The organism is Corallococcus exercitus, from assembly GCF_042231735.1.
GTDB lineage: Bacteria > Myxococcota > Myxococcia > Myxococcales > Myxococcaceae > Corallococcus > Corallococcus exercitus_B.
In genome coordinates, this window is the sequence record NZ_CP102577.1 from 7,357,047 (window position 1) to 7,414,717 (window position 57,671).

40 protein-coding genes (2 of these 40 cut by a window edge) are annotated in these 57,671 nt (G+C 70.4%); 28 read left to right on the plus strand and 12 right to left on the minus strand.

Going from position 1 to position 57,671, the window contains the following annotated elements; translation table 11 throughout:
* Both NR792_RS29590 and NR792_RS29595 read right to left on the minus strand, forming a co-directional pair.
* Positions 1 to 2,852, minus strand: the 5' portion of a protein-coding gene (locus NR792_RS29590; RefSeq protein WP_375756054.1) for a TonB-dependent receptor domain-containing protein. It extends 16 nt beyond the left edge of the window; the window shows 2,852 of its 2,868 coding nt (coding positions 1-2,852); it begins with the start codon at positions 2,850 to 2,852; its stop codon lies beyond the left edge, outside the window.
* A gap of 85 nt (positions 2,853 to 2,937) precedes the next feature.
* Positions 2,938 to 3,381, minus strand: a complete 444-nt coding sequence (locus tag NR792_RS29595) for an HIT family protein (protein WP_375756055.1) — start codon at positions 3,379 to 3,381, stop codon at positions 2,938 to 2,940.
* A gap of 141 nt (positions 3,382 to 3,522) precedes the next feature.
* On the opposite strand from NR792_RS29595, the gene NR792_RS29600 reads away from it, so the two are divergent.
* The 9 genes from NR792_RS29600 to NR792_RS29640 all read left to right on the plus strand — a co-directional run bounded on the left by NR792_RS29600 (position 3,523) and on the right by NR792_RS29640 (position 21,873).
* Positions 3,523 to 5,166 carry a carboxypeptidase-like regulatory domain-containing protein gene (locus tag NR792_RS29600; RefSeq protein WP_375756056.1) on the plus strand — a complete coding sequence of 548 codons (1,644 nt, stop codon included), beginning with the start codon at positions 3,523 to 3,525 and terminating at the stop codon, positions 5,164 to 5,166.
* A gap of 197 nt (positions 5,167 to 5,363) precedes the next feature.
* Positions 5,364 to 7,217 carry an Ig-like domain-containing protein gene (locus tag NR792_RS29605; RefSeq protein ID WP_375756057.1) on the plus strand — a complete coding sequence of 618 codons (1,854 nt, stop codon included), beginning with the start codon at positions 5,364 to 5,366 and terminating at the stop codon, positions 7,215 to 7,217.
* A gap of 175 nt (positions 7,218 to 7,392) precedes the next feature.
* Entirely contained in the window at positions 7,393 to 7,863 is a 471-nt protein-coding gene (locus NR792_RS29610) for a response regulator (protein ID WP_014393311.1), read from the plus strand.
* A gap of 119 nt (positions 7,864 to 7,982) precedes the next feature.
* Positions 7,983 to 11,798: an SUMF1/EgtB/PvdO family nonheme iron enzyme gene (locus NR792_RS29615; RefSeq protein ID WP_375756058.1), complete on the plus strand. Its 3,816-nt coding sequence runs from the start codon at positions 7,983 to 7,985 to the stop codon at positions 11,796 to 11,798.
* Positions 11,799 to 11,985: 187 nt separating this feature from the next.
* Positions 11,986 to 12,954, plus strand: coding sequence for an ADYC domain-containing protein (locus tag NR792_RS29620; protein ID WP_375756059.1), 969 nt, complete (start codon positions 11,986 to 11,988; stop codon positions 12,952 to 12,954).
* A 258-nt stretch (positions 12,955 to 13,212) separates the two neighbouring features.
* A complete protein-coding gene (locus tag NR792_RS29625) occupies positions 13,213 to 15,093 on the plus strand; it encodes a hypothetical protein (protein WP_375756060.1) in 1,881 nt (626 codons plus the stop codon).
* A gap of 261 nt (positions 15,094 to 15,354) precedes the next feature.
* Complete coding sequence (locus tag NR792_RS29630; RefSeq protein ID WP_375756061.1) at positions 15,355 to 16,635, plus strand: efflux RND transporter periplasmic adaptor subunit; 1,281 nt, start codon at positions 15,355 to 15,357, stop codon at positions 16,633 to 16,635.
* A gap of 45 nt (positions 16,636 to 16,680) precedes the next feature.
* Positions 16,681 to 19,866 carry an efflux RND transporter permease subunit gene (locus NR792_RS29635; protein WP_375756062.1) on the plus strand — a complete coding sequence of 1,062 codons (3,186 nt, stop codon included), beginning with the start codon at positions 16,681 to 16,683 and terminating at the stop codon, positions 19,864 to 19,866.
* Positions 19,867 to 19,938: 72 nt separating this feature from the next.
* Positions 19,939 to 21,873 (plus strand): 4-alpha-glucanotransferase, encoded by a 1,935-nt coding sequence (locus NR792_RS29640; RefSeq protein ID WP_375756063.1) that lies wholly within the window; start codon positions 19,939 to 19,941, stop codon positions 21,871 to 21,873.
* 330 nt (positions 21,874 to 22,203) lie between these two features.
* Here the strand turns inward: NR792_RS29640 and NR792_RS29645 are convergent, their stop codons facing one another.
* Entirely contained in the window at positions 22,204 to 23,319 is a 1,116-nt protein-coding gene (locus NR792_RS29645; protein ID WP_375756064.1) for a putative glycolipid-binding domain-containing protein, read from the minus strand.
* 49 nt (positions 23,320 to 23,368) lie between these two features.
* On the opposite strand from NR792_RS29645, the gene NR792_RS29650 reads away from it, so the two are divergent.
* Positions 23,369 to 24,214 (plus strand): helix-turn-helix domain-containing protein, encoded by an 846-nt coding sequence (locus NR792_RS29650; protein ID WP_375756065.1) that lies wholly within the window; start codon positions 23,369 to 23,371, stop codon positions 24,212 to 24,214.
* Between the two features lie 187 nt (positions 24,215 to 24,401).
* Positions 24,402 to 24,809, plus strand: coding sequence for a hypothetical protein (locus tag NR792_RS29655; protein ID WP_375756066.1), 408 nt, complete (start codon positions 24,402 to 24,404; stop codon positions 24,807 to 24,809).
* Between the two features lie 16 nt (positions 24,810 to 24,825).
* Here NR792_RS29655 and NR792_RS29660 read toward each other — a convergent pair whose 3' ends face one another.
* Positions 24,826 to 25,524 (minus strand): hypothetical protein, encoded by a 699-nt coding sequence (locus tag NR792_RS29660; protein ID WP_375756067.1) that lies wholly within the window; start codon positions 25,522 to 25,524, stop codon positions 24,826 to 24,828.
* A gap of 172 nt (positions 25,525 to 25,696) precedes the next feature.
* On the opposite strand from NR792_RS29660, the gene NR792_RS29665 reads away from it, so the two are divergent.
* From NR792_RS29665 to NR792_RS29705, 9 genes are all read left to right on the plus strand, one after another.
* Positions 25,697 to 26,995 carry a pyridoxal phosphate-dependent aminotransferase gene (locus NR792_RS29665; protein ID WP_375756068.1) on the plus strand — a complete coding sequence of 433 codons (1,299 nt, stop codon included), beginning with the start codon at positions 25,697 to 25,699 and terminating at the stop codon, positions 26,993 to 26,995.
* A gap of 68 nt (positions 26,996 to 27,063) precedes the next feature.
* Complete coding sequence (locus tag NR792_RS29670) at positions 27,064 to 28,350, plus strand: NTP/NDP exchange transporter (protein WP_375756069.1); 1,287 nt, start codon at positions 27,064 to 27,066, stop codon at positions 28,348 to 28,350.
* Positions 28,347 to 29,528 carry an SDR family oxidoreductase gene (locus NR792_RS29675; RefSeq protein ID WP_375756070.1) on the plus strand — a complete coding sequence of 394 codons (1,182 nt, stop codon included), beginning with the start codon at positions 28,347 to 28,349 and terminating at the stop codon, positions 29,526 to 29,528. The genes NR792_RS29670 and NR792_RS29675 overlap by 4 nt, the downstream gene beginning before the upstream one ends.
* Positions 29,529 to 29,554: 26 nt before the next feature.
* Positions 29,555 to 30,097, plus strand: coding sequence for a hypothetical protein (locus NR792_RS29680; protein WP_375756071.1), 543 nt, complete (start codon positions 29,555 to 29,557; stop codon positions 30,095 to 30,097).
* 37 nt (positions 30,098 to 30,134) lie between these two features.
* On the plus strand, positions 30,135 to 30,569 hold the full coding sequence (locus tag NR792_RS29685; protein WP_375756072.1) for a hypothetical protein: 435 nt from the start codon (positions 30,135 to 30,137) through the stop codon (positions 30,567 to 30,569).
* 140 nt (positions 30,570 to 30,709) lie between these two features.
* Positions 30,710 to 32,038: an NAD(P)/FAD-dependent oxidoreductase gene (locus NR792_RS29690; RefSeq protein WP_375756073.1), complete on the plus strand. Its 1,329-nt coding sequence runs from the start codon at positions 30,710 to 30,712 to the stop codon at positions 32,036 to 32,038.
* Positions 32,039 to 32,288: 250 nt separating this feature from the next.
* Positions 32,289 to 37,139 (plus strand): DNA topoisomerase 3, encoded by a 4,851-nt coding sequence (locus NR792_RS29695; RefSeq protein ID WP_375756074.1) that lies wholly within the window; start codon positions 32,289 to 32,291, stop codon positions 37,137 to 37,139.
* A gap of 243 nt (positions 37,140 to 37,382) precedes the next feature.
* The gene (locus tag NR792_RS29700; RefSeq protein WP_375756075.1) at positions 37,383 to 38,777 is read left to right on the plus strand and encodes an MBL fold metallo-hydrolase; all 1,395 of its coding nucleotides are present in this window, start codon (positions 37,383 to 37,385) and stop codon (positions 38,775 to 38,777) included.
* Positions 38,778 to 39,093: 316 nt separating this feature from the next.
* A complete protein-coding gene (locus NR792_RS29705; RefSeq protein ID WP_375756076.1) occupies positions 39,094 to 39,909 on the plus strand; it encodes a M57 family metalloprotease in 816 nt (271 codons plus the stop codon).
* 96 nt (positions 39,910 to 40,005) lie between these two features.
* On the opposite strand, the gene NR792_RS29710 is transcribed toward NR792_RS29705, so the two are convergent.
* The 4 genes from NR792_RS29710 to NR792_RS29725 all read right to left on the minus strand — a co-directional run bounded on the left by NR792_RS29710 (position 40,006) and on the right by NR792_RS29725 (position 42,860).
* Positions 40,006 to 40,383: a DUF5335 family protein gene (locus NR792_RS29710; RefSeq protein WP_375756077.1), complete on the minus strand. Its 378-nt coding sequence runs from the start codon at positions 40,381 to 40,383 to the stop codon at positions 40,006 to 40,008.
* Positions 40,384 to 40,512: 129 nt separating this feature from the next.
* The gene (locus NR792_RS29715) at positions 40,513 to 41,661 is read right to left on the minus strand and encodes an AAA family ATPase (RefSeq protein WP_375756078.1); all 1,149 of its coding nucleotides are present in this window, start codon (positions 41,659 to 41,661) and stop codon (positions 40,513 to 40,515) included.
* Between the two features lie 78 nt (positions 41,662 to 41,739).
* Positions 41,740 to 42,192: a hypothetical protein gene (locus NR792_RS29720; protein WP_375756079.1), complete on the minus strand. Its 453-nt coding sequence runs from the start codon at positions 42,190 to 42,192 to the stop codon at positions 41,740 to 41,742.
* A 2-nt stretch (positions 42,193 to 42,194) separates the two neighbouring features.
* Positions 42,195 to 42,860, minus strand: a complete 666-nt coding sequence (locus NR792_RS29725) for a hypothetical protein (protein WP_375756080.1) — start codon at positions 42,858 to 42,860, stop codon at positions 42,195 to 42,197.
* Positions 42,861 to 43,162: 302 nt separating this feature from the next.
* On the opposite strand from NR792_RS29725, the gene treZ reads away from it, so the two are divergent.
* From treZ to NR792_RS29745, 4 genes are all read left to right on the plus strand, one after another.
* Positions 43,163 to 45,010, plus strand: coding sequence for a malto-oligosyltrehalose trehalohydrolase (treZ, locus tag NR792_RS29730; RefSeq protein ID WP_375756081.1), 1,848 nt, complete (start codon positions 43,163 to 43,165; stop codon positions 45,008 to 45,010).
* Between the two features lie 148 nt (positions 45,011 to 45,158).
* The gene (locus NR792_RS29735) at positions 45,159 to 46,436 is read left to right on the plus strand and encodes a discoidin domain-containing protein (protein WP_375756082.1); all 1,278 of its coding nucleotides are present in this window, start codon (positions 45,159 to 45,161) and stop codon (positions 46,434 to 46,436) included.
* A gap of 153 nt (positions 46,437 to 46,589) precedes the next feature.
* The gene (locus NR792_RS29740; protein ID WP_375756083.1) at positions 46,590 to 48,020 is read left to right on the plus strand and encodes a M20 family metallopeptidase; all 1,431 of its coding nucleotides are present in this window, start codon (positions 46,590 to 46,592) and stop codon (positions 48,018 to 48,020) included.
* A 70-nt stretch (positions 48,021 to 48,090) separates the two neighbouring features.
* The gene (locus tag NR792_RS29745; RefSeq protein WP_375756084.1) at positions 48,091 to 48,510 is read left to right on the plus strand and encodes a VOC family protein; all 420 of its coding nucleotides are present in this window, start codon (positions 48,091 to 48,093) and stop codon (positions 48,508 to 48,510) included.
* Positions 48,511 to 48,517: 7 nt separating this feature from the next.
* On the opposite strand, the gene NR792_RS29750 is transcribed toward NR792_RS29745, so the two are convergent.
* From NR792_RS29750 to NR792_RS29765, 4 genes are all read right to left on the minus strand, one after another.
* Positions 48,518 to 48,994, minus strand: a complete 477-nt coding sequence (locus NR792_RS29750; protein WP_375756085.1) for a GNAT family N-acetyltransferase — start codon at positions 48,992 to 48,994, stop codon at positions 48,518 to 48,520.
* 510 nt (positions 48,995 to 49,504) lie between these two features.
* A complete protein-coding gene (locus NR792_RS29755) occupies positions 49,505 to 51,124 on the minus strand; it encodes a serine/threonine protein kinase (protein WP_375756086.1) in 1,620 nt (539 codons plus the stop codon).
* A gap of 130 nt (positions 51,125 to 51,254) precedes the next feature.
* Positions 51,255 to 52,016 carry an ABC transporter permease gene (locus NR792_RS29760; protein WP_014393340.1) on the minus strand — a complete coding sequence of 254 codons (762 nt, stop codon included), beginning with the start codon at positions 52,014 to 52,016 and terminating at the stop codon, positions 51,255 to 51,257.
* A gap of 27 nt (positions 52,017 to 52,043) precedes the next feature.
* The gene (locus NR792_RS29765; RefSeq protein WP_375756087.1) at positions 52,044 to 52,985 is read right to left on the minus strand and encodes an ABC transporter ATP-binding protein; all 942 of its coding nucleotides are present in this window, start codon (positions 52,983 to 52,985) and stop codon (positions 52,044 to 52,046) included.
* Positions 52,986 to 53,169: 184 nt separating this feature from the next.
* Here NR792_RS29765 and ettA point away from each other — a divergent pair, with 184 nt between their 5' ends.
* From ettA to NR792_RS29785, 4 genes are all read left to right on the plus strand, one after another.
* A complete protein-coding gene (gene ettA / locus NR792_RS29770) occupies positions 53,170 to 54,849 on the plus strand; it encodes an energy-dependent translational throttle protein EttA (protein WP_375756088.1) in 1,680 nt (559 codons plus the stop codon).
* A gap of 72 nt (positions 54,850 to 54,921) precedes the next feature.
* Positions 54,922 to 56,025, plus strand: a complete 1,104-nt coding sequence (locus NR792_RS29775; RefSeq protein ID WP_375756089.1) for an AAA family ATPase — start codon at positions 54,922 to 54,924, stop codon at positions 56,023 to 56,025.
* Positions 56,018 to 56,770, plus strand: a complete 753-nt coding sequence (locus NR792_RS29780; protein WP_375756090.1) for a hypothetical protein — start codon at positions 56,018 to 56,020, stop codon at positions 56,768 to 56,770. The genes NR792_RS29775 and NR792_RS29780 overlap by 8 nt, the downstream gene beginning before the upstream one ends.
* Positions 56,771 to 56,773: 3 nt before the next feature.
* Positions 56,774 to 57,671 carry the 5' portion of a PLP-dependent aminotransferase family protein gene (locus NR792_RS29785; RefSeq protein ID WP_375756091.1) on the plus strand. It continues 557 nt past the right edge of the window, so only the first 898 of its 1,455 coding nucleotides appear in the window; its start codon is at positions 56,774 to 56,776; its stop codon lies off the right edge, out of view.

The following is a 57,671-nucleotide window of genomic DNA, read 5'->3' on the forward strand; positions in this document are numbered from 1 at the left end:
AGCTGGAGGTTGAAGGTGCGGCCGTACTGGGGCACGGGACCGGCGGACACGTCGTCGCTCACGACGAAGGCGTAGCGCGTGTCCAGCAGGTTGTTCACACCCGCGAAGTAGCGCAGCCGGCCGTAGTCCCCGGACACGCCGAAGCCCACGAGCAGCGCCTCCCCGCTGTCCGCGCCCGCGATGCCGGGCACCCGCGCGCTCTGGTACGTGGCCTGCGTGGCGATGCGCATGTCGCCGTTGCCCACGGGCAACAGGAAGCGCCCGGAGGCCAGGTGCGCGGGCGCGGCCTCCACCACGTCCTGCGAGGCGTTGCGCAGCGTCACGTAGGAGTAGCTCAGGTCCACCAGCAGCCAGCGGCCCGGCTGCCAGTGCAGCCCGGCCTCCGCGCCCCACGCGAGCGTCTCGCCGGAGTTGTTCGCGTACACCAGGCACTGCGTGGGTGCGCTCTGCGTGCCGCACGCCGGCGTGGCGGCGGACTCGGAGGTGAGCGTGATGAGCTGGGAGATGCGGTTGTGGTAGCCGGCGACCGTCACGCGCAGCTCGTGCGACAGGTCGTGCGAGTGCTCCACCTCGAAGGTGGTGATGGTCTCCGGCTCCAGCTGCTCCGCGGGGCGCTGGGTGAGGAAGTTGTCCTGGTAGAACAGCTCGTAGACGTTGGGGGCGCGGAACGCGCGGCCGATGACGAGCTTGGTGAGGCCCTTCTCATACGGCCGGCCGATGACCGCGAGCCGCGGCGTGAGCGGCAGCGTGTCCAGGTCGGAGTACTTGTCCACGCGGAGGCCCAGCGACAGGCTCAGGCGCGGGTGCAGGCGCCACTCGTCCAGCGCGTACACGGACACGAGCGAGCGCGTGCGCGTGTCCAGCGGTGCGTCCACCGCGGGGCCCACGCTCTTCTGGTCCACGCGCAGCTGGGCCTGGCCCTCCACGCCCACGGTGAGGCGGTTGTCGTCGGACAGGCCGGCCAGCAGGCGCGCCTCGGCGGTGAGCCAGTCCGCCGCGCCGGAGTCGGTGTTCGTCGCCGTGCTGTCGCCGCCGTAGTTCCAGTGGCCCTTGTAGCGGCTCAGGTCCAGGGCGCCGCGCAGGGACAGCACGAAGCGCTCGGACAGGGGGCGCTCGTACTTCGCCTCGGCGAAGCCGCGCACGTCCTGCACGCGCGTGCCCTGCGCGCCCACCACCGTGCCGTAGGGCGCGGTGGGCACGTCCTTGCTGCGCCCGTGCAGCTGGGCCACCAGCGACAGGTTGCCCAGGCGCGCGCGCACGGAACCGGTGCCGGCCTGCTCGCCGTCCAGGCCGGTGACGATGGGGCCCGGGTCGCCCAGGCGGGTGGTGTCCGCGCCGTGGGACTTCATGCCCGCGAGGCTGAAGAGGACGGAGCGCTTCGGGTCCTCCCACGACGTGGTGGCGTGCACGAGCGTGGAGCCCATCGCGCCCACCGCACCGGTGATCTCCAGCCGCCGGTCCAGGCCCAGCGACTCGCGCGGCACCACGTTGATGACGCCGAAGAACGCGCCCGTGCCGTACAGCGCGCTGCCGGGGCCGCGCACGACCTCGATGCGCTCCACCTCCTCCAGGTCCACGCTGAGGTCGTGCGCCGCGTAGCCCTGGCCGGCCCACACGTCGTTCATCGCGTGGCCGTCCCAGAGGATGAGGATGCGCGTGTTGAGGTCCCCCGGCGGTGAGAAGCCGCGCACGCCCAGGTAGGTGTACGTCCGGTCGTCGGTGAGGAAGAAGCCGCGCACGCCCGCCAGCGCTTGCGCCAGGGTGCGCCACCCGAACGCGCGCAGCTCCTCCGGCGTGAGGACGGTGGTGGAGGCGGGGGCCTCGTCCACGGACAAGAGGCGCTTGGACGCGGCGCGCACCGGGGGCGGCTCGTAGCGCAGGGTGGCGTGGACCTTCACCTCCTGGTCGGGGATGACGGTGACCTTCTGGCGCACGGGGCGCACGTCGCGGCTCTCCACCTCCAGCACGTGCTCGCCCTCCGGGAGGGTGACGACGGTGGGGGTGAAGCCCGCGGGCCGGCCGTCCACGCGCACGGTGGCGCCGTCGTGGTTGGCGGTGACGACGACGCGGCCGCTGGGCGCCGTCTGGGCATTCAGCGTGACGGCGAGCGGCAGGGTGCCCTCGGAGGGCACGTCGATGACGTACTGGCCGGGCGCGTGGCCCGCGGCGCGCACGTGCAGCACGCGCTGGCCCGGGGACAGGCGCAGCTTCACGGGGATGCGGCCCAGGACGGGGCCGGTGGGGCTGTCGCGCACCTCCGCGCCCTCGGGGGTGCCGGTGACGTCCACCACGCCGGTGATGAGCGCCAGGTCCAGGTCCACGGGCACCTCCCGGCCCCGGGTGAGGGTGACGGTGGTCTCGGTGGGGCGGTAGCCGGACTTCTGGACCAGGACCTTGTGCCGGCCCGGCGACAGCGCGAGCGTCTGCGGCGAGCGGCCCCGGCTGCCCAGGTCCGCGCGGTCGACGAAGACGTCCGCGCCCCGGGGGTTGGTGGTGACGCGCACCAGGGCGACCTTGGGGCGCAGCCGCTCCAGGGAGCGGGAGACCTCGGACGCGTCCTCGGCCGGCAGGTCCTCGCCGAGCAGGTCGTTGTAGTAGCGGTACGCCTCGTTGAACTTGCCCAGGGCCTCGAAGCAGCGCGCGATGTTGAAGAGGACGTTGCGGTTGGGGACCAGCCGGTAGCTGGTGAAGTACGAGCGCAGCGCCTCGGTGTAGTTGCCGTGCGAGTACGCGTCGTTGCCCAGCTCGAAGGCGATGTCCGCCTCATCCGCGTTGTTGTCCGCGAGCGCGGGACCGGCGGCGGTGAGGAGCCAGAGGGACAGCAGCCAGGGGCCGAGGGCGGACGCACGCATGAGGACGCCCTGCATTCTTCCCCCGATACGGTGTCAGGTCCATGACGGTTGGCTGCCCGGGAGGGCACCGCACCCCCTGCATGGGTCAGCGGGCGAGCGCCGCCGCCAGCCGCCGGGCCGCGGCCTCCAGCGTTTCCGGCGGGAGGTGCTCCGCCGGGGCCGCGTCGAAAGCCCCCCGACCCCGGAGGTGGGACGGCGTGTCCGCGAAGCGCGGCACGAGGTGCAGGTGGAAGTGGCGGAGCACGTCGCCAATGGCGAAGGCGTACACGTGCTCGGCGCCCAGCACCTCGCGCTGGGCGCGCATCACCCGGGCGGCGAACGGGCCCAGCTCCCGCGAGGCCCCCTCGTCCAGGTCATACCAGCCGCGCACATGCTGATCGCTGGTGAGCACCACCCACCCCGGCAGGGGGCTGGGGGATGCCACCCCGTGGAGGACCAGCCCGGGCGCCCGGGCGAGCACGCCACCCGGTGGGTGGACCTCCCCGTGAACGATGGCGCAGCCCAGGCAGGGGTCGTTGACGTCTGACATGGCGAGTCATCCTCTTTCAGTGGGCTTGGGTAGATTTCACCCCACCTTGACGGCGTGTGCCCGGGTCAGGGAGTGTCCGATTTCCGCCCTTTGGGAGCAGCTGGGGCGTGAAAATTCCGTCATAAATTCAAGGTGGGGACGATGAAGAAGCATGTGCTGATGGCCGTGTTGCCGCTGATGGTTTGGGGGTGCGGTGACGCCACGGACGCGGACAACGATGGTGTCGCGGACGGCATCCGGGATCCGAACAACGTGTCGGTGGTGGTGCCTTCCACGCCGAAGGGCACGGTGTCGGGCCAGGTGCTGGGCACGAACCTGGCGCCGCTCGCGGACGTCACGGTCGCGATGACGATTGGCAGCCAGCCGACGGGCAAGTCGGCGACGACGGACGCCAGCGGCAACTTCGTGATGTCGGACGTGCCGGCGGGCGCGCAGGTGCTGCTGACGTTCAGCAAGACCGGCTATGCGACGCTGCGCGCGGCCTCCACGGTGCCGTCGTCCGCGGGCACGGTTCCCATCAACAACGGCAACGCGAGCTTCGGTCCGGTGACGCTGGCGCAGCTGAACGGCTCGCTGATCGTCAACGTGGTGACGCCGCAGGGCCGTCCCGCGGTGGGCGCGAAGGGCACGCTGGAAGTGGACCACGCAGGCTCGGTCATCCTGAGCAACGACGGGGTCAGCTCCGTGGTGAGCAAGGTCTACGTGGAGGCCACGGCGGACGCCAATGGCGTCCTGACCTTCAGCGGCATCCCCGCCGGCGTGGAGCTGGCGCGGCTGAACGGCAGCTACAACCTCTGGATCGCGCCGATGGACTCCAACGGCGACGGGGTGGTGGACACGGGCGGCTACGTGAAGAGCTACTCGGGTGGCACCATCGTGGGGACCCAGACCACGACGCTCGCGCAGCTGGCCTACTCGAAGCCGTCGAACGTGGCGCTCAACATCGAGGGCGGCAACGTGTCCAGCCTGAAGGGCGCCACGGAGCTGGATCCGATCCGGAACATGGTGCGTCCGGGCGAGCCCATCTACGTGTACTTCAACCAGCCGGTGCAGCCGGGCTCGCTGCTCGTGCGCCTGACGGACGAGTACGCGAAGGAGTCGCTGCCGGTGACGGCCTCGGTGAACGTCGGTGGCTACTCGGCGACCATCACCCCGGCCAACGGCATCGTGCAGGAGGGCAAGGAGTACAACATCTTCGTGCGCGCCGTGTCCGCCGAGGGTGGCAGCAACTACAGCCGCACCGGCTTCTTCTTCGGCGGCGACCAGTACGCTCCGAAGGCCGTGACCATCGCGGAGCTCCGGTACCAGGAGCAGGAGCGGCCGCCGGCGGTTGGCGCGTTCCAGCTCAATTCTGGTGAGACCGTGTACGTGTCCTTCAGCGCGCCCATCGCGAAGCAGGTCGGCCAGTCCGTCCAGGTCCTCTTGGGTGCCGACATCGACGGCGTTGGCGGCACGGGGGGCAACTCCGTCGGTGAGATTGGCAACAACAGTGGCCAGGGCTTCCCCCTGGAGATGGCCGAGCCGACGAAGCCCATCCAGACGCGCACGCCGGCCGAGCTGCCGGTGTTTGGCATCCAGGCGTCCGGGTACAGCACCCGCTATTCCTTCATCTACAGCGGCAACCCCCTCGTCGGCGTGGACCGGCTTCGTGTCCAGGTGGTGTTCAGCAACCTGGCGCCCGTCCTGGGCACCAACGACACCTACGAGTCCATCTGGGGCCAGCCGATCAACGCGGACCTGGAGCTGACGGGCATCATCCAGCAGCCCCCGCCGCCCCTGCCCTAGTCCTTGAGCCCGACTGCATCATCCTGATGTAGGAGGTTGAATCCTCCTGATGCCCCCGTGAAGCCCATGCTTCGCGGGGGCGTCTTCGTTTCAAGCTGTCTCCGAGGTGGGATCCTCCCGTCTTGAATGGAGACCTGTCTCAGCGTCGCCAGTCGCGCAACATCCCGAGGAGGCATACGGATCGGGTCTGCTTCCGGATGGACTCCTTCTTGCTCAGCCGCGTCACCATGAAAAATCTCAGCTTCATCTGGATGGCGATGCTGCTCATGCCCGCGGCATGCATCGAGATTCCTGACCTCGCCGTCCCTCCCGAGACGCCTCCAGGCAGTGATGCAGGAACGGGTTCGCAGCAGGAGCCGATTGGCCTCCAATGGGTGTCACCCATGGAAGGGGCACCTGTTGGAAGCACCGCGAGGCTCCAGGTTCAACTGACGGGGGCCGCTCCAGACCGTGTGGAACTGCTCGTGGATGGCACCGCGGTCGCCAACTTGGAAGCGCCGTTCGTCCTGGACTGGGAAACGCAATCCATTTCAGAGGGACCGCATGCGTTCGTCATCCGCGCTCTTCGAGAGAAACAGGAGTTCTTGAGCGCCCCGCGCCAGTTGGTGGTGGACCGGACGAAGCCCCGCGTGATTGCCCAGGTGCCCGCGAATGACGACTCCGCAGTTTCGGTCTCGGCGCCCGTTGAAGCCACTTTCTCGGAGCCGTTGGATGCGAGCACTGTGAATGGACAGGCGATCCAACTGCTGACGGAGTCCGGGCACTTGGAGGCAACCGTCCTTCTTTCGGGCGATGGACGGACCTTGACGTTGAGCCCGACCTCGCCACTGCCGGTCAATCAGCGGGTCCGGGTGGTGATTGCGGACACGGTCGTGGATCTCGCTGGAAACAAGCCTGGAGCAGCGGACCGGGACTGGTCTTGGTTCGTGCCTGCGTATCTCCACCTGGGGGCTCCTCTCACGGCATCTCCCGGTGAGGCCTATATTGAGAGCACTTCAGTCGGAATGGGAGCGGACCTGCATCCCATTGTCGCCTGGGCGGGGGGCGCAGAAGAGACACTCAAGGTTCATGTCTGGCGTTGGAGGGAGGCCTCATGGGAGGTCATGGGGACGCCGATGAGCTCAGGTAGGGCCGTCAATGCCACTCAGTGCACGCTCCAGGTGGATGCGGACGGAAGTCCAACAGTCGCATGGTTCGAGGCCATGGCCGCCAATGACCTCAAGTGGTTCGTCCAGCGCTGGAACGGGCAGTCTTTCGAACCCGTTGGCGCCGCGTTGACGCCCGTCACGCAGACGACTTATGTGCCGGATTGGCGGTTTGCTCAGGGCCCCCACCCGTATCTCACCCTCGCAACCCATGAGACCGGCTCGGGGTGGCATCGCATCTACATCCGCCAATGGCGTAACGGAGCCTGGGGGCAGTTGGGCGCCGCCATCGAGCTGCGCGCTAACTCAATTGTGGACTCCTTCTTCATGGATGTGGATGGCAGGGGATATCCATTCATGGTGCTGAGGGAGCAGATCCCTGGAGGGGGAGCAACATCGAACACCGCGGTGCTGTGGACAGGAACCGCCTGGCAGGACGTAGGCGCCACCTTGTCTGGCCTTCCGACGGCACTGTCGTTCGACGCCAGCAATGCTCCGCTGGTGGCGACATTGGATACGCTCACGGGAAAACCAAGGATTCTCCTGCAGAAGTGGACGGGAAGCGCCTGGGTGCCGTGGGGTGGAGCGTTGGATGCTCTGTCGGGCGTGGACAGCACGACCGTGAGAGCGGTGAAGCTGGACACCCAGGGGCGCCCAGTCGTGGCGCTCTCCGGTCTGGTGGGGACGGACGCCAACAGGTCTGGTAAGGGACAGGCGCTCCGGTGGAACGGGGCTCAATGGGAAGCGCTTGGCGGGATCTTGAATCCGTCGCCCGGCATGATCCCCTACAGCCGCCCACTGCTCGAAATGGTCGCGGACGACGAGCCGCTCCTCACATGGATTGAAGGGCCTGCTCCTCTGTCCTCGGTGGGAGCGAAAGTCCACGTCTACCGCCTCAACCAGTAACCCCCACCCCCAGTCCCTCCGCCCACCTACAGTGTCGTCCACTGTCCCCCTGTCGCTCAGCGGACAACGGACCTACCCTGGGAGCCGTCCAGGGAAATCTTGCGAGAACGGGCGCTTTTTCGTGGACGTGTTTAGATTCGTCCCGCCCCTCCCCTGCATGCGAGGCCTCTGCTCCATGAAGAACGCGGTCCTGACATCTCCAGAGGGTGAGCCAACCGCGAGCGGTGGGCCCGCTCCCGTGAACTCCGCCAAGCAGCGCGTCCTCGTCGTCGACGACTTCGACGACGCGCGCGAAATGTACGCCGAATACCTGGAGTTCTGCGGGTTTGAGGTGGACACCGCCAAGAACGGCCTGGAGGCCGTGGAGAAGGCCCAGGAGGGGGAGCCGGACATCATCCTCATGGACCTGTCCCTCCCCGTCATGGATGGCTGGGAGGCAACGCGGCGCATCAAGCAGGACACCCGCACCCGCGACATCCCCGTGATGGCCCTCACCGGCCACGTGCTCGCCGGCAACGCCGAGCACGCCCTCTCCGTGGGCGCGGACGAGTTCGTCGCCAAGCCCTGTCTGCCCCAGGACCTGGAGAACAAGATCCGCAACATGCTCAAGCCCAGCAAGGCGAAGCCCCGCTCGGGTCAGGAGTAACCCCAGGCCCCACCCGGGAGTGTCCATGGATGGACACTCGGGTGCGGCACCCTGCGCCGGGCCGGGCTCCCGCGGGCCCCCCGGTTGACCCCTGGACGCGGGAAACGTAGGCAACCCTGGTGGGCTCTCCCGCCTCGTCCCCTCCAGCCGATGCGTGGACTCCTCCCGAGGAGTTCGACGAGTACCGCATCGTGCGGCCGCTCGGACGGGGGCGCACGGGCCGGGTGTACCTGGCGCACGACACGCTCCTGGAGCGCCCCGTCGCGGTGAAGTTCATCCCGTCGCTGGGCTCCAACGCGCTGGCGCGCTTCCTCGTGGAGGCCCGCGCCGCCGCTCGCATCCAGCACCCCAACGTCGTCACCCTGTACCGGGTGGGGCAGCTGGAGGATCAGCCGTACCTCATCTCGGAGTTCATCCGGGGCGTCAGCCTGGACCGGCTGGCCCGGCCCGTGCCCTGGGAGCGCGCGCTGGGCATCGGGCGGGACCTGGCCCGGGGGCTGGGCGCCGCCCACCGCCGGGGCGTGCTCCACCGCGACATCAAGCCCGGCAACGCCGTGCTCACGGAGAGCGGCGAGGTGAAGCTGCTCGACTTCGGGCTGGCCAAGCTGCTCGATCGCGCCGAGTCCGGTGAGTCCACCCCGCCGCGCGCGCCCCTGCCGCCGCCGGAGCTGCCCGCGGACTGGGACCCGGAGTCCAGCCCCGCCCTGGGCGCCCGCTCGCTGGACGGCGTCTTCCTGCCGTCCCTGCCGCGCGGCGCGCTGGTGGGCACCCCCTACTACATGTCTCCGGAGGCCTGGGCGGGCGAGGAGCTCACCGCACGCAGCGACGTGTACTCGCTGGGCGTCGTGCTCTACGAGCTGTGCGCGGGCCGGGGCCCCTTCCGTGACGTGCCCTGGCGCGAGCTGTCCGAAGCAGTGCGCACCCGCGACGTGCGCCCCCTGCTGGAGGTGGCCCCGTCGGTGGACCCGGGGTTCGCCGCCGCCATCGACAAGTGCCTCAAGCGCGACCCGGCCCAGCGCCACGCGTCCGCCGCGCAGCTGCTCGACGCGCTGGAGGCGCTGACGCGCGAGGAGACGCCGGTCTCCGTGCCGGAGGGCAATCCCTACCGCGGCCTCCAGGCCTTCGAGGCCGAGCACCGCGCCCTCTTCTTCGGCCGCCGCCGCGAGCAGCGCTCCGTGCTGGAGCGGCTCAAGGCGGAGGCCTTCCTGCTGATGACGGGCGACTCCGGCGTGGGCAAGTCGTCCCTGTGCCTCGCGGGCATCCTCCCCGCCGTGGCGGACGGCGCGCTGGAGGACGGCCGGCGCTGGCGCACCGCGCGGCTCGTGCCCGGACGCAGGCCCGTGTCCGCGCTGGCCGTGGCGCTCGCGCCGGTGCTGGAGGTGGACGAGGAGCCGCTCGCGGAGACGCTGCGCCAGGACCCCACGTCGCTCGGCCGCAGGCTGCGCGCGAAGCTGGGCACGCAGGGCGGGCTGCTCGTCTACATGGACCAACTGGAGGAGCTGGTGACGCTGGCCCCGCCGGAGGAGGCCGCGCTCGCGGGCGCCGCGCTGGGGTCGCTCACCGAGGCGGCCGGGGGCCTGCGGCTGCTCGCCACCGGACGCAGCGACTTCCTCACCCGCCTCACCGCCGTGCCCGGCCTGGGCCCGGAGGTGCCGCACGCGCTGTACCTCCTGCGCGCGCTCACCCCGGAGGAGACGCGCGAGGCCATCGTGGGCCCGGCCCGCGTGAAGGGCGTGCGCTTCGAGTCCGAGGCCGTGGTGGACGCGCTCGTCGCCTCCACGGCGGCCTCCGACGGCGGCCTGCCGCTGCTCCAGTTCGCGCTGGCGGAGCTGTGGGACGCGCGTGACGAGTCGCGTGGCGTGATGACCCAGGCGGCGCTGGACTCGCTGGGGGGCGTGTCCGGCGCGCTCGCCCGCCATGCCGACGCCGCGGTGGCCCGCCTGCTGCCGGACCAGCGCTCGGCGGCGCGCGGGGTGATGCTGCGCCTGGTGACGGCGGACGGCACCCGCGCGCGCAAGACGGACCGCGAGCTCGTGGGCGACGACCCGCGCTACCGCGCCGCGCTGGAGGCCCTGGTGCGCGCGCGCCTGCTCGTGGCGCGCGAAGGGGAGGGCGGCACCGCGTACGAGCTGGCCCACGAAGCGCTCCTCACCGGCTGGGCCACGCTGGCCCGCTGGCTGGTGGAGGCGGGCGAGCGCCGCGAGGTGCAGGCCCGGCTGGAGGCCGCCGCCGCGCAGTGGGAGCGCCTGGGCCACGCGCGTGAGTCGCTCTGGGGCCCGCGCCAGCTGGCGGAGGCGGAGCTGCTGGAGCCGTCCGAGCTCACCCAGCGCGAGCAGTCCTTCCTCAGCACGTCCCGCCGCACCGGCGTGCGCAGCCGGCGCCTGAAGCTGGGCCTGGTGCTGGGCTTCCTCGTGTCGCTGGGGCTCGTGTACACGGGCCTCCAGTGGCGCGAGCGCCACGTCCTCAACGCGCGCGTGCGCGGCGAGCTGGCCGCGGCCGGCTCGGAGCTGGCCGCCGTGCGCCGGGAACGCGACGCGCTCCAGGCCGAGCGCGCGGAGGCCTTCCGGCTCTACGACACCGGCCACAAGGCGGACGGCGACCGGGCCTGGGCGAAGGTGGCCGGGCACGGGGCCCAGCTCTCCCACCACTTCGACGCCGTGGCGGACCGGCTGGAGCGCGCGCTGGCGCTGGCCCCCACGCGAACCGACGTGCGCGACGCGCTGGCGGACTTCCTCTACGAGCGCGCCCTGTGGGCCGAAGGCGAGCGCGAGCCCGTGCTGCCCGCGCTGCTCCAGCGCCTGCGCCTCTACGACGTCGACGGCGAGCGCTGGAGCCGCTGGAACACGCCCGCGCGCCTGTCCCTCCAGGTGGACGCGCCAGGTGCCTCCGCGGAGCTGCGCCCCGTGTCGCGCGAGGCGGGGGGGCCCGAGGCCGTGGGCGAGCCCCTGCCTTCCCCGGGCGCGCTGCCCTGGACCGACGTCACCGTGCCTCCGGGGGCCTATCAGCTCACCGTGCGCGCGCCGGGCCACGAGGACTCCGTGCAGCCGCTGCTGCTGACGCGCGGGGAGTCGCGGCGCGTCGTCCTGCCGCTCGTCCGCGCGGGCTCGCTCCCGCCGGGGTTCGCCTACGTGCCGCCGGGCGACGTGCGCTTCGGCAGCGCCGCCGAGTCCAGCGTGCGCGACTTCCTCAACGCCACCCCGCTGCACACGGTGCCCGTGCAGGGCTTCCTCATCGCCCGGCACGAGACGACGTACGCGGACTGGCTGGAGTACCTGGCGGCGCTCCCCCCCGAGGAGCGCGCCGCGCGCCAGCCCCGCGTGGGCACGGGCGGCTACGCCGGGGGCCTGTCGCTGGAGCCGGACGGCAATGGCTGGCGGCTGCGCTTCCAGCCCGGCGGCGTGCGCTACACGGCGCGGACGGGCGAGCCCGTGCGGTACGCCCGGCGCTCCCAGCGCACGGAGCAGGACTGGCGCCAGTTCCCCGTGAGCGGCATCCACTTCGCGGACGCGGAGGCCTACGTGACGTGGCTGTCCACGTCCGGGCGGGTGCCGGGGGCGCGGCTGTGCTCGGAGCTGGAGTGGGAGCGGGCCGCGCGCGGCGTGGACGGCCGCGAGTACCCCCACGGCCACCGGCTGGGCCCGGACGAGGCCAACGTGGACGTCACCTACGGCAAGGACCCGGGCGGCTTCGGCCCGGACGTCGTGGGCAGCCACCCCGCGTCCCGCAGCCCCTTCGGCGCGGACGACATGGCGGGCAACGTGTGGGAGTGGACGCGCTCGTGGCTGGAGCCCGGCCGCCCGGTGGCCCGGGGGGGCAGCTTCGCCTTCAACGTGACGAGCGCGCGGTCCTCCAACCGCGAGCTGCCGGAGCCCTCGCTGCGCGACGTCACGGTGGGCCTGCGCGTGTGCGCGGACGCGCCCGTGTCCGGCGGCTGAGCACCACCGGACACTGGAACCCCCCGGGAACCGCGGGGCTCGCCCCGGGGTCGCTCCCAACTGGAAGCAACCGGACGCTGCAAGTGCCCGGACGGGCCTGGCGCGGTTGCCGCTCTCGTCCCCCGGACTGACCTTGTGACCTGCAAGACGGTGCGGGTCGGGGTCGGGGAAGGGAAGGGGCATCCAGATGAGGACGTTGCAGCGAGTGGTCGCGGCGTGTTTCGCCGTCGTGGCGGTGGGCTGTGGCACGGAATCGCCGGAGCTTGACGCTCCCTCCCTGCGCACGCAGGTAGCGGAGGTCGTGTCTCCCAACGGGCGCAACCTCAATGGACGCAACCTCAATGGACGCAACCTGAACAACACCGAGCTGGGCGGCATGCTGGTGTCCGTGGCGTACGCGGGCGCCCACTCCGCCGCCGGCAAGCCGCTGAGCAACGTGCGGCTGCAGGGCTCGGCCTTCGTCGGCCTGGACGGCACCACCACCGTGACGGGCCTGGACTTCACCGGGGCGCGCTTCGTCGGCAAGCTGGGCGACGGAAGCACCCTGCCCCTGCGCGTGGACGGCATCACCCAGGGCAGCGGCGTCGACAGCGACCTGTGGTCCTACCAGGTCTCCTACCAGGGCTCCGACGGCAGCTGGCGCTCCGTGTGCCAGGACGCCAACGGCGGGGCGCTCTCCGCCATCGCCGTGGCCGGCCGCTGGAACTACCTCCAGGGCGTGGCGGGCGGCGGTGAGAAGATTGAGGACGCCACCGCCTTCACCTTCGCCTGCGAGGGCGCCGCCATCGCGAAGTGCATGCACTTTGGTTACAAGCCCTGGGCCACCGCCGCCAACGGCGAGAGCCTCGCGGGCCACCACCAGGCCTGCACCCGCATGGTGCGCGCGGACTTCTGCGGCGACGGTGAGTCGCACACCACCGATGGCCAGTGGGTCAACCTCTACGACGGCGTGGGCGTCCAGACCGACACCGAGTCCTGGAGCACGGAGGCCGAGTGGAACGAGGCCGGCGCCCGCTGCTTCACCTCGGAGACCCGCGCCCACGCGCCCGTGACGTGCTCGGGCTTCAACCCCATCCCGGACTGCGGCAGCACCAGCCACTTCCAGTCCGGCACCCGCCTCATCAGCGAGTCGCCCTACGGCGTCAGCGGGTTGTAACCAGACAGGTTACGGCAAGCCCAGACTTGTAACGGTTTAGGTTACAAAGTCCGCAAGTCGATAATTGTCAGTCTTTCATGTTATGAGAACGCCCTGTTCGCCTCCGTGTCGCAAGGACCGGAGGGGGATGGGGCGTTCTTCCGCATTCACGGAGGGGGATGGGACCCGGGTGTCCGGGGTCCCGCGGACGGTGAGGGGGAGGGTGCCCCATCGCGCGGCTGTCGTCGCGGTACCCCCGTCGTGAGTGGAGCACACCCCATGAAGCCTGAGCTGTCTTTGCTGTGGAAGCACTCCGGGAAGCTGGGACGGCGCCTGCCGTTCGCGCTCCTGGCCTCGTCGCTGGTGGTGGGCTGTGGCCAGCCCGCCGGAACGTCCGAGACCCCCGCGCCTTCCGCGCCCCAGGCGGAGTCCTCCGCCCAGGCCGTGGACCCGTCCGGCAACCTGGAGGCGGCGCTCGGCTCGACCCTGCAGGCCCTGGAGGGGGACGCGGCGCGCCCCGTGGTGGAGTCCCTGGTCGCCATTCCGCAGGCCGCGGTCAGCAGGACCACGGCGACGGTGTTCCAGCTGAAGCTGGACGTGAAGCGCACGGAGAACGAGGCGTTCCGCGGCGGGACGCTGACGATGGCGGACGGCGCGCAGCAGCTCGTGTTCCGCGACAACGGGCAGTCTGGCGACGCGGTGGCGGGAGACCTGCTCTTCACCGCCTCCGGCACGTTCGACTTCGTGGCGCTCCAGGCGGAGCAGCAGCGCATTGCCCAGGCGCAGTCCCAGTCACAGACGCAGCTGACGACGGCCGTGTTCGAGAACCGGCGGCTGGTGCGCACCGTGCCGGTGACGGCGCTGAACCCGCAGTTCCCGGTGGGCCAGCCCGTGCCCATCCAGCCCATCGGCCTGGCGTCGCTGGTGGACCCGGCGCGCTCGCTCATCATCCGGGCGCCCTCCGTCGTGAACGACTCCACGCGCACGTATGATCCGTGCACCGGCACGGGCAACCCGAACGGGAAGTGGACGTTCAACTACCTGATGACGGAGATGGCCAACCAGCCCTTCACGGGCGTGGCCCCCTCCACCTTCGTGCGCGAGTGGCTGCGGCAGTGGGAGCAGCCGCGCACCATCAACGGCTTCGTGAACCCGCCGCGCACGTCCATCGCGGGGAACCTCATCGGCCCCTGGCCGAAGCTGTCCTCCGGCGAGCTGAACCTGGCGAAGTCGCCGTTCAAGCTCATCGCCATCGTGAACCGGCTGGACCTGGCGGGCAGCAACCCGGCCTACGGCTCCGGCAGCGCGGGTGAGGGCCGCTTCATCTTCGCCGCCACCACGGGCTCGGGGGCCTCCTGCTACACGGTGCCCTTCCTGGTCATCCTGGAGTACGGGGTGGACAAGAACGGCTGCACGGCCATCAAGACCTACGCGCAGCAGTGGCAGGCCCTGTCCGGGCTGCCGCTGGGCAGCGCGTCGTACAACGCGGCGCTGGAGGCCCTGACGGAGCAGTTCGCCAAGCGCGACCTGTCCCCGCGCAAGCCCAACCGCAGCTCCATCAACCAGGTGCGCACCAACGAGGAATGGCTGGCCCAGCCCTGGGAGCTGCGCGAGTTCCGCCTCTGGAACAGCACCATCAACCCGAACTCGTTCTCCACCACGCCGCCGCCCATTGTCGGCCTGCTCAACAGCCACACCGTGGCCCAGACGCCGGACCGCGCCACGCGGAACACGCTGTTCCCGTCCTACGTGAACGCCAACACGGGCCCCATCGTCGCGGGCACGTACTCCGTCCCGCTGCCGTGGGGCGGTGGCCCGTTCCGCGGAGGCCGCTCCGTCGTGACGAACCCCATGGCCATCCCGCCGTTCTGGAGCCAGCCCGCGTCCGTCATCCCCAACCGCCAGGCGCGGCATGTCTTCTCGCTCAACACCTGCGACGGCTGCCACGGCGACGAGCTGGGCACGAACTTCACCCACGTGAGCTGGACCGGCGCGCTGTCGCCGTTCCTCAGCGGCGCGCTCACCGTGCCAGACCGCGCGGACGGGACCCCCACGCGCACCTTCAACGAGGTGCTGGCGCGCCAGACGTTCCTGGATCAGCTCGCCAACCAGAGCTGCCTCACGGCGTCGTTCGTGACGGCTCCTCCGAGCGTCCACTGAGCGAGCGTCCACCGAGCCTCCCTCCGGTGTGAGGGCTTCGCGGCCTCCGTCCCATGCGCCTGGGACGGAGGCCGTCGTCGTTCAGGACTTCGTTCGCCCGGCCCCCCGGCTGCCAGGGGGACGGGCCCGGGGTGTTGTCCAGGTTCACGGACCGTGGTGGCACGACTTCCCCGGGCGGGGGGGCGGCACCACGTTTACCCGGCTCCGGGGGACGCCCCTGGGTTGGACCGGGGCAGGCATCGGGGGCCGTGGAGGCAGGCCGTGGGACGCACCGAAACGACAACGGGACGTCGCGCCCAGCGCAGGGGTGTGCGGCTGGGAGCCCTGCTGGCCGTCGTCTGGCTGGCCGGCGCCTGCGGACAGCGCTCCGAGGACGCCGTCGCACCCACCGCGCCCACGGTGGTGTCGCTGGGGCCGGAGAACGTGGTGCGCGTGGAGCCCATGCGGCTGGAGAGCGGCCCCGTCATCTCCGGGTCGCTGCAGGCGCGGCGGCTGGCCAGCGTCCGCGCGGAGGTGGGCGGCAGCATCCTGGACGTGAAGGCGGACCAGGGCCAGGCGGTGAAGGAGGGGGAGATCCTGGCGCGCGTGGAGGAGCGCACGCTGCGCGAGCAGGTGCTGGCGGCCAGCTCCACCCTTCGCGTGGCGCGCAATGCCTTGCAGGTGGCGAAGGCGGATGAGCAGCGCAATCAACTCCTCGTCAAGCAGGGCGTCATCACCCGCCGCGACTTCGAGCGCGCGCAGCTGGCGCGGACGCAGGCGGAGGGCCAGCTGGCGGAGGCGCAGGCGCGGCTGAAGCTGGCGCAGGACCAGCTGGCGCGCACGAAGGTGACCGCGCCCTTCTCGGGCGTGGTGAGCGAGCGGCAGGTGAACGCGGGCGACATCGTCCAGCCGGGCGCGCCGCTCTTCACGGTGGTGGACCCCGCCACGCTGCGGCTGGAGGCCTCCGTGCCCGCGGCGCAGCTCTCCCAGGTGAAGGTGGGCACGGCGGTGGACTTCCGCGTCAACGGCTACGCGGACCAGGCCTTCAAGGGCGAGGTGGAGCGCATCAACCCTGCGGTGGATCCCGCCACGGGCCAGGTGCGCATCTACGTGAGCATCCCCAACAGCGAGCAGACGCTCCTGTCCGGCCTGTTCGCGCAAGGGCGCGTGGCGTCCCAGGCGAAGGACGCGCTGGCCGTGCCGGTGGACGCGCTGGACACGCGCCAGGAGCCGCCCACCGTGCAGCGCATCGCCAACGGCAAGGTGGAGCAGGTGGCGGTGACGCTGGGCCTGCGGGACGAGGTGGCGCAGACCGTGGAGGTTCGCTCGGGGTTGAAGGCCGGGGACGTGGTGCTGCTGGGCTCCGCGCGCGACCTGACGAACGGCACGCCGGTGAAGCTCACCGCCGCGCCGGAAGGGCCGAAGAAGCACCGCCCCGCCTCTCTACCGGCGGCCCAGCAGGGGGTGGGCGGCGCGGGCAGCGCGTCCGGCGGCAGCGGCCCCGCGCAGGCGCCGGCGGCGGCCGGAGTTCCCACGCAGCCAGCCCAGGCTCCCGCGAAGTAGCGCCGGGCGTCTCCACTTCTTGAAGAAGCACCGCAGGAGTCGTCCGTGTTCATCTCCGACTTCGCCATCAAGCGCCCCATCATCACCATCACGGCGATGGTGGCGCTCGTCGTGTTCGGCATCGTCGCGCTGTTCAACCTGGAGACGGACGAGTTCCCGGACGTTCAGCAGCCGGTCATCAACGTCACCATCGCGTACCCAGGCGCCTCACCGGACACGGTGGAGCGCGAAATCGTGGAGCCCATCGAAGACGCCATCTTCGCCATCTCCGGCGTGGACGGGAAGAAGACGACGTCCAGCTCCACGGACAGCCTGGCGAACTTCACGGTCTTCTTCGACTTCGAAAAGGATATCCAGGAGGCGTCGCAGGACATCCGCGACGCCATCTCCAGCAAGCGCGCGGACCTGCCGCAGGAGATGGAGGAGCCCATCCTCACGCGCTTCGACCCGGCGGACCAACCCATCGTGTCGCTGGTGCTGACGTCGAAAGCGCTGGACGTGCCCGCGCTGACGCTCATCGCGGACCCCCTGGTGGTGGGGGATTTGCGCTCGGTGCCCGGCGTGGCGCAGGCCACGGTGGTGGGCGGCGTGGACCGGGAGATGACGGTGCAGGTGCGGCCCGCGGCGCTCCAGGCGGCGGGCCTGTCGGTGGCGCAGGTGGTGGCGGCGCTCCAGGCGCAGAACCTGGCGGCGCCGGTGGGCCGGCTCAACACGGAGCTGCAGGAGCGCACCATCCGCCTCAAGGGCCGCCTGGAGACGCCGGAGGACTTCGCGCAGGTGCCCATCGCGGAGAGAGGCGGGCGCACGCTGCGGCTGGGCGAGGTGGCGGACGTGTTCGCCGGCACCGAGGAGCCGCGCACCCTGTCGCTCTACAACGGCGCGCAGGCGGTGGGCATCGAGGTCATCAAGGCCAAGGGCTACAGCACCACGGAGGTCGCGGACGGCGTGCGCGAGCGGGTGAAGATGCTCCAGCAGCGGCTGCCCGCCAACGCGAAGCTGGAGATCGTCCGCGACGCGGGCACGCGCGTGGAGAACTCCGTCGTCAACGTGCAGCAGGCGCTGATTGAAGGCGCGCTGCTCACGGTGCTGGTGGTGTTCCTGTTCCTCAACTCGTGGCGCTCCACGGTGATTACCGGCCTGGCGCTGCCCGTGTCCGTGCTGGCGTCGTTCGTGAGCGTGTGGGCGTTCGGCTTCACGCTCAACACGATGTCGCTGCTGGGCCTGACGCTGGCCATCGGCATCCTCATCGACGACGCCATCGTGGTGCGCGAGAACATCGTGCGGCACGTGGAGATGGGCAAGGACCACTACACGGCGTCGCGCGAGGGCACGAGCGAGATTGGCCTCGCGGTGGCGGCGACGACGTTCTCCATCGTGGCGGTGTTCGTCCCGGTGGCGTTCATGTACGGCGTGGCGGGACAGTGGTTCAAGCCGTTCGCGCTCACCATCGCGTGCTCGGTGCTGGTGTCGCTGTTCGTGAGCTTCTCGCTGGACCCCATGCTCAGCGCGTACTGGCCCGACCCGCAGGTGGAGAAGGGCCAGCGGCGCAACTTCATCTCGCGCGGGTTGGAGCGCTTCAACCACTGGTTCGACCGGCAGGCGGACCGCTACAAGGGCGTCATCGCGTGGGCGTTGGATCACCGGCTCGCGATGGTGCTGCTGGCGGTGGGGTCGCTGGTGGGCGCGGTGGCGCTGCAGGGCGTCTTTGGCGGCGCGGGCTTCGTGCCGGTGAGCGACCGCGCGGAGATTGAGATGCTGGTGGAGACGCCCGCCGGCTCCAGCCTGGACTACACGCGGCGCAAGGTGGAGGAGGTGTCCCGCCTCACGCGCCAGCACCCGGAGGTCGCGTACACGTACACGACCATCGGTGTGCCGCTGCCGTTGCGCTCGCCGGGCGTGGACCAGGCGCTGGTGTACGTGCGGCTCAAGCCGAAGACGGAGCGCAAGGCGAGCCAGGAGGTGCTGGGCAAGACGCTGCGCGAGGAGCTGCTCGCGGTGGGCGGCGCGAACGTGTCGGTGTTCACCAGCGGCTTCGGCGGCGCCATCAAGTCCATCCAGCTGGAGCTGCGCGGGCCGGAGTCCAAGGGGCTCAACCAGTTCGCGCAGCAGGTGATGAAGGAGGTCAAGCAGGTGCCGGGCGCGGTGGACGTGGGGCTGTCCACGCGTGGTGAGAAGCCGGAGCTGGAGGTGGAGCTCAACCGCGGTGTCGCCGGTCAGCTCAACGTGACGGTGGGGCAGGTGGCGCAGTCGCTGCGGCCGGCCTTCGCGGGCCTGGACTCCGGCGACTGGGTGGACCCCATTGGTGAGACGCGCGACGTGATGGTGCGCCTGGCGCCCCAGTTCCGTGAGAACCCGTCCGACCTGGCGCAGCTGCCGCTGGTGGTGGGCTCCACCGCCACGGGTACTCCGGTGGTGGTGCCGCTGGGACAGGTGGCGACGGTGACGCAGACCGTGGGCCCGGCGCAGATTGATCACCTGAACCGCGAGAAGGTCATCAACGTGCAGGCGAACGTGGCGGGGCGGTCGCTGTCGGAGGTGATGAACGACATCCAGACGCGGCTCGAGGCGGTGAAGGTGCCGCCGGGCTACGAGGTGTCCACGGGCGGCGAGTCCGCGGACCAGCAGGAGGTGTTCGGCCGGGTGTTCCTGGCGCTGGGCGTGGCGGTGATGCTGATGTACCTCATCCTCGTCATCCAATTCGGCTCGTTCGTGGATCCGCTGGCCATCCTGGTGTCGCTGCCGCTGTCGCTCATCGGCGTGGTGCTGGCGCTGGTGGTGACGGGGGACACGCTCAACATCATGAGCCTCATCGGCGTCATCCTGCTGATGGGCATCGTCGCGAAGAACGCCATCCTGCTCATCGACTTCGCCAAGTGGCAGCACGAGAAGGGCATGCCCTTGCGCGAGGCCTTGATTGAAGCGGGGCGCATCCGCTTGCGGCCCATCATGATGACGACGCTGGCGCTCATCGCGGGCATGGTGCCGGTGGCGCTGGGACACGGCGAGGGCGGCGACTTCCGGGCGCCGCTGGGCCGCGCGGTGATTGGCGGCGTCATCACGTCCACGCTGCTCACGCTGCTGGTGATACCCACGGTGTATGAAATCCTCACGGACGCCCGCGCGTGGATGACCGGCAAGCTGCGCCGGGTGTTCAAGGCGAACGGGCAGGCACACGGGCCGGCGCATGGCGGCGGTGAGCCCCGGCCGCAGCCGCAGGCACGGCAGGACTGACGCGGGAGGGAAGCTCGCGTCGCCCTCAAGGAACGGTTGGCGCATGGGGCCTGGGGCCATAGGGTCGGGAGCGTGGAGCTCCTGTCGCCGCTGCCCGATTCGCACCGCTCGCTCGTCACCGAAGCCCTGGAAGCACTGGGCGTCACCCGCTGGGTCCTGAGCATCCATGACCCCAGCTTCCCGGGCCTCCCCGGAGAGGACCTGGGGCGGGGCTCGCCGTACTCCGAGGGCGCCGCGCGCTTCCTCGCCTTCGCCCGGGACCTGGGCTTCACCGGCATCCAGCTGGGACCGCAGGGACAGACCACCTCGCACAACCCGTCGCCGTATGACGGCACGTTGTTCTCACGCAATACGCTGAACGTGGCGCTCGCACCGCTCATGGATCCACAAGGGCCGTGGGGCGCGCTGCTGTCCTCCGACACGCTGGCCCGGCTCGCCTCCGAAGTGCCCACGGACGGTGGACCGGAGGCGCGCTACCAGTCCGCGTGCCGGGGCCAGGCCCTGGCGCTCCAGGCGGCCTGGGACACCTTCCGCCGCACCCGGGAGCCCGGGCTCGTCCAGCGCTTCGAGGACTTCCGCGTGGAGCACCGGGAGTGGCTGGAGCGGGACGCGCTCTTCGATGTGCTCGCCACGCGGCACCACACGCCGGATGACTGGCGCGGTTGGGCGGATTCGCTGGAGGGGCGCCTGTTCGCGCCGCGTCCCGAAGAGGTGACTCTGGCGGAGGCGCGCATCCGGGAGTTGCTCAGCGTCGAAGCCGAGGCGGTGGAGCAGTACGCCTTCCGTCAGTTCCTCGTGCATGAACAGCATGGACTCCTGCGCGAGCGCGTGGGGGCGTGGGGCCTCAAGCTGTACGGGGACCTCCAGATTGGCTTCTCGCCCCGGGACACGTGGGCGCGGCAGGGGCTGTTCCTGCGCGACTACCTGATGGGCGCGCCGCCCAGCCGCACCAACCCGGAGGGGCAGCCGTGGAACTACCCGGTGCTGGACCCCGCGCAGTACGTCGCGCCGGACGGCTCCGGCCCCGGGCCGGTGCTGCGCTACATGGACTCGCGGCTGGGCAAGATGCTGTCCGAGTACGACGGGCTGCGCATCGATCATCCGCACGGGCTCGTGTGTCCGTGGGTGTACCGCGGGGGTTCGGCGGATCCGATTCGCGCGGTGCAGGGTGGGGCGCGGCTGTTCTCCTCGCCGGACCTGCCGGACCACCCGGAGCTGGCGCGGTACGCCATCGTGGCTCCGGAACAGCTGGACCGCCTGGTGTCGCGTCACGCGGATGGTTGGGTGAAGTGGCTCACGGAAGAGCAGGTGGGGCGCTACGCCATCCTGTTCGACTCGGTGGTGCGCACGGCGCGGGAGCGCGGCCGGGCCCGCGAGGACGTGCTGTGCGAGGTGCTGAGCACGCTGCCCCATGAGCTCTCGCGGGTGATGGCCCGCGATGGCCTGGGCCGCTTCCGCGTCACGCAGAAGGCGGACCTCCAGAACCCGGCGGACGTGTACCGCAGTGAGAACGTGGCCCCCGAGGACTGGGTGATGGTGGGCAACCACGACACGAAGTCGCTCTGGCGGCTCGTCTCTGAATGGCAGTGGAAGCACGCGCTGCGCGCCCAGGCGGACTACCTCGCCTGGCGGCTGCACCCCGAAGTGGAAGGGCGTGAGGACTTCGCGCGTGAGCTGGCGCGGGACCCGGGGTTGCTGGCGCAGGCGAAGTTCGCGGACCTGTTCGCCAGCCGTGCGCGCAGCGTGATGGTGTTCTTCGCGGACCTGCTGGGCATGCCCGACACGTACAACGCCCCGGGCTCCGTGGACGCGCGCAACTGGTCGCTGCGCATCCCGCGGGACTGGGCCGCGCAGTATCAGCAGAGGCTGCGCGCGGGCGCCGCGCTCAACCTGCCGCGGGTGCTGGCCATGGCGCTGCGCGCGGGCGGAGCCGAGTCAGGGGCCCGTCACGCGGAGTTGCTGACGCGGCTGGACGCCGCCGCTGCCCGCCTGCGAAGCGGGACGTGATGAGCTGCACCTTCCGCGCCAGGGCATAGCGAGCTTCTGGTGGCGACGGCCCGTCCGGGCGTATCGCTCGAACCTGTCCGACAGTCGGACAGGTTTTGAACCTCCGGGGCCCGGGGCTGCCGCCGCGTCCGCACGGCGGAAACCGGTCGGACAGGTTCTGGATCCCGTACCTGGGACGGCCGCCGTGTCCTCGCGGCCGAAACCTGTCGGACAGCCGGACAGGTTCTGGAAACGCGTGCCTGGGGAGGGTCGCCGCGTCCGTGCTTTGGAAACCTGTCCGACTGTCGGACAGGTTTTGGAAAACCGGCATGGAGAGCCGGGGCCTCGTGCTCAGGCGATGCGTCGCATGTCGAAGCGGGACTGCAGGCTCCACTGGCCGGCGCTGTCCTGCACCTCCCCTCGCCAGGTGAAGCGGTCCGGCCCGATGTCGGAGAAGCTCCAGCGAATGGGCTTCCCGGCGTGCTCACCCAGCAGGACGAGCCGGTCCCCTTCGCGGCCCCCGTCGAGCCGGTTGATGGCGCCGCCCGTGGGGCTCACCCAGACGATGCGCCACTTCCCACTGTTTCGCTCGAACGAGCGCACCGTGGTGCCGTAGCGCTTGTTCGCGCCCGGCGCAGGCTGCGCGGCGGCACGCCTCGACGGCACGATGAAGACGTCCTGCAGGGCCCTGCCGTCCAGCACCCAGTGGAACCACCACTCGCCGTCGCTCTGGCGGACGGTCCCGTCCGGGTCGTGGTCCTGGATGGTCCCCGCCCAGCCTCCCACCAGCCACCCGAAGGTGGCCGCCGCATCCCCCAGCTCCCCCGAAGGACCCGGGCTCACCAGCGCGTCCACGAACTCCTGGGTGACGGACGCCGGTGCGGCGGGGCCTCCCGCCAGCCTGCGCCAGATGCCGGCGTATTCGATGGGCAGCCCGTCCGCGTCCACGTCCAGCATCGCGGTGAAGGCGCTCTCCAGGCTCTCGTAGCGGTAGCGCGCGGGGCCCACGCGCGCATAGCCCTGCCGCGCGGGCACCACCTCCAGCGAGGGAAACCGCACCCACGCCGCGCGGATCTCCGCGGAGGTGCCTTCGTGAAGCCGCAGCCGGTTGATGGGCAGGGCGTTGGTGGAGGGGCTCAGGCCCAGGTCCACGTCCATGCATCCCTCCAGCTCCGCCGCCGCGGCCCCGTCCTTCCGCCAGCGGCCCTCGCCGTCATGCTCCAGCGTGAGCGTCCGCCGCTCGCCGCGCCAGGCCTGCGTCACGCTCACCCGGCGCGTGCGCCACGCATCGTCACAGACCACCGAGTACTCCGCCCGCAGCGGCGCGCCCTGCTCGGCGACGAGGATGACGCCGGAGAACTCGGTGCCCTCCGGGCCGCGCCGCACCTGTGCATGCTCGAACCCCAGCTCATCCATCACGCGGCGCCAGAGGAGCTCCCGCGTGACTGTCTTTGCTTCCGTTGCCATGATTCGCTCACCCCGTTGGAAGTCCGGGGGAAGGATGGAAGGACGGACCGTGGCCGACTTGGGGAAAGTGGACCTGACCACGGTGCGTCCGCTGGCCTCTGGTGACGGGTGGCGCGTGAGAGAAATCGTCTGCCGCTCCGGCCCGAAGGACCCTGTCTTCGAGGAACAGCACGCCTGGGTGTCCGTCTCCGCGGTCCTGGCGGGAAGCTTCTCCTACCGCTCCCGCGGTGGGCGCGTGCTGCTGACCCCGGGGGCCCTGCTGCTGGGGGAGCAGGGTGCGTCCTTCTGCTGCGGACATGAGCACGGTGTGGGCGACCGCTGCGTCGCCTTTTCCTTCGACCCCGCGCTCATGGAAGAGGTGGCCAGGGACCTGTCCGGGGTGGCGCGGACGGACTTCCCCGCGCACCGGCTCCCACCGCTTCAGCGCCTTGCACCGCTCATCGCTGGCGCCCAGTCGCTGACCGAGCAGCCGGGCTTGTGCGGCGCGGAGGAGCTGGCGCTGCGGATGGCGGGCGCGGCGCTGAGCGGCGTCCACGAGGGCAGGGCCCGCCCCATCACCGCCCACGAAGAGCGCCGGATGGGCGACGCGGTGCGGTGGATGGAGGCACACCTGGAGGAACCGCTCTCACTGGGGATGCTCGCGGAGGAGCTGGGCATGGGCCGTCATCACCTCCTGCGCACCTTCCGTAAGGTGGTGGGAGAGAGCCCCTACAGCTACATCCTGGGCCGCCGCCTGACACTCGCCGCCGAGCGGCTGCGGACGGACGATGCGCGCATCGCGGACGTTGCCTTCGCGTGTGGCTTCGGGGACCTGTCGGAGTTCGTGCGCCGCTTCCGTGCCCGCTTCGGCGTCACCCCTTCCGAGTACCGCAAGAGCACGGCCCTTCCTCGCTGACCTCTGCTCGTGTGGACAGGCCTGGGGGCTGGGGCTCGGCCGCCTGCCGCGTCTGCTCATGGCCCCGGGTCAGTCAGGACAGACGTCGTGCACGACCCGAGCGGGGTCTTCCCACGCTCCTTGGAAATCCTCGTTCTCGATGCTATCGGGTCTGCGCAATTCTTGATCTGGGTGAGGCACGGACCGCGTGGCGAATCATCGTGAGTGGGAGTTCGGAGCGCATCGCGCGTACTTCGAAGAGCCGGACCTGTTGGTGATGAAGTTCAACGGGCCCTCGAAGCTGGAGGACTCGAAGAAGGTGCTGGAAATCTGTCAGGAGGTGTCGGCCAAGGGGCCGGTGTTCGTCATCTCCGACGTGTCGAACTCCAGCATCGAGAAGGACGCGCGTGAGCTGCTGGTGGCGCAGGCGAAGGCCGAGTGGTTCCGCGGCCACGTCTACCTGGGCACGGGCCCGCTCCAGCGCGCGGGCGCCAAGGCGCTGATGCTCGCCCTGTACTTCACGGGCAAGTGGACGGTGGAAGTGGACTTCGCGGACTCGGAGCGCGAAGCGCGCGACCTCATCGCGAAGAAGCGCCTTCAGCCGCCGAAGAAGTAGCCTTGAGCCTGCCGCCTCAGTGCTGGACGTCCAGCACGAGGCGCGTGGGGTTCGTCAGCTCCAGCACGCGGAACGGAGCGCGACGCGTGGTGCCCAGCACCCACGTCACCTCGCCCTCGAAGTCGCACAGCCGCTCCAGCTCCAGCACGGACGGCAGCGCGGGCTTGAGCGTGCGCTGCGCCACCGTGGCCTGCCCCTGGTCATCGTGGGCCCGCGCCAGCGTGAAGCGCACCTCCAGCGCGGCCTGCCCCGGCGGCGTCACGTCGTCGCCCGAGCCGCAGCGCTGCACCGGCGTCTTCACGTAGCCCAGGTGGTAGCCCGGCAGGCGCGGCCCGTCGAACTCGAACACCGTGCGGTCGTAGTCCGCGTGCGTCCCCGTGCGCACCGAGCGCAGCGTGACGGAGGGCGGCTCGCCGCGCGGCTTCTGCACCGCCGCCGTCGTCCACGCCGCGTCCGGCGCCGCATCCACCTGCGCCGTCGGCCTGCCCGCGTCCGGCACGGCAGCGGCCGTGGCCTTGGGGCCTGCCTCCTTCACGTCCAGCACCTGGTGCACCACCGGGGCCGTGGCCGCGGGGCCTTCCCGGGGCACGGTGTTGGAGGGCGGGGGCACGGCCGGCACGTCCATGGGGACGGTCGGGGGCTCCTGCTTCTGGCACCCCAGGCCCAGCAGTCCGCAAGCCACTCCCAGCGCGTACAGCCCCTGTCGCACGTGCATCCGGTTCCTCCCGTCAACCCCGTCACCCGGGGACTTCCCGAGTCCTCGCACACCCCGTGGGCGGAGGCCATGCCCCCGGTGCCTGGAAGATGCGCCCCGCCGGGCCCGTTGCGTATAGGGTCCGGCCGGCCGCGTCCCCCGGCCCCCTTCGTGCACTGGAGAGTTCCGCCCCATGGCCCTCGACCTGACCTCCCTCCCGCGTCCCTCCCGCGACGACACCACCGTGAGCTCCATGGTGCGCGGACTCGTGGGCAGCGAAATCCTCCGCATCGCGGCGGAGATCCGCGAGCTCGTGGCCAAGGGCAACCAGGTCTGCAACCTCACCGTGGGGGACTTCAGCCCGAAGGAGTTCCCCATCCCGGACGGCCTGCGCGACCAGATTGGCACCGCGCTCCAGGCCGGTGAGACGAACTACCCGCCGTCCGACGGCGTGCTGGACCTGCGCCAGGCCGTGCAGCGCTTCTACGAGCGCTCCCTGGGGCTGAAGTACCCGCTGGAGGGCATCACCATCGCGGGCGGCGCGCGGCCGGTCATCTACGCCATCTTCCGCGCGGTGCTCGACCCGGGCGACGTCGTCGTCTACCCGGTGCCGTCGTGGAACAACAACCACTACGCCCACATGCTGGGCGCCCGGAGCGTCGTCGTGACCACGGACGCGGCGGCGGGCTTCATGCCCACGCTGGCGCAGCTGGAGCCGCACCTGTCCACCGCGCGCCTGCTCTGCCTGTGCAGCCCGCTCAACCCCACCGGCACCATGGTGGACCCGGAAGCCCTGCGCGCCATCTGCCAGCGCATCGTGGAGGAGAACCGCGCACGCGAGGGCCGCGGCCAGAAGCCCCTCATCCTGATGTACGACCACATCTACTGGGTGCTGAGCTTCGGCGGCACGAAGCACGTGACGCCCGTGGCGCTGGTGCCGGAGATGGCGCCGTACACCGTGTTCGTGGACGGCATCAGCAAGGCCTTCGCCGCCACCGGCGTGCGCGTGGGCTGGGGCGTGGGCGCGCCCACCCTCATCTCCCGCATGCGCGACGTGCTGGGCCACGTGGGCGCCTGGGCGCCCAAGGCCGAACAGCTCGCCACCGCCCGCTACCTGGACGACACCCAGGCCACCGAGTCCTTCCTGACGACCATGCGCCAGCGCGTGGAGGTGCGCCTGGACGCCCTCTACAAGGGCTTCCAGCGCATGAAGGACGCGGGCCTGCCGGTGCACGCCATCGCGCCGCAGGGCGCCATCTACCTCACCGTGCGCTTCGACGTGGTGGGCAGGGACGGCCTCACCACCAATGACGCAATCCGCAAGCGCCTCCTGGAGAAGGCCCGCTTCGCGGTGGTGCCCTTCCAGGCGTTCGGTCTGGCGGAGGACACCGGCTGGTTCCGCCTCTCCGTGGGCGCCACCTCGGTGGCTGAAATCGAGGCGGCCCTCCCCCGGGTGGAGGCCACCGTGCGGGAAATCCTCGCGGCGAAATAGCCTGTTTCCTCCACAGACCGGCAGGCAGGGAATAGCCTGCCGTCGCGCACGTTGAGGGCGCCGCCAACATGCTCAAGCGCTTCGTGGACGTCCGTGACGAGGAGGTGGGGGCGGTCCTCGGGGCGTTCGTCTACTTCTTCACGCTGATGTGCGGCTACGCCATCCTGCGGCCCATCCGCAACGAGATGGGCACCGCGGGGGACGTGAAGCACCTGCCCTGGCTCTTCACCGTCACGTTCGTCGTGATGCTGCTGGCGGTGCCGGCCTTCTCCGCGCTGGTGGCGCGCTATCCCCGGCGGGTGGTGGTGCCGCGCGTCTACCGCTTCTTCCTCTTCAACCTGCTGGCCTTCTTCGCGCTGCTCAAGTGGGGCGTGGCGAAGGAGGGCGTGGCGCGCGCCTTCTACGTCTGGCTGAGCGTCTACAACCTGTTCGTCGTCTCCATCTTCTGGAGCTTCATGGCGGACGTGTTCGCCAGCGACCAGGGCAAGCGCCTCTTCGGCTTCATCGCCGCGGGCGGCACCACGGGGATGATTGTCGGCCCGTTCCTGGTGGGCCGGCTGGCGGAGCCGGTGGGGCCGGTGAACCTCATCCTCGTGTCCGCGGTGATGCTGGAGGTGAGCGCGCAGTGCGTGCGCCGCCTGGGCCACTGGGCCCGGGACGTGCAGCACCAGCCCGCCACGCGCGAGGGGCCGGTGGGCGGCGGGATGCTCGCGGGCTTGAGGCTCCTGGTGACGTCGCCGTTCCTGCTCGCGCTGGGCCTCCAGGTCTTGCTGTACGCGGCGACCTCCACGTTCCTGTACTACCAGGAGGTGCAGCTCGTCGCGTCCCTGGCGAAGGACGCGGCGGCGCGCACGGCGGCGTTCGCGGACATCGACTTCTGGGTGCAGGTCCTGACCCTGGGCATCCAGACGCTCGTCACCGGGCGCGTCATCTCCCGGCTGGGATTGGGCGTGGCCATGGCGGTGGCGCCGGTGCTGACGTTGATAGGGTTTGGCGTGCTCGCGTTCGCGCCGGTGCTGGGGGTGCTCATCGGCGTGAAGTCGCTGAGGGGCGCGAGCCACTACGCGCTGGAGCGCCCGTCGCGCGAAATCCTGTTCACCACGGTGGACCGCGAGGCCCGCTACAAGTCCAAGAGCTTCATCGACACGGTGGTGTACCGCGGCAGCGACACGCTGAGCGCGTGGCTGCAGGGCGGACTCACGGCGCTGGGCCTGGGCATGACGGGCCTGTCGCTGGCGGCCGTGCCCCTGGCCGCGCTGTGGCTCGCGGTGGCCCTGTACCTGGCGCGCCAGCAGCGCACGCGCGCCGCTGAAGTCATTCCGCAGACGACCCTTCCCGGAGGAACCACGGCATGAAGCTGTCCCGAAGAGGCGTGATTCAAGCAGCGGCCGCGTTGGGCGCGGTCCAGGTGTTGGGCTGTGCCTCGTCCCCCAAGGCGGGCCCCGGCCCCGGCTCGGCGTCCGACGCGAGCAAGGGCGGGGATGACGCCCCGGGCAAGCCCCTGAAGCTCCTCATCCTGGGCGGCACCCGGTTCCTGGGCCCCGCGCTGGTGCAGGCGGCGCAGGCCCGCGGCCACACCCTCACGCTCTTCAACCGCGGCAAGTCCAACCCGGGCCTCTTCCCGGACGTGGAGAAGCTCCAGGGCGACCGTGACCCCAACAAGGGCGAGGGCCTGAAGGCGCTGGCGGGCCGCAAGTGGGACGCGGTCATCGACACGTCCGGCTACGTGCCGCGCATCGTGAAGGCGTCCGCGGAGCTGCTCGCTCCCAACGTGGGGCAGTACGTCTTCATCTCCAGCGTGTCCGTCTACAAGGAGATGACGAAGAAGGACCTCAACGAGTCCGACGCCGTGGGCACCATCCCCGACGAGACCGTGGAGGAGGTGAGCGAGACGAGCTACGGCCCGCTCAAGGCGCTCTGCGAGAAGGCCGCGGAGACGGCGCTGCCCGGCCGCACGCTCAACATCCGCCCCGGCCTCATCGTGGGTCCGGATGACGGCTCCGACCGCTTCACCTACTGGCCGCTGCGCGTGGCGAGGGGCGGCGAGGTGCTGGCCCCCGGCGACGGCGAGGACCCGGTGCAGATCATCGACGCGCGCGACCTGGCCGCGTTCATCATCCGCAACGTGGAGCGCCGCACCGCGGGCATCTTCAACGTCACCGGGCCGCTGAAGCCCATGAACATGAAGGGCATGCTGGAGGACATCCAGAAGGCCACCGGGAGCGACGCGCGCTTCACCTGGGTGGACAGCGCGTTCCTGGAGCAGCAGAAGGTGACGGCCTTCGGGGACATGCCCGCGTGGGTGCCGCGCACCGGCCCGGAGAGCGGCATCGGCGCCGTGAGCATCGCCCGCGCCACGCAGGCGGGGCTCACCACCCGCCCGCTCGCGGACACCGTGCGCGACACGCTGACCTGGTTCCACGGACTGCCGAAGGACCGCCAGGAGAAGCTGCGCTCGGGCCTGTCGCCTGACAGGGAGAAGGAGGTGCTCGCCGCCTGGCACCAGGCAAAGGGCACCGCCAAGGCGGGCTGAGCCGGAGCGAGGGATTGGACGATGGCATGGCGCGACAGCCTTTCTTCCCTTCGCGGTTCCGGGCGCTCCTGATGCTGGGGGCGCTCTGGAGCCTGCTGTCGGGTTGCAAGCCCGCGTCGCCGGGGCCTGCGGGCGTGGCGGCCACGCCGTTCAATCCCAACGCGGCGGGGTGCTACCAGCGCCTGGGGAAGGTGAACCCCGCGTTCCAGCAGGGCTACCGGGACCTGGCGGCGCTCCTGGCCCAGCCGGCGCCGCTCGTGTCGCTCCTGCCCGGCGTCGTGGCCGCGCACGAGCGCGTGCTCCAGGCGGGCCGTGCCGCGCCCGCGAGCTCCCGGCTGCCGGAAGAGGACGTCTACGTCTGCTGCGTGCGCGACACCCTGGAGGCCCGGGTGGCCCGCGAGGTGAAGGCCACGGTGGACGGCGACGCGGGCACCGGGGACAGGCGCGCCCGGCTGGAGGCGCTGCTGGCGGCGCTGCACGGCCTGCCCTGGTCCGGCCCCAGGTGGACGGACCAGGAGCTTCCCGCCATCGAGAAGCACGTGCGGGACGCGCTCGCGGCGCTGCCGTGATGTGATGGGCGCGGCACCTCTTCCTCCTGGTGAATCCATGGCGAACGGCGAGAACGTCGACCTGTCGGCCACCCGGCCCGCGGAGTACCTGCGCGAGGGACTGCTGTCCCCGGAGGGCAAGCCGCGCGAAGGGCTCAACGGCCTGCACTCGCTGGGCATGGCCTACCGGCTGAAGCAGGAGGGCACGAAGCCGGAGACGGTGGCCGCGCTGCTGGCCAGCCTGGTGAAGGCCTCCTCGCGCTTCATCCCGAAGGACACGCGGAACGTGGACCTGTCGGATGGCGCGCGCCAGGAGGTGGCGGCGGCGTGGAGCGCCACGGGGCCCACGGGCACGGGCGTCCTGGGGGAGCTGCGCTCGGCCATCCTGCCGTGCGTGGGCAACACCGCGACCCTGGGCGCGATGCTGCTGCACGTGGAGCGCATCCACCGGCAGCTCCTGCTCGTGTCCGTGACGCCGCCGACGGACACCTGACGCCGGCTGTGCCCGGTCGTGGGGCGGCCGGGCTTCCGGACGCGAGGCGGCGGGCAGGCGAGGAACAACAGGCGCTGGCCGGGCGCGTCACGCGTCCGCACCTTCCCGACATGGAACGCGACCGGGACAGCAGGCATCACGTGGTCATCGTGGGAGCGGGCTTCGGCGGGCTTCAGGCCGCGAAGGCCCTGGGCAAGGCGGACAACGTGCGGGTGACGGTGGTGGACCGCTACAACCACCACCTCTTCCAGCCGCTGCTCTACCAGGTGGCGACGTCGGTGCTGAACACCGCGGACATCTCCGCGCCCATCCGCAGCGTGCTGCACTCGCGCAACACGGAGGTGCTGCTGGCCGAGGCGAAGTCGGTGGACGCGCGCCGCAAGGTGCTCGTCGTGGAGGGCGGGGAGATTCCCTACGACTCGCTGGTGGTGGCCACGGGCGCGTCGCACTCGTACTTCAAGCACCCGGAGTGGGCGCAGGTGGCGCCGGGCCTGAAGACGCTGGACGACGCGGTGCGCATCCGCGAGCGCATCCTGACGGCCTTCGAGGCGGCGGAGCGCGAGCCCGACCCGGTGCGCCAGCGCGAGTGGATGACCTTCGTCATCATCGGCGCGGGGCCCACGGGCGTGGAGCTGGCGGGGGCGCTCGCGTACATGACGCGGCACTCGCTGCCGAAGGACTTCCGGCGCATCGACACGCGCCAGGCGCGGGTCATCCTGTTGGAGGGCCTGCCGCGCGTGCTGAATGTCTACCCGGAGGAGCTGTCGGAGCGGGCGAAGCGCGACCTGGAGGCGCTGCACGTCGAGGTGCGCACCGGGGCCCTGGTGACGGGCATCGACGCGGAGGGCGTCACGTTCGGTGACGAGCACATCGCCACGCGCACGGTGCTGTGGGGCGCGGGCGTGGCGGCGTCTCCGCTGGTGCGCTCGCTGGAGGTGCCGTTGGACCGCGCGGGCCGGGTGAAGGTGACGCCGCACCTCACCGCGCCGGGCCTGGAGGATGTGTATGTGATTGGCGACGTGGCGGCGGCGGAGCAGGACGGCAAGCCCGTGCCGGGCATCGCGCCGGCGGCGATGCAGATGGGGCGGCACGTGGCGAAGACCCTCCGCGCCCGCCTGGCGAACCAGCCGCCGCGCGCCTTCCGCTACCACGACAAGGGCAGCTTCGCGGTGGTGGGCCGCGGCTCCGCGGTGGGCCTGCTCTACGACAAGTGGCGCATGAAGGGGCTGCCCGCGTGGCTCGTCTGGGCGGGCGTGCACATCGCCTACCTCATCGGCTTCCGCAACCGCCTCTTCGTGATGCTGAACTGGGGCTACACGTTCTTCACCCAGGGGGGCCGGAACATGCGGCTCATCACCAGCAAGGTGTCGCCGCGCATGCCCGCCCTGGCGTCATCCACGCAGGCCCCCGCCCTGCCGCCTCCCGCGCGGCCGGAGCTGCCGGCGTCGCAGCCCGCGCCGGTGCACTGAAGCCGCAGGACGTGCGAAGTGAGGAGCGTCGCCCCGGGGCCTGCTGGCGCCGGGGCGATTTCCGTTTTGATCGGGGCCATCCTTCCTCCTGGCTCGAGCTTGCCGGCCCCCTGGAGGGCATGCGGGCGTGACGGAGCGGGACAGGTGGGCCCTGGCCATGTCAGCCTGCCGCGATAGGGAAGGGTAGGGCTGCGCACTGCGGGGGGCCCGACCCGGCGGGTGGGCGGCCGGGGCGGGGAGGGGACAGGCCATGAGGTGGGATGAGATGGGCGAGTCGCCCGGATGGGACAGGACGGTGTCGCGGGACGGGAGCGTGGACGGTGGGTCGGCTCGCGGTGGGCGGGGCTCCGTCCTCGCGGTGGTGGCGGAGAAGCCCGCCGTGGCGCGCGACATCGCCCGGGTGCTGGGCGCCACCGAGCGCGGCGAGGGCTTCCTTCGCGGCAACGGCTACGTCGTGACGTGGGCCATTGGCCACCTGGTGGGCCTGGCGCAGCCACATGAAATCCGGCCCGAATGGAAGAAGTGGCACCGCTCGCACCTGCCCATGCTGCCGGAGGACTGGCCGCTGGTGGTGTCGGACTCGACGAAGGGGCAGTTCGAGGTCGTCCGCCGGGTGATGAACGCGCCAGAGGTGTCCGCCGTGGTGTGCGCCACGGACGCGGGGCGCGAGGGCGAGCTCATCTTCCGGTACATCTACGCCGCCGCCGGGTGCCGCAAGCCGGTGCGCCGGCTGTGGGTGTCGTCGCTCACCGAGCGCGCCATCCGCGACGGCTTCCAGCAGCTCAAGGACGGCAAGGCCTACGCGCCGCTGGCGGACGCCGCCATGGGGCGCAGCCGCGCGGACTGGCTCGTGGGCATGAACCTGTCGCGCCTCTACACGCTGGCGAGCGGGACCTACGGCACCATGCTGTCCGTGGGGCGCGTGCAGACGCCCACGCTGGCCATGGTGGTGGAGCGCGAGCTGGCCATCCGCGACTTCGTGCCCCGGGACTACCTGGAGGTCGTGGCCACCTTCGTGCCGCGCGGCAAGGGCGTGCCGCAGGGGGCGCGCTACCAGGGCACGTGGTTCCGCTCGGGGCCGGACGGCAAGCCGGTGATTCCGCCGGGCTACGACTCCGTGCGCGAGGCGCGCCGGCTGGACGCGGACGGCACGGAGGCGGGCCGCATCATCGACCGCGTGCGCGGCGGCAGCGCGGCGGTGGAGTCGCTGGACGCGGAGACGAAGCGGATGCCGCCGCCGCTGCTCTACGACCTGACGGAGCTGCAGCGCCACGCGAACCGGCTGTTCGGCTTCAGCGCGCAGCGCACGCTGGAGGTCGCGCAGGCGCTCTATGAGAAGCACAAGCTCTTGAGCTATCCGCGCACGGCCAGCCGGCACCTGTCGGCGACGGTGGCGGACACGCTGCCGGAGGTGGTGCGCGCCATCCAGGCCCCGTACCAGGAGGACCTGGCGCCGGGCACGGGCGAGCACCCGCTGGGCAAGCGCTACGTGGACGACGCGAAGGTGACGGACCACCACGCCATCATCCCCACGCCCATGCCGGCGTCGGGCGTGCGGCTGTCGCCGGACGAGCAGCGCCTCTATGACCTGGTGTGCCGGCGCCTGCTCCAGGCGTGGCACGAGGACCACGTCTGGAAGGTGACCACGGTCATCACCGCGGTGACGTCGAAGGGGGACACAGGGCCGGTGGTGGACCGCTTCCACAGCGCGGGCACGCAGGTGGAGAAGGTGGGCTGGAAGGTCCTGGACGTGGGGGGCGGGCAGAAGGCGCCGCGCCTCAAGGCCGAAGGCAAGAAGGGCGCGGACAAGGACAAGGAAGACGAGCCGGACGACGAGCCGCAGGACCTGCCGCCGGGGCTCGCGCGCGGGCAGGCGCAGACGGTGGCGGACGTGGAGGCGGTGAAGAAGCGCACGCGTCCCCCGCCGCGCTTCACGGAGGCGACGCTGCTGACGGCGATGGAGTCCGCCGGGCGCACGCTGGATGAGCGGGAGCTGGCGGACGCGATGCGCGACACGGGGCTGGGCACGCCCGCCACGCGCGCCGCGACCATCGAGCTCCTGCTCGAGCGCGAGTATCTGACCCGCGAGGGCAAGCGCCTGGTGGCCACGGAGAAGGGCATCCACCTCATCCAGGTGGTGCACCCGGACGTGAAGTCCCCCGTGATGACGGGGCAGTGGGAGGCGTGGCTCCAGCGCATCGAGCGCGGACAGGGGGCGCTGGACGCGTTCATGAGCGGCATCGAGGCCTATGTGCGGGAGGTCGTGGGCCAGGCGCCCACGTCCCTGCCGCCCACGCCGGCCACGGCCCGGAGCGGCCCCGCGCCCGTGAGTGGACGCTTTGAAACCGCCCGGCCCCATCCCGCGCAGGCGCCCGCCGAGGAGCTCTTCCGGACCCGTGAGGCCGCGACCGCCGTCGTGCGGAGCGCGGCCCTTGCCAACACCGCGCGCAACGAGGTTGGCGCCGCCGCGAGCAGGCCGCACACGGGAGCAGGCTCCGGTGCGGCGTTCGGCCAGGGCGCGGGAGGCGACGTGCGTCGCGCCGTGGGCGCAGGCGCTCCCGTCAGCGATGCGCGTTACGCCACAGGCACCTCCGGCGCAGGGGTCCCCATCGGCGATGCACGTCACGGTGTCCACGGCGGCTCCGATGCGCACGCGGGCGGCTGGGCGGGGTCGGCCGCCGGGAACACCGCCCGAACCGCGCCCAACATTCCTCCCGCGGAGGTGCGCTCCGCGTTCGTGCAGGCCTCCTCCGAGGGCTTCGGGCGGGCGAAGCGTCAGCCCCAGGCCGTGAACATGGGCAGCGGCCGGCCGGAGCGCGTGCACCGCGCGCCCACGCCCCCGGACAAGCTGCGCGGCCTGCTCAAGGAGGCCTTCGGCTTCAACGACTTCCGCCCGTACCAGGAAGAGGTCTGCCGCGCGGCCACGTCCGGCGAGGACCTGCTGCTCGTCATGCCCACGGGCGCGGGCAAGTCGCTCTGCTACCAGCTCCCCGGCCTCGCTCGCGCGGGCACCACCGTCGTCGTCAGCCCGCTCATCGCGCTGATGGAGGACCAGGTGCTGCGGCTCCAGTCGCTGGGCTTCGCCGCGGACCGCATCCACTCCGGCCGGGACCGCGCCACCTCCCGGCAGGTCTGCGCCGAGTACCTCGATGGCCGCCTGGACTTCCTCTTCATCGCCCCGGAGCGCCTGGGCGTCCCCGGCTTCGTGGAGCTGCTCGCCCGCCGCACGCCGTCGCTCATCGCCATCGACGAGGCGCACTGCATCTCGCAGTGGGGCCACGACTTCCGTCCGGACTACCGGCTGCTGGGCTCGCGCCTGCCGCTGTTGCGTCCCGCCCCCGTGGTGGCCCTCACCGCCACCGCCACGCCGGACGTGCAGAAGGACATCGTCCAGCAGCTGGGCCTGCGCGGCTCGCGGGGTGGCGCCGCGCACACCTTCATCCACGGCTTCCGCCGCACCAACATCGCCATCGAGGTGCGCGAGCTGAACCCGGGCGCGCGCGGCGACGCCATCCTGTCGCTGCTGCGCAACCCCGAGCACCGGCCCGCCATCGTCTACGCGTCCACGCGCAAGCACGCGGAGCAGTACGCGGACCTGCTCGCGCACGACTTCCACACCGCGCCGTACCACGCGGGCCTCCAGCCCCAGGAGCGCGACCGCATCCAGGCCGCGTTCCTCAAGGGCCACCTGGAGGTCATCGTCGCCACGACGGCGTTCGGCATGGGCATCGACAAGCCGGACGTGCGCACCGTCATCCACGCGGCGCTGCCGGCCAGCCTGGAGGGCTACTACCAGGAGCTGGGGCGCGCGGGGCGCGACGGCAAGGACTCGCGCGCGGTGCTGCTCCACGCCTTCGTGGACCGGCGCACCCACGAGTTCTTCCACCGCCGCGACTACCCGGACCCCTCCGTCCTGGAACGCATCTACCAGGCCACCTCCAACGAGCTGGAGCCCAAGGCCTCCATCCAGGCCCGCGTGCGAGGCGACCCCGAAATCTTCGACAAGGCGCTTGAGCAGCTGTGGATCCACGGCGGCGTGGAGATGACGCCGGATGAAGACGTGCGGCGCGGCCGCGCGGGCTGGGCCGTGGCGTACATCGCGCAGCGCGAGCGCAAGCAGCTGCACCTGGAGCAGATGGGCCGGTACGCGGAAGCGCACGACTGCCGCATGAGGCACCTGGTCGCGCACTTCGGCGACGTGCAGGACTCCGGCGCCGCCTGCGGCCTGTGCGACGTCTGCGCCCCCGAGTCCTGCGAGGTGGTCCGCTTCGAGGAGCCCTCCGCCATGGAGGCCCACGCGCTGGGCCGCATCCTGGAGGCCCTGCACGCCCGCGACGGCCAGGCCACCGGACGGCTCCACCGCGAGCTCTTCGGCGAACAGCTCCACCGCCGCGACTTCGAGCGGCTCGTGGGCGGACTGGTCCGCGCGGGGCTGGTGCGCCTGGACTCGGACTCCTTCGACAAGGACGGCCAGGTCATCCTCTTCCAGCGGCTGTCCCTGACGGACACCGGCCGCCGCGCGCGCGTCATCGCCCCCGGACAGGTGGTGCTGCCGCAGGCGCGCGAGGTGCCCTCCAAGAAGCGCAAGGGCCGCACCGCGGCCGGCACCCCGAAGCGCACGTCCCGCAAGCGCGCTGCCAGCACGGAGGCCTCCCCCCGGGGACGCGGCAAGGGGCGCCGTGGCACCGACTCCTGGACGCCGCGCGAGCCCGCCATCGACGCGGATTTCAACCAACAGGCCTTCCCCTCGGACGCACCCCCGCCGGGCCGCGGTGGATGGAGGGCGCGCGCCACGCCGGAGTCGTCGCCGGGCTCGGGGTCCCGGGCGTCGTGGAACGCGTCCCGCACCGCGCCGCCGGAGCCGGGCTACGCGGCGCCACCGGCGTCGCCCGCCCTGGTGGAGTCCCTCAAGGCCTGGCGCCTCACCGAGGCCCGCAAGCGCAAGGTGCCTGCCTTCCGCATCCTCACGGACCGCGTGCTGGACGCCATCGCCAGCGCCCGGCCGTCCAGCGGCGCGGAGCTGATGTCCATCCACGGCGTGGGCCCCACCCTCACGGAGCGCTACGGCCCGCAGATCCTCTCGCTCGTGTCGCGCCGCTGACGGAGCCCCGTGTCTCGCGGTGGACAGGGGACAAGCGGATCCCCAGTCCAGGGCGCGGCACGGGCCCGCGGATCCGCCTTGAACCGCCTGACAAGGGAAAGCCCTTTCCTGGGCCGCAGGCGCGGAGGGCATGCAGCCGGGCAGGGAAGCTTGTTTCCCAAGCTTGTAGGCAAAAGTCCGGGTGCCACCTTCTCACCCACACGCGCATTGGGAGCGGCGTGGGGGTTCAAGGGGGCGCGCAAGATGGAGCTGGGTTTCGAGACGATTGGCAACGCCACACTCATCTGTCACGACAACGGGCCGGTGCTGGTGACCGACCCCTGGACGGACGGAGACGCCTACTTCGGCAGCTGGACGCTGTCCCACGAGGTTCCGGACGAGCAGCGCCAGGCCATCCTCGACTGCCCCTTCGTGTGGCTGTCGCACGGCCACCCGGACCACCTGAGCATGGCGTCGCTGGAGAAGCTGCGCTCGCGCACGCTGCTGGTCCCCAACCACGTGGGCGGCCGCATCCGTGACGACCTGCGCGAGGCGGGCTTCCGCGTCCAGGTGCTCGCGGACCGTCAGTGGACGCGCCTGTCCCCGCGCATCCGCGTGCTGTGCCTGCCGGACGTGAACCAGGACGCGGTGCTGCTCGTGGAGGTGGGCGGCCGGCTCATCGTCAACCTCAACGACGCCGGGGACCGCGGCCAGGGCCGCTTCGTGCGCCGGGTCATCAAGGAGTACAGCGAGACGTACCTCCTGGCCCTGTCCGGCTACGGCGACGCGGACATGATGAACTTCTTCACCGAGGACGGGAACCGCATCCTCCCGTACGCGGCGGCGAAGACGCCCGTGGGACAAACGATTGCGCGCATGGCGGAGACGTACGGCGTGCGCTACTTCGTGCCCTTCAGCTCCATGCACAAGTACCAGCGCGCGGACAGCGTCTGGTGCTCCGAGTACACCACCACGCTGCCGGACTACGCGCGGGGCTTCGCCTCCACCACCTGCGAGATGCTCCCGGCCTTCCTGCGCCACGACTTCACCAACGACTCCTCCGTCTCCATCAACCCGAAGGAGCGCGCCATCAAGCCGGTGGACCCCAAGGAGTACGGGGATGACTGGAGCGAGTGCCTGGACGCGGACGAGGCGAAAGCGCTGGAGCAGTACTTCCGCGCCGTCGAACACCTGGGCACCGTGCTGGACTTCCTGCGCTTCCGCGTGGGCGGCAAGGAGCACGTCATCGAGTTCAACAAGCGCCGCTTCCACAAGGGCATCACCTTCGATGCGCCCCGCAACTCGCTGATGACCGCCGTGAAGTACCAGGTGTTCGACGACCTGCTCATCGGCAACTTCATGAAGACCACCGTGCACGGCGGCTTCGGCAAGGGCAGCCTCTACCCGGACTTCAGCCCCTACGTGGCCAAGTACGCGGACAACGGCAAGGCCCGCACGGCGGCGGAGCTGCGCAACTACTTCAACGAGTACCGCAGCCGCGACATGGTGGGCTACCTGCGCCACCAGCTGGATGCCCACTGCGTGCGCCCCCTCCAGATTCAGTCCGCGGAGCTCCTGCGCACCCTGCTGCCCCCGGGCTCCAACACCTTCCGCATGGCCAAGGAGACCTACTGGAAGATGCGCCGCGCCATCCTCTAGGGGCTCAAAACAAAGGCCCGAGAACCTGACCGGAATCAGGACACCCCGCTGTCCCTTTCGAGGACAGCGGGAGTCCTGCGGCAAAACACTCCTGTTTCCAGACGGTTATCGTTGTGAACGTCACGTAAGGTGACGGTTGACGAGGGAGGGGCTGGAGCGGGAGCACTCCAGCTATCCCTGCGTTTCCTGTTTTTCTCCCTGGGAAGCCCCCGTTGGCCCGGCAGTTGCTCAATGGCCCGGCGCGCGGCTGCCAGCGGCTGGCGGGAAGGCCAGGCGGTGGCCGCGCATCCCTCGCAGGACAGGAAGAGTTCCCCCAATGCTCAAGTTCCGCTCTGTTGCGATGCTGGCCGGTGTCTCGCTGCTCGGTGCCGCGTGCGGTGGTCCCGAGACGGCGCAGGAGTCCGAGGTCAAGCCCACGTGGGAGGAGTTCCAGGCGAACGCCTACCGCGAGCCGTGGGAGGGCGGGAAGATCATCGTCAACGGTGACGAGGCGCTGGAGTCCGAGGAGGAGCTCAAGGCCTACTTCCACAACGTCGTCGAGGCGCAGCTGGGCAAGTCGCAGGACGGTCTCGCCGTGTATTACATCGGCGGCGACATCAAGTGGAACAACACCCAGAAGCTGAACCTCACCTACTGCATCAGCAACAACTTCGGCTCCAACAAGACGAAGATGGTGAACGCGATGGCGAGCGCGACGGCGGCCTGGGAGGCCACCGCGAACGTCAACTTCACCTACCTGTCCCAGTACGACGCGTCCTGCACCGCGTCCCAGGCGGGCGTGCTGTTCGACGTGCGTCCGGTGAGCGGCCAGTCCTACGTGGCGCGCGCGTTCTTCCCGAACTCCAGCCGCTCCGGCCGCAACGTCCTGGTCAACAGCAGCGCCTTCACCAGCACGGGCGCCTGGTCGCTCACGGGCGTCATCCGCCACGAGCTGGGCCACACGCTGGGCTTCCGCCACGAGCACACCCGCTCCACCGCGAGCGGCTGCTACGAGGACAACCAGTGGCGCGCGCTGACCTCCACCTACGACCGCGCGTCGGTCATGCACTACCCGCAGTGCAACGGCACCCAGACGGGCGACCTCGTGCTGACCACCCTGGACAAGCAGGGTGCCCGCGCGCTGTACCCGTGAGCTGAGCGTCACCCTTGAGGGGGCAGGGGCTGGTGGGGGCGTCTTCGGGCGCTCCCGCTGGCCCCGTGCCGTTTCGTGCCGTTCCGCCCTGGGCTGCTAGTAGCGGGCGGTCACTTCCTCCACCTCGCCGGGGCGCTCGAAGAAGATGAGCGTCTTGCCGCCGCGCTCGCCAATCTCCAGGCACTCCAGCGCGCCGCTCTGGCTGTCCAGCTCCGCGATGAGCAGGTCCGGCTCGAGGATGCGGTGGGTGATGCGCTCATCCTCGCGGCCCACGATGATCTGCACCGCGCCGGAGTCGCTGCCTTTCTTCTCCAGGGAGATCTCCACCAGGGGCAGGCGGTCCGCCAGGGGCTGGTCGCCCGTGTCCGCGTCGATGGACTCCACGCGCACCCACTGGGTGGCGGCCTGCTTGCTGATGCCGGCGAGGTAGCTCGCCCACTGCTCCCGGGGGACTTCCTGGTTGATGTGTGCCATGGGCCGCCTCCGCGCGCCTGTCGTGTGCCTCAACCGTAAGGCGTCTGACTCGCGGGTGAAGGACGGGCCCGGCTGAACGACGCTCCGGGGACCCCGCGGACCGGGCCCCGGTACGTCGGCTGCTTCGAGTCAGTCGCGCACGGCGGTCACGGCATCGTCCTTCAGGACCAGGCGCACCGTGGCGGCCTTGCCGTGGCCGAAGTGCTCGTAGGCGGCCTGCTCCAGCACGGGGGCCAGGGCGGTGCGCAGGCCGCGGGCACCCGTCTCGCGCTTGAGGGCACGGGCGACAATCCACTCGCGCACGGCGGGGTCCACGGTGAGCTGCAGGCCCTCGTGGGCGAACTCGCGCTCCCAGGTGCGCAGCACGGTGTCCTGGAGGATGTCCCCCAGCGTGGCCGCGTCCAGCGGGGCGAAGGACACCAGCCGGTTGAAGCGGCCGATGAGCTCCGGGATGAAGCCGTAGCGGGAGAACGCGGTGGTGTTCTCCAGGTGCTCCTCGGTGATGCGCGTGGCGATGGACTCCAGGTCCTTCTGGCCGCCCTTGCCCGGCTCGCGGCCGAAGCCCACGCGCTCCACATGGGCCATGGTTTCCGCGGTGCCCCGGAAGCCGCTGAAGGCGCCGCAGGCGATGAAGGTGACGCAGCCCATGTCCAGGGATTCGGAGCGGATCCGGCTGGTGAAGCCGAAGTCCGGCGGGAAGGTGGCCTGGGCCGCGGACAGCAGGTGCAAAAGGCTTCGCTGCACGCCGAAGCCGCTCACGTCCTTGGTGGTCTGCTGGCCGGAGAAGCGGCTGTCGGAGCGGCTGGTGGCGAGCTTGTCGAACTCGTCCATGCAGATGACGCCGCAGGCGGCCCACTCCGCGTCTCGCTCCGCGGCCTCGTAGAGGCGGGACAGGAGCGTGCTCACGTCGTCGCCCACGTAGCCCGTTTCGGAGAACTGGGTGGCGTCCGCGAGCACGGTGGGCACGCCCAGGATTTCGCGGAACATCAGCTCCACGAGGAACGTCTTGCCGGAGCCGGTGGGGCCCAGGAAGAGGGCGTTCTCACGGGTGCCGGGCTCCGGCTCCAGCCCCTCCAGGTACAGCCGGCGGATGCGGCGCAGGTGGCGGTACGCGAGCACGGACGCCGCGCGGCGGGCCTCGGGCTGGCCCCGGTAGCCCAGGTCGCCCAGGCGCGCGTCGATCTCCCTGGGCGACAGCACCTCCAGCGCGGCCACGCGCTCCTGGATGGGCGGGCCTTCGGGGAAGGCGGAGGGTTCGGCGCCGGAACGGGGAGACATCGCGGTGGGCTCCAGGAGGGGGCGGGCTTCGGCGGGGCGTCCCATCATCCGGGACGTGCCCGGACACGACAAGCGGGGCTACCGGATGTCGAGGATGCGGCCCTTGCCGTCAATGAGATAGGTGGCGCCCGCGTCCAGGACCACGGCGTCGGGTGGCCACTCCTCGCAGCGGTCGAGGTTGGCGGAGAAGTCGATGACGTACAGGTCGTCGTTCGCCTTCTGGATGCGGACGTCGAAGATGTCCCTGCGCCCGAGACAGCGGACCAGCCGTTCGTGATTGCCGCTGGCCTTCGCGCCGGGAGGAAAGAAGTCCTTCATCGCGACCTGGAGCGCGGCGAAGGTCGGGCCCTCCAGTTCGGTTGTCGTCTGGAACGTCCGTGGGTCTGGGTCCCGGATGCGTGTCCCCTCTTCGGGTGGGATGCGTTCGGGCCGCTCGTATTTGTAATAGCCGAAGTAGCTACAGCCCTGACCCAGGACACAGACCATGACGCCGAGGAGAAGGGGCGCCAGACGGTGAGGCCGCGTGCGCATGTTCATGGCGTCCAGTCCTGCCCTTCATAGAGCTCGATATTACCCTGGTCGTCGCTGACCGAGCCGATGGGGACCCAGACGCCCCCACGCAGCGCGGTCACCTCGCGGTCGGTGTAGTCGTATTTGTAGGCACGGCACTCGCCAGCCTTCTCCCGGTAGAACAGCAGGAGGTGTCGCCGCAGGACCTTGCCGGTCCGCGAGTCGGCGATCCGCGAGGGGACCCACTGGCGGTCGCGCCCCAGGTCCTTCTGGGAGAAGCGCCGGTTGTGGGGATGGTTGTGGCCCCGCCCCAGGATGACGGCATCCAGGTGCCGCGGATCATCCAGCCTCGTGGGGACCAGACATGACTTCGTGCGGCCGACGCTCGTGCCTTGGACGTCGGACAGATGGCTGAGGTAGTACGCGTCCTCCGCGCCCGAGTAATAGACCAGGGCGCAGTACTCCATCCCGTAATCCCCAGACGATGCGCCAGGCTGCCGGGTCATGATGTCGCACGCGTTCCCGGCGAGCTCCTCCACCGTGGCAAAGGGGCCCGCGAGTGGACCGGTGACCTGGAGCTGGCCATCCGGAAGCTCACGGACGCGGACATCCGGGTTCGGCGTGGAGCAGCCCATCATCACCGCGACCCATACCCATGCGGCAGCCGGGTGGCTTCGCTGTATCCCCATGTGCGGTGTCCTGGTGGAAAGGAGCGCCCCTGGGGCTTGTTCATTATCAGGTGAATTCCAGTAAATGAAGACTAAGCTTCTAATCGTGAGAGGCTTGAGGTTGACACTACCCTCCGGATTCCAAGGTGGCAACAAGACGTGAAGGGTCCAGGAACGCTCCACGCCACCGGACATCGGCATGCGGCCCTCCGTCCGCCGGTCCGCACTCGTGGCCCCCCAGAGGTCGGCCCGTGAACAGCGGTGGGACTCCGGTACAGGGGGTGCTCCCCCTGTCCACGCTGGCGCATTAACAGGGACACGACATGGCTCAATCGATTGAAGGACGGTCCCAGGCGCCGCGGCTGGGCGCGTGGGTGGAGGGTGGTTCCACGGTGCGCTGGCGCGTCTGGGCGCCGGGCCACAAGGGCGTGGACGTGGTGCTGTACGACGCGGAGGACCGCGTCCTGCGCAAGCTGCCGCTCACCCCGGAGGCGGACGGCTGCTTCGGCGGCGCGCTGCCGGACCTGGGCGAGGGCGCGCGCTACAAGCTCAGCGTGGACGGCGGAGACCCGTTCCCGGACCCGTGGTCCCGCTCGCAGCCCCAGGGCGTGCACGGCCCGTCGGAGGTCGTCAGCTCCGACCACGGCTGGACGGACTCGCACTGGAAGGGGCCGGATCCGCGGGCGCTGGTCATCTACGAGGTGCACGTGGGCACCGCCACGCCGGAGGGCACCTTCGAGGCGCTCATCCCGAAGCTCGCCCACCTGCGCGAGCTGGGCGTGAACACGCTGGAGCTCTTGCCGGTGGCCAGCTTCCCGGGGGCCCGCAACTGGGGCTACGACGGCGTGGACCTCTTCGCGCCGCAGGCCACCTACGGCGGGCCCAGGGGCTTGCGCAAGCTCATCGACGCGGCGCACGCGCACGGGCTCGCGGTGCTCATCGACGCCGTCTACAACCACTTCGGTCCGGACGGGAACTACCTGCGCGCGTACTCGCCGCACTACTTCACCGGCAAGCACCACACGCCCTGGGGCGACGCGGTGAACTACGACAGCGAGGGCAGCCGCTTCGTGCGCTCGCTGGTGCTCTCCAACGTGGAGATGTGGATCCGCGACTACCACGCGGACGGCCTGCGCCTGGACGCCGCGCACGCCCTCGTGGATGACGGCCAGCCGCACCTGCTGGCGGAGATTGTCGAGCGCGCCCACGCCGCTGGCTCCGGCCGTCGCGTCGTCGTCATCGCGGAGGACGAGCGCAACGAGCGCAAGCTCGTCACTCCTGCCTCCCAGGGCGGCTACGGCCTGGACGGCGTCTGGGCGGATGACCTGCACCACCAGCTGCGGCGCGCCTTCGCGGGCGACCACGAGGGCTACTACCAGGACTACACCGGCAGCGCGGAGGACCTGGCCGCGACGCTGCGTCAGGGCTGGTTCTACACGGGCCAGAAGTCCAAGAACCTGGGCCACGCGCGCGGCACGGACCCGAAGGGGCTGGGGCCGTGGCACTTCGTCCACTGCATCCAGAACCACGACCAGGTGGGCAACCGGCCCTTCGGCAACCGCCTGGCGGAGGACGTGTCCCCGGCCGCCTACCGCGCCATGAGCACGCTGCTGCTCCTGTCGCCCTTCACGCCGCTGCTCTTCATGGGCCAGGAGTGGAACGCGCGCACGCCGTTCCTCTACTTCACGGACCACAACGCGGAGCTGGGCAAGCTCGTCACGGAGGGGCGCCGCAAGGAGTTCGCCGGCTTCTCCCGCTTCAAGGGCGAGGAGGTCCCGGACCCGCAGGCCCGCGACACCTTCACCCGCTCCACGCTGGACTGGGACGAGCTGGACGGCGCGGACGCCCGGGGCGTGCACACGCTCTACAAGGAGCTGCTGCGGCTGCGCGCCACGGAGCCCATCCTCACCAGCCGTCAGGGCACGCACGACGCGCGCGCGCTGGGCCCGGACGCGTTCGTGCTGGAGCGCCGCGCGGAAGGGGACACGCTGCTCGTCGTCGTGAACATCCGGGGCTCGCTGGTGCACACGCTGCCCCCGCACGCGAGCGCGGGCATCGTCGTGTGGAGTGAGAACCCGCGCTACGGCGGCACCGTGGAAGGGTCCCCGCTCACCGGCAACGTCGTGCGCCTGGAGGGCCCCTCCGCGGCGGTGGTGAGGCTGCGCGAGTAGCCCGCACGCAAAGGCAGACACGGTTTCACGCGCGGCCCGTCACCCGGAAGCAGGGAGGCGGGCCGCCGCTCTTTCCGCCAGTGAAACATGCAACGACAAGGAATGCCCTCGGGGGCGGACCGGTACTCGGCCGCCAGGAGGAAGCACCTTGTCCCAATCCCATACGTCGCCGTCGTCCCGGGGGGGATGGAAGCGTCACGTCACCACCACGAGCGCGCTGCTGCTGCTCGGGGGCGCAACACCGGCGCTCGCCGCGTCGGGCTTCACCGCCGTCACCGCCAGTGGCAATGACGGCAACACGCCGTCCGCCACCATCGACGGCAACCTCACCACGCGGTGGTCCAGCGACGGCGTGGGGCAGTGGCTCCGGGGCGACCTGGGCAGCGTGAAGTCGCTGTCCGCGGTGGACCTCGCCTGGCACCGGGGCAACGAGCGCACCAACACGTTCGTCATCGCCACGTCCACGGACGGCAGCACCTGGTCCACCGCCGTCTCCAGGACGTCGTCGGGCACCACCGCCAGCTTCGAGCGCTACAGCTTCACCGCGCGCAACGCCCGCTACGTGCGCGTCACCGTCAACGGCAACTCCGTCAACACCTGGGCCAGCATCGCGGAGTGGGCCGCCATCACCTCCGCCGCCACGCCCACGGCGGGCAAGGACCGCTTCGGCGTCACCCAGCTCTACCCCTCCAAGTCCGGGGGCGAGGCGTGGACGCTGGCGGACAACGCGCTGGCGGACGCACGCTTCGACCCGCGGGACTCCATCACCCGCAACAGCGACGGCTCCTGGAAGATGAAGGACTCGCAGGTGCGGATGAGCGTCTTCACGTCCACGGGCTACGACGACCGGAAGATTCCCACCTACGACCGGGACGTGCTCGCGAGCCGCGGCTACATGCAGGCGCCGAACGACTGGAAGAACATCGAGATGACCGGCTTCGTGAAGGTCAACGCCGCGTCCGACGTGAAGGACAACTTCGCGTGGTACGCGCGCGGCGGGAAGCACAACGGCGACCACTCCGGCTGCGAGGGCAGCAGCTACAAGGCCGGCCTGCACTACGACGGCCGCGCGCGCTGGGAGAAGGAGACGTGGCACGTCTCCTACGAGCAGAGGCCGTACGTCACGGCCACCTCCGCGCTCAAGGGCCGCTGGGTGGGCTTCAAGGCCGTCATGCGCAACGTCACCGTCAGCGGCCAGCCGGCCGTGAAGCTGGAGCTGTACGTCAACGAGAACGCGGACAAGGTGACGTGGAAGAAGGCCTCCGACTACACCGACGCGGGCAAGTGGGGCGGCGACGCCGGGCACTGCGGCGGCGCCGTGGCGGGCATGCCCATCACCTGGGGTGGCCCCATCGCGGTGTTCCGCTGGGACAACGCCACGGACGTGGACTTCAAGTGGCTGAGCGTCCGCGAAATCCAGCCCTGAACCCCGCGTGAAACCCCGCCCGCACGCGGCCTGACGCAGGACGGCAGGCCGCGCGCCGGGCGGGCGGGGAGGCCCGGGACGGGGGGCCCCGGCCCTCGGGACGAGGGGCTTTCCATCGACAGGGAGCGCCGGGCTGGGCAGCATGGCGGCGCCATGAACGTCGACCAAGCCCTCGCCTCGTCCGAGCGCATCTGGGAGCAGGAGATCCTCCCGGCGCTGGAGCGCTACATCCGCATCCCCAACAAGTCGCCCTCGTTCGATCCGGACTGGGTGAAGACCGGCCACATGGAGCAGGCCGTGCAGCTCATCTCGGACTGGTGCCGCGCGCAGGCCGCGCACCTGCCGGGGCTCACGGTGGAGGTGGTGCGGCTGAAGACGGCGGACGGCAAGGACCGCACGCCGGTCATCTACATGGAGGTGCCGGGCACGCGCGGTGACGACACCGTGCTCCTGTACGGCCACCTGGACAAGCAGCCGGAGATGACCGGCTGGCGCGAGGGCCTGACGCCGTGGACCCCCGTGCGCGAGGGCGACAAGCTCTACGGCCGCGGCGGCGCGGATGACGGCTACTCCGCGTTCGCGTCGCTGTCCGCGCTGCGGCTCTTGAAGGAGCAGGGCGTGCCGCACGCCCGCTGCGCCATCGTCATCGAGGCGTGCGAGGAGAGCGGCAGCTACGACCTGCCCGCGTACATCGAGGCGCTGGCGCCGCGCATCGGCAAGCCGTCGCTGGTGGTGTGCCTGGACTCGGGCTGCGCGAACTATGACCAGCTCTGGATGACCACCAGCCTGCGCGGCATGGTGGCCGGCAACCTGCGCGTGGACATCCTCACGGAGGGCGTGCACTCCGGCGACGCGACGGGCGTGGTGGCCTCTTCCATGCGCATCATGCGGCAGCTGCTGTCGCGCGTGGAGGACGAGGCCACGGGCCACATCAAGGTGAAGGAACTGCACACGGAGATTCCCGAGGGCCGGCGCCAGCAGGCGAAGGCCGCGGCGGAGACGCTGGGCGAAGAGCTGTCCTCGAAGTTCCCCTGGGTGGAGGGCGCGCGTCCGGTGACGACGGACGGCGCGGAGCTGGTGCTCAACCGCACCTGGCGGCCGGCGCTGGCGCTGACGGGCGTGGATGGCGTGCCGGGGCTGGCGAGCGCGGGCAACGTGCTGCGCCCCTTCACGACGTGGAAGCTGTCCATGCGCATCCCGCCGCGCGTGGACCCCAAGGTGGCCGCGAAGGCGCTGAAGGAGACGCTGGAGAAGGATCCGCCGTACGGCGCGAAGGTGTCGTTCGACGGGGACAAGGCGTCGGTGGGCTGGGACGCGCCGCCGCTGGCCGGCTGGCTGTCGCGCGCGGTGGAGTCCGCGTCCAAGGCCTACTTCGGCAAGTCCGCCATGGCGATGGGCGAGGGTGGCACCATCCCGTTCATGGGCATGCTGGGTGAACGCTTCCCGGAGGCGCAGTTCCTCATCACGGGCCTCCTGGGGCCGGGCAGCAACGCGCACGGGCCCAACGAGTTCCTGCACATCCCCACGGGCAAGAAGCTGACCGCCGCGGTGGCGAGCGTCGTCGCGGAGCACTTCAAGCGGTAGTCGTGCATCACCGGAAGGGCGGGGCCGCGGGTGCCCCGTCCTTCTCCGAACCTGGCCTCCGGAGCGTCCCATGCCGAGCAAGCCCCGTCGCACGGGCCACGTCCGCGCGCAGCCCCTCATCGCGGTGCGCGACGTCGAGGCGAGCAGCCGGTGGTACCAGGCGGTGCTCGGCTGCGAGAGCGGGCACGGCGGTCCCGAGTACGAGATGCTGCTGAACAACGGCGAGCTCGTGCTCCAGCTGCACGCGTGGGACCTGGACGAGCACGCCAACCTGATGGGGCCGGACTCGGCGCCGCGAGGCCACGGCGTGCTGCTGTGGTTCGAGACCACGGACTTCGACGCATGCGTGGAGGCGGCGCGCGCGCTGAAGGTGGAGTGGGTGGAGGAGCCGCACGTGAACCCGAACTCCCGGCGCTGGGAGTTCTGGGCGAAGGACCCGGACGGCTACGTGGTCGTCGTGTCGGCGGAGTCGCGGGCCAAACGCGCCTGACGGGGCTTCAAGGCCCTGGGGACAGGTCCCGTCCGAGGAACAGCGCACCCGGGATGGGGTTGAACACGTAGGGCTCAATCGGCCGGAACCCCAGCGACGTATACAGGCCAATGGCCGCGCTCATGGTGGACAGCGTGTCCAGGCAGATGCGCGAGTAGCCGGCCGCGCGCGCCTCGTCGCAGATGCGCTCCGCGAGCTTGCGTCCCAGCTGCTCACCCCGTGCGGCGGGCCGGACGTAGAGCCGCTTCATCTCGCAGGCGCCGTCGGAGAGGGGCCGCAGCGCCACGCAGCCCAGCTCCTCCGCGCCACGCCGCGCGAGCAGCAGCCGTCCCCTGGGGGGCGCGTATTTGCCGGGCAGGCTCGCGAGCTCGGACTCGAAGTCCTGGAACCCCAGGTCGATGCCCAGGCCCTCGGCGTACTCGCGCCACAGCGTCCGCACCAACGCCAGGTCCTCCGGGAACCGGGCCGGTTCAATCACCATCATGGGGAGGTTCTGGCGCCCGCGAAGCCGCGTCGCAAGGCCCGTGCCTGCCGGATGTGTCCACGGGGATGAGAAGAAGAGAATCCGGTGGGGACGCTCCGGCGGCAGCGCACCGCACGAACCTGTCCGACTGTCGGACAGGTTCAGACAACCGCCGGGGTCGGGGGGGCCGCCGCTCCAGCCGAGCAGCGGAAACCTGTCCGACAGTCGGACAGGTTGGGACAAGCGCCGGGGTCGGGGGGCGCCGCTCCAGCCGGGCGGCGGAAACCTGTCCGACAGTCGGACCCGTTGGGACCGAGCCGGGCGGGAGGCTCTACCGCAGGGAGGTCCAGGGGAAGCGGGAGCCGTGCGCGAACGGCACGGACGCGGTACGGCTCACGCGCAGGAGAGGCCCACGGCGGAGTCAGCCCGGACGCGCGCCGAGCCCCGTGCAGGCACGTGCCTCAGCGCACCTCCGCGCCTCTCCAGCGCGGTCGTTGCATGTCCGCCGGACCGGCGGCACGGCAAGGCGCCTCAGCGCCCCGTCTTGATGCCCAGCGACGACCCGGACGGCTTCTTCGGCTGCGTCGCCGGCTTCGTCACCCGGCGCTGCAGCGCCACCGCCACCGAGGGCGCGTCCGCCGCGGACACCTGCCGCGTCACCGGCTCATAGCCGTTGAGCGCGAGCGTCACCGCCACCGATGGCTCACCGGGCACCAGCGGCACGGCCACCGGCGTGATGCCGCGCTCCTCGCCCGCCACCTGCACCGTGGCGCCGGGCGGCTCGCTCGTCACCATCAGGCGCACCGGCTGGGGCGCGGCGTTCTGCGGGGGCGTCTCCGGCTGCGTGGGACGCGTGGGCGTCTCCGGCGTGCGGCCCTGCGCTCCATCCGGGGGCCGCGTGGCCACGACCGCGGGCGGCGTCACCGCCTCGGCGCCATCGCGCACCAGCACCACCGCCGCGCCACCCATCACCAGCGCCGTGCCGCCCACCACGAAGGGCAGCCACATGCGGCGCTTCGGGGGCTCCGGCGCCAGGGCCGCGGTGTTGCGCGTCTTCTCCGGCTCCACGCGCGTGGGCGGACGGGACGGCGGCCCCACCAGCTTCGACGCTCGTGACGCGGCCTGTCCCCGAGCCCCCGACGTGGGCATCCCGTCCCGCGAGGAGTTGGACTGCGAGTCCAGGTCCACGTCCTCGGCCAGCTGATCCAGCTTCGCCGGGTCCGCCTCCGTGGCGATGCGGTCCGCGTACAGCTCCCGCAGGTACGCGGCCAGGTGCGCGCTGCTCGAAGGCAGGCGCAGGTTGAGCGCCCAGTCCTCCAGCGCCAACCGGAACGCGGCACAGTCCGGATAGCGGCCCTCCGGCGTGGGCGCGAGCGCCTTGAGCACCACCTCGTCCAGGCCCGGCGGCAGCTTCGGATTCAACTGCGACGGCGGCGGCACCTGGCAGTCGCGCACCAGCCGCAGCGTCATCAGGTCCGTGTCGCCCTTGAAGAGGCGCTTGCCCGTCAGCAGCTCCCACATCACGACGCCGAGCGCGAACTGGTCGCTCCGGCCGTCCACCGCCATCCCGTTGGCCTGCTCCGGCGACATGTACGGGTACTTGCCCTTGAGCACGCCCGTCGCCGTCTGCTGCCCGCTGGTGGCCGCCTTCGCCACGCCGAAGTCGATGACCTTCACGCCGCCGTCGAACCCGACGAGCACGTTCTGCGGCGACACGTCCCGGTGCACCAGCTTCAGCGGCTGGCCGTGCCCGTCACGCGCACCGTGCGCGTAGGACAGCCCCGCCGCCGCGTCCGCGATGATGCGCACCACCAGTCCCACCGGCAGCGGGCGCTCCTGCTTGCGCGCGAAGCGGTCCAGCCGGCGCACGTCCTCGCCCTGCACGTACTCCATGGCCAGGCAGTGCCGGCCCTCAATCTCCGTGAGGTCCAGGATGGTGATGAGGTTCGGGTGGGACAGCCGCGCCACCAGCCGCGCCTCGTCCAGGAACATCTCCAGGAACTCTTCGTCCTCGGCGAGGTGCGGCAGGATGAGCTTGAGGACGACCAGCCGCTCGAAGCCCGTCCCGTGCTCCCGGGCGAGGAACACCTGTCCCATTCCGCCGGAAGCGATTTTTCGAAGCAGCTCGTATTTCCCGAAACCGACCGCCATGGGTGTCCGGGAGGATACCGCGCTTTCTCAACGGGCGGGAAACAGCCGACCTCCAAAAAGACAGATGTCCTGTCCAGCAGGGAGGAGCCCGCCTTCCTACCCGTAAAGGAGGCAGGCGGGCTACTGACGCCTAGGCCTTCATCTTGTACCCGGAGCGAAGCACCGCGTACGTGACGCCTGTGGCGACCGCGGCGGTGACGGCGAGGATGGCGCCCCCCACCAGCGGTGAAAACAGGCTGCTGCCGAGCATGCCGTAGCGCAGCCCCTCCACCATGTAGACCATGGGGTTGAAGAGGCTGATGTGGTTCCACGGCGAGGGCAGCTCGCGCACCGAGTAGAAGACGCCGCCCAGGAACGTGAGCGGCAGCATGACGAAGGTGGGGAAGAAGTTGATCTGCTCGAACTTCTCCGCCCACACGGCGGCGAGCATGCCCAGCACGCTGAACACGTAGCTGGACAGCAAGAGGAAGTAGAGCGTCGCCAGCGGGTGCTCCAGGCTGAAGCCGGAGAACACCGCCGCCACAATCCACGTGAGCAGGCCCACCACCAGGCCGCGCACCATGGCGCCGCCGATGAAGCCCACCATCAGCTCACCGGGCCCCAGCGGCGCCACCAGCAGGTCCACCACCGTGCCTTGAATCTTGGTGATGAACAGCGACGAGGAGCTGTTGAGGAACGCGTTGTTGGCGATGCCCAGGAAGACGAGGCCCGGCACGATGAAGTGCAGGTACGGGTGGCCTTCCACCTCGTGGATGCGGCCGGAAATCGAATAGCCGAAGACGATGAAGTACAGCGTGGTGCTGATGAGGGGCGAAAGGACGGTCTGGCCCGGCACGCGCATGAAGCGCCGGACCTCCTTCGCGAACAGCGTCTGCATCCCGAGGACGTTCATGGGGTGTTTTTCGAAGGGGCTGGGTTTTCAGGCGGCCTGCGAGGGGCGGCCACGGAGGATTTCGATGAGCACGTCTTCCAGGCGCGACCGCCGCGTCTCCACTTCCGCGACGGGCAGCCCGTCGGCGTAGAGCGAGCGGAGCAGCTCCCCGGACGGGGCGCAGTTGTCGCGCTCCACGTAGGTGAGCGTGCGGCCGTCGGCGGAGAGGCTCGCGGCGAAGCGCACGCCGGCGGCGGGCATGGCGGCCTGCGGTTCGGAGAAGGTGACCACCAGGCGCTTCTCGCCGAAGCGGCGAAGGAGCGCGGCCTTGTCCTCCGTCATGAGCAGGCGGCCCTCGTTGATGATGCCCACGCGGTCCGCCAGCTCCTCCGCCTCCTCCAGGTAGTGCGTGGTGAGGACGATGGTGGTGCCCTCGCTGGCGATCTTCTTCACGTACGTCCAGAGGTCGCGCCGCAGCTCCACGTCCACGCCCGCGGTGGGCTCGTCCAGGAAGACCAGCTTCGGCTTGTGCACCAGCGCCTTGGCGATGAGCAGCCGGCGCTTCATGCCGCCGGACAGCGCGCGCGTGAGCGAGTCCTTCTTGGCCTGGAGGTTCAAGGCGGTGAGGACTTCGTCGATGCGCGCGTCGTCGCGGGGCTGGCCGTAGTAGCCCTGCTGGATGCGCAGGGACTCCGCGACGGAGAAGAACGGGTCGAAGTTGATCTCCTGCGGCACCAGGCCCACCTGGTAGCGGGGCCCGGTGGGGTCCTGGTCCAGGTCCTTGCCGAAGACCTTCATGGTGCCGGCGGACTTCTTCACCAGGCCGCACACGCTGCCGATGAGGGTCGTCTTGCCGGCGCCGTTGGGGCCCAGCAGGGCGAAGATTTCACCGGGGCGGATGGTGAGGTCCACCGCGTGGAGGGCGGTGAACTTTCCGTAGGCCTTGGAGAGGCCTTTCAGCTCCAGGGCAGGGGGCGTGGGCTCGGACATGGGGCGCTTCCTCTAACACCTTCGAAGTGGGTTCGCAGGTCAGCGAGCAGGCGTTTTCGCTCCTGAACGCGTGACGCGCCCCGTCCAACCGGACACGGGGCCGGTGCAGGCGCCTTGAGCCGGATGGGGCTCCCTGCTATCCGCTGGCACCGCTTACGTTTCAGCGAATCCCGAGGAGGCCGCCATGGCCCAGAATTTCATCTTCACGATGCAGGACCTGCGCAAGGTCAAGAACGGCAAGGACATCCTCAAGGGCATCTACCTGTCCTTCTTCCCGGGCGCGAAGATTGGCGTGATTGGCCCCAACGGCTCCGGCAAGTCCACGCTCCTGCGCATCATGGCGGGGGTGGACACGGAGTTCTTCGGCATCGCGAAGCCGGACCCCACGGTGAAGGTGGGCTACCTGGCGCAGGAGCCGCAGCTGGACACGACCCTGGACGTGAAGGGGAACGTGGAACTGGGCCTGAAGGAGATCCGCCAGGCGCTGGACCGCTTCAACGAGGTCAGCGCGAAGTTCGGGGAGCCCCTGGACGACGCGCAGATGGAGAAGCTGCTCGCCGAGCAGGGCAAGCTGCAGGACTTCATCGACTCCACGAACGGCTGGGAGCTGGACCGCACGCTGGAGATGGCGATGGACGCCCTGCGCCTGCCCCCGGGCGACGCGGACGTGACGAAGCTGTCCGGCGGTGAGAAGCGCCGCGTGGCGCTCTGCCGCATCCTCCTGGAGAAGCCGGACCTGCTGCTGCTGGACGAGCCCACCAACCACCTGGACGCGGAGAGCGTCGCGTGGCTGGAGCAGGCGCTGAAGGCCTACACGGGGACCATCGTGTGCATCACGCACGACCGGTACTTCCTGGACAACGTGGCGGAGTGGATCCTGGAGCTGGACCGCGGCGAGGGGGTGCCCTGGAAGGGGAACTACTCCAGCTGGCTGGACCAGAAGCAGAAGCGGCTGGAGCTGGAGGAGAAGTCGGAGAGCCACCGTCAGAAGACGCTCAAGCGCGAGCTGGAGTGGGTGCGCGCGTCTCCGAAGGCGCGTCAGGCGAAGAGCAAGGCGCGCATCGCGGCGTACGAGGACCTGCTCAACCAGTCGCAGGAGAAGCGCGAGCCGACGGGCGAGGTGGTGATTCCGCCGGGCGAGAAGCTGGGCGGCTTGGTGGTGGAGGCGAAGGGGCTGCGCAAGGCGTACGGGGACCGGCTGCTCATCGACGACCTGAACTTCAAGCTGCCGCCGGGTGGCATCGTGGGCGTGATTGGTCCGAACGGCGCGGGCAAGACGACGCTGTTCCGGATGCTGACGGGCGTGGAGAAGCCGGACGCGGGCGAGTTGCGCGTGGGCGAGACCGTGAAGATGGCCTACGTGGACCAGAGCCGCGACGCGCTGAACGGCGAGCATACGGTGTTCCAGGAGGTGAGTGGTGGCCTGGATCACCTGGACCTGGGCCGCGCGGGCCAGATGCCCAGCCGCGCGTACCTGGCGGGCTTCGCGTTCAAGGGGCAGGACCAGCAGAAGCGGGTGAAGGACCTGTCCGGCGGCGAGCGCAACCGGGTGCACCTGGCGAAGATGCTCAAGGAGGGCGGCAACCTGCTCTTGTTGGACGAGCCCACGAACGACCTGGACGTGGAGACGCTGCGGAGCCTGGAGGACGCGCTCTTGAACTTCGCGGGCTGCGCGGTGGTCATCAGCCACGACCGCTGGTTCCTGGACCGCATCGCCACGCACATCCTGGCGTTCGAGGGTGACAGCAAGGCGTTCTTCTTCGAGGGCAACTTCGAGGACTACGAGGCGGACAAGAAGAAGCGCCTGGGTCCGGACGCGCTGGAGCCGCACCGGATCCGCTACCGCCCGCTGACGAAGAACTGAGGCACGGTGGTGCTGTGCTCCGCCCCGTGAGTGATTCCAGGGCGGAGTCGTCGTCGGGAGGAGGGTGCACGCGTGATTCAGTCGGTGCAATTCCGCAACTTCAAGGCGTACCGCTCACTCGACCTGGACCTGGAGCCCTTCACCGTGCTGGTGGGGCCGAACGCTTCGGGCAAGACGACGCTGCTTGATGGTCTACGGATGCCGGCCAGGCTTGCAACGCCTCCAGGTACGCTTCCAGAAGAGGGGGTCATCCCGGAGAGCTTCCGTTCGTTTGGAGTAAGTCAGCCGATCGAGCTGACCTTCTACGCCCGCTTCGGGCCTTCCCTCGGCAAGGTTGTTGTTTCAGGGGTTGGAGGGCCCACCCAGAGCTGGCCTCCTACGGCCAGGCTGGATGAGGAATCCGAACGGGAGCTGAGTCGGGCGAATGACAAGCTGCGCTTGTTCTTGCGGACCGCGACGCTCTTGCGCTTCGAGGCGAGGAAACTGGCGGACGCATCTTATAGCGAGGAGCAGGTGCCAGCGGTTGCTAGTGACGGCACCGGGCTGGCCTCCACGATTGCGTTCCTCAAGCTGAGTCATGAGGACCTGTTCGGAGAGATTGAATCCGCTTTGAAGCAGGTCGTGCCGTCCGTTCGAAAGATCCGCGTCGAGCGAGCTTCGGTCGAGCAGAGCAGTCTGCGAACGATTGCCCTTGATGATCAGACGACTCATGTGTCCGAGAAACGGACGCTTTGGGGAAATCGGCTCGTGCTAGACATGCAGGGCGCCAAGGGGGTGCCCGCGGACTCCGTAGGCGAAGGCACGTTGATGGCTCTGGGCTTGCTTACGGTGCTGCTTGGACCGCAGAGGCCCAAGCTTCTCCTCTTGGATGACATTGAGCTGGCGCTGCATCCCGTTGCTCAGGGGAGGCTCATAGAAGTTCTGCGCGCCATCCAGAAGAACGCTCCCGAACTGCAGATCGTGGCGACCAGCCATTCGCCCTTCATCCTGAACTACCTGAAGCCAGAGGAGATAAGGATGACCTTCCTGGCCGAGAACGGGTTTGCTCGCTGCGAGAAGCTCACCGCGCATCCTGAGTTCGAGAAGTGGAAGGACCTGATGAGCCCCGGGGAGTTCTGGAGCACCGTGGGCGAGAGCTGGATTGGCAAGGTGCCCGCGTCCGCGCCGCATGAGTGAGCCCGCGTACGACTTTGGCGTGGTCTGCGAGGCCCGTGCGGACCGGGACACGGCATGCGTGCTTGCCGACCGTGTGCTGGTGGAGGCTATCGACTGGCTCGACGAGGAAATGCTCGACCCCCAGCGCCGCTGGCGCGGGCTGACGCCTTCTGAGCCCTTCCTCCGGTGGGCCTCCGTACGAGAAGAAGCAAAGAAGGCCGGGCTCAAGGGCCTCTTTGGACACTTTGGAGACAAGCCCGGCGAGCCTGATGCCCTTGTGGCTCGACGCGCTCTCTTGCTGTTCGTGGATTCGGACACGAAGCCCCATGCGGTGATGCTGGTCCGTGACAGCGATGCAGACGACCGTCGGCGCATCGGATTGGAGCAGGCTCGCGGAGACAAGCCTTGGCCCTTCGAAGTCGTCATTGGTGTCGCCGAGCCCAAGCGGGAGTGCTGGGTCCTCACCGGCTTCGAGGCGAAAGCCCACGAAGAAAAGGCACTCCACGCTCTCGAGCAGCGGCTCTCCTTCCATCCCGTTCGAGACGCACACCGACTGACGGCGAGTGAGCACGGTGCGAAGAACGACGCCAAGAAGGCGCTGGAAGAGCTTACGTCCGGGGACCCGGAGCGGGAGCGCGAATGTCTGCGCGACACTCCATTGGATATGCTGCGAGAACGCGGCGAGCGCGTCGGGTTGACGCAGTTCCTGACGGAAGTCAGGGATCGATTGGTTCAAGTGATGGATAACGGGCAGCCGCGAACCTGACCCATGGTTCGCTGGACGCTGACGGTTCCGCTGGACTCGCGGTCGCCAACGCCGCGCTTCGTGCAGATTGCGCGGGCGCTGGCGGAGGACGTACGGCGCGGGCGGCTGCGTCCCGGGGAGCCGCTTCCCGGGAGCCGCGCGCTCGCGGTGTCGCTGGGCGTGCACCGCAACACCGTGCTCGCGGCGTACCAGGAACTGGAGGCCCAGGGGTGGATCGTCACCACTCCGGGGCTGGGCACCTTCGTCGCGGAAGCGGCTCCGGAGGATGCGTCCGCTGTACCTGCCGTGCAGGCGGCTTCGGACGTGGGCTTCGTGATGCCTCCCGCCGTGGAGACCCGTGCGCTGCCTCGCGGGCCAGCGGCGCCTCGCGGCATGTTGTCGTTGCTGACCGGCAGCCCGGATGTGCGGCTGCTTCCTTCGGAGGTGCTCGCGCGTGCGTACCGGCGTGCGCTGAAGCGCGGGGGGCAGCGGCTGCTCGACTATGCCGCGCCCCTGGGTCACGCCGGGCTTCGTGAGGCCTTGGCCGGGATGCTGGCTTCGCTTCGCGGCATGGCTGTCACCGCCGAGACGCTGCTCATCACCCGGGGCAGTCAGGGCGCGTTGGATCTCGCGGCGCGCACGCTGCTCCGGCCCGGTGACACCGTGGCCGTGGAGTCCCCGGGCTACCTTCCCGCGTGGGATGCCTTCCGCCTCACCGGCGCGAACGTCGTCCCCGTTCCCGTGGACTCCGAGGGCCTTCGCGTGGACGTGCTGGAGCGCTTGGGTCCGGTGCGCGCCGTCTACCTCACGCCGCATCACCAGTACCCCACCACCGTCACGCTTTCGCCTGAGCGCCGGCAGCGGCTCCTCTCGTGGGCCCGGGCGTCGCGCGTCGCGCTCATCGAGGACGACTACGATCACG

Excerpts from the sequence above, each read along its gene's own strand:
- NR792_RS29610 (WP_014393311.1), top strand. The coding sequence starts at position 7,393 with ATGAAGAACGCGGTCCTGACATCTCCAGAGGGTGAGCCAACCGCGAGC.
- NR792_RS29665 (WP_375756068.1), top strand. The coding sequence starts at position 25,697 with ATGGCCCTCGACCTGACCTCCCTCCCGCGTCCCTCCCGCGACGACACC.
- NR792_RS29740 (WP_375756083.1), top strand. The coding sequence starts at position 46,590 with ATGAACGTCGACCAAGCCCTCGCCTCGTCCGAGCGCATCTGGGAGCAG.
- NR792_RS29605 (WP_375756057.1), top strand. The coding sequence starts at position 5,364 with ATGGACTCCTTCTTGCTCAGCCGCGTCACCATGAAAAATCTCAGCTTC.
- NR792_RS29760 (WP_014393340.1), bottom strand. The coding sequence starts at position 52,016 with ATGAACGTCCTCGGGATGCAGACGCTGTTCGCGAAGGAGGTCCGGCGC.
- NR792_RS29645 (WP_375756064.1), bottom strand. The coding sequence starts at position 23,319 with ATGGCAACGGAAGCAAAGACAGTCACGCGGGAGCTCCTCTGGCGCCGC.
- NR792_RS29710 (WP_375756077.1), bottom strand. The coding sequence starts at position 40,383 with ATGGCACACATCAACCAGGAAGTCCCCCGGGAGCAGTGGGCGAGCTAC.
- NR792_RS29720 (WP_375756079.1), bottom strand. The coding sequence starts at position 42,192 with ATGCGCACGCGGCCTCACCGTCTGGCGCCCCTTCTCCTCGGCGTCATG.
- NR792_RS29700 (WP_375756075.1), top strand. The coding sequence starts at position 37,383 with ATGGAGCTGGGTTTCGAGACGATTGGCAACGCCACACTCATCTGTCAC.
- NR792_RS29670 (WP_375756069.1), top strand. The coding sequence starts at position 27,064 with ATGCTCAAGCGCTTCGTGGACGTCCGTGACGAGGAGGTGGGGGCGGTC.
- NR792_RS29685 (WP_375756072.1), top strand. The coding sequence starts at position 30,135 with ATGGCGAACGGCGAGAACGTCGACCTGTCGGCCACCCGGCCCGCGGAG.
- NR792_RS29675 (WP_375756070.1), top strand. The coding sequence starts at position 28,347 with ATGAAGCTGTCCCGAAGAGGCGTGATTCAAGCAGCGGCCGCGTTGGGC.
- NR792_RS29695 (WP_375756074.1), top strand. The coding sequence starts at position 32,289 with ATGAGGTGGGATGAGATGGGCGAGTCGCCCGGATGGGACAGGACGGTG.
- NR792_RS29765 (WP_375756087.1), bottom strand. The coding sequence starts at position 52,985 with ATGTCCGAGCCCACGCCCCCTGCCCTGGAGCTGAAAGGCCTCTCCAAG.
- NR792_RS29595 (WP_375756055.1), bottom strand. The coding sequence starts at position 3,381 with ATGTCAGACGTCAACGACCCCTGCCTGGGCTGCGCCATCGTTCACGGG.
- NR792_RS29725 (WP_375756080.1), bottom strand. The coding sequence starts at position 42,860 with ATGGGGATACAGCGAAGCCACCCGGCTGCCGCATGGGTATGGGTCGCG.
- NR792_RS29780 (WP_375756090.1), top strand. The coding sequence starts at position 56,018 with ATGAGTGAGCCCGCGTACGACTTTGGCGTGGTCTGCGAGGCCCGTGCG.
- NR792_RS29600 (WP_375756056.1), top strand. The coding sequence starts at position 3,523 with ATGAAGAAGCATGTGCTGATGGCCGTGTTGCCGCTGATGGTTTGGGGG.
- NR792_RS29755 (WP_375756086.1), bottom strand. The coding sequence starts at position 51,124 with ATGGCGGTCGGTTTCGGGAAATACGAGCTGCTTCGAAAAATCGCTTCC.
- NR792_RS29625 (WP_375756060.1), top strand. The coding sequence starts at position 13,213 with ATGAAGCCTGAGCTGTCTTTGCTGTGGAAGCACTCCGGGAAGCTGGGA.
- NR792_RS29745 (WP_375756084.1), top strand. The coding sequence starts at position 48,091 with ATGCCGAGCAAGCCCCGTCGCACGGGCCACGTCCGCGCGCAGCCCCTC.
- NR792_RS29620 (WP_375756059.1), top strand. The coding sequence starts at position 11,986 with ATGAGGACGTTGCAGCGAGTGGTCGCGGCGTGTTTCGCCGTCGTGGCG.
- NR792_RS29660 (WP_375756067.1), bottom strand. The coding sequence starts at position 25,524 with ATGCACGTGCGACAGGGGCTGTACGCGCTGGGAGTGGCTTGCGGACTG.
- NR792_RS29705 (WP_375756076.1), top strand. The coding sequence starts at position 39,094 with ATGCTCAAGTTCCGCTCTGTTGCGATGCTGGCCGGTGTCTCGCTGCTC.
- NR792_RS29715 (WP_375756078.1), bottom strand. The coding sequence starts at position 41,661 with ATGTCTCCCCGTTCCGGCGCCGAACCCTCCGCCTTCCCCGAAGGCCCG.
- NR792_RS29680 (WP_375756071.1), top strand. The coding sequence starts at position 29,555 with ATGGCGCGACAGCCTTTCTTCCCTTCGCGGTTCCGGGCGCTCCTGATG.
- NR792_RS29750 (WP_375756085.1), bottom strand. The coding sequence starts at position 48,994 with ATGATGGTGATTGAACCGGCCCGGTTCCCGGAGGACCTGGCGTTGGTG.
- treZ (WP_375756081.1), top strand. The coding sequence starts at position 43,163 with ATGGCTCAATCGATTGAAGGACGGTCCCAGGCGCCGCGGCTGGGCGCG.
- ettA (WP_375756088.1), top strand. The coding sequence starts at position 53,170 with ATGGCCCAGAATTTCATCTTCACGATGCAGGACCTGCGCAAGGTCAAG.